The sequence below is a fragment of the Lederbergia ruris genome, from assembly GCF_018332955.1.
Taxonomy (GTDB): Bacteria; Bacillota; Bacilli; order Bacillales; family Bacillaceae_C; genus Lederbergia; species Lederbergia ruris.
On the sequence record NZ_BORB01000001.1, the window covers coordinates 173015 to 230685 of the forward strand.

54 protein-coding genes, 1 other RNA gene and 1 other annotated feature (2 of these 56 running past the window's edge) are annotated in these 57671 nt (G+C 38.6%); of the genes, 6 read left to right on the top strand and 49 right to left on the bottom strand.

Annotated features, from left to right (window positions below; all coding sequences use genetic code 11):
* From alaS to KI363_RS00980, 10 genes are all read right to left on the bottom strand, one after another.
* A protein-coding gene (alaS, locus tag KI363_RS00935; protein ID WP_212964948.1) for an alanine--tRNA ligase crosses the window boundary here: on the bottom strand, window positions 1-1542 show its 5' portion. The gene continues 1083 nt to the left of window position 1, outside the view; only the first 1542 of its 2625 coding nucleotides appear in the window; its start codon is at window positions 1540-1542; its stop codon lies off the left edge, out of view.
* Between the two features lie 316 nt (window positions 1543-1858).
* A complete protein-coding gene (locus KI363_RS00940; RefSeq protein WP_158323335.1) occupies window positions 1859-2929 on the bottom strand; it encodes an AI-2E family transporter in 1071 nt (356 codons plus the stop codon).
* Between the two features lie 369 nt (window positions 2930-3298).
* Window positions 3299-3487, bottom strand: a complete 189-nt coding sequence (locus KI363_RS00945) for a YrzR-like zinc ribbon domain (protein ID WP_057989149.1) — start codon at window positions 3485-3487, stop codon at window positions 3299-3301.
* On the bottom strand, window positions 3459-3977 hold the full coding sequence (locus KI363_RS00950; RefSeq protein WP_158323336.1) for a PRC-barrel domain-containing protein: 519 nt from the start codon (window positions 3975-3977) through the stop codon (window positions 3459-3461). The genes KI363_RS00945 and KI363_RS00950 overlap by 29 nt, the downstream gene beginning before the upstream one ends.
* A gap of 25 nt (window positions 3978-4002) precedes the next feature.
* Window positions 4003-6408, bottom strand: coding sequence for an SF1B family DNA helicase RecD2 (recD2, locus tag KI363_RS00955; protein WP_158323337.1), 2406 nt, complete (start codon window positions 6406-6408; stop codon window positions 4003-4005).
* 20 nt (window positions 6409-6428) lie between these two features.
* Window positions 6429-7097, bottom strand: a complete 669-nt coding sequence (locus tag KI363_RS00960; RefSeq protein WP_212964949.1) for a tetratricopeptide repeat protein — start codon at window positions 7095-7097, stop codon at window positions 6429-6431.
* 346 nt (window positions 7098-7443) lie between these two features.
* A complete protein-coding gene (gene mnmA, locus KI363_RS00965) occupies window positions 7444-8559 on the bottom strand; it encodes a tRNA 2-thiouridine(34) synthase MnmA (RefSeq protein ID WP_212964950.1) in 1116 nt (371 codons plus the stop codon).
* A gap of 14 nt (window positions 8560-8573) precedes the next feature.
* Complete coding sequence (locus KI363_RS00970) at window positions 8574-9716, bottom strand: cysteine desulfurase family protein (protein ID WP_212964951.1); 1143 nt, start codon at window positions 9714-9716, stop codon at window positions 8574-8576.
* A gap of 47 nt (window positions 9717-9763) precedes the next feature.
* Window positions 9764-10183: a cysteine metabolism transcriptional regulator CymR gene (gene cymR, locus KI363_RS00975; protein ID WP_158323341.1), complete on the bottom strand. Its 420-nt coding sequence runs from the start codon at window positions 10181-10183 to the stop codon at window positions 9764-9766.
* Window positions 10180-10839: a YczE/YyaS/YitT family protein gene (locus KI363_RS00980; RefSeq protein WP_158323342.1), complete on the bottom strand. Its 660-nt coding sequence runs from the start codon at window positions 10837-10839 to the stop codon at window positions 10180-10182. Before KI363_RS00980 ends, cymR begins: the two co-directional genes overlap by 4 nt.
* Window positions 10840-11295: 456 nt before the next feature.
* Between KI363_RS00980 and KI363_RS00985 the strand changes: the two genes are divergently transcribed.
* Window positions 11296-12570 (top strand): replication-associated recombination protein A, encoded by a 1275-nt coding sequence (locus tag KI363_RS00985; RefSeq protein ID WP_212964953.1) that lies wholly within the window; start codon window positions 11296-11298, stop codon window positions 12568-12570.
* Window positions 12571-12755: 185 nt separating this feature from the next.
* Here KI363_RS00985 and KI363_RS00990 read toward each other — a convergent pair whose 3' ends face one another.
* From KI363_RS00990 to KI363_RS01030, 9 genes are all read right to left on the bottom strand, one after another.
* Window positions 12756-14984, bottom strand: a complete 2229-nt coding sequence (locus KI363_RS00990) for an AraC family transcriptional regulator (RefSeq protein ID WP_212964955.1) — start codon at window positions 14982-14984, stop codon at window positions 12756-12758.
* A 153-nt stretch (window positions 14985-15137) separates the two neighbouring features.
* A complete protein-coding gene (locus KI363_RS00995) occupies window positions 15138-16640 on the bottom strand; it encodes an extracellular solute-binding protein (RefSeq protein WP_191967528.1) in 1503 nt (500 codons plus the stop codon).
* 28 nt (window positions 16641-16668) lie between these two features.
* Entirely contained in the window at window positions 16669-17526 is an 858-nt protein-coding gene (locus tag KI363_RS01000) for a carbohydrate ABC transporter permease (protein WP_158323346.1), read from the bottom strand.
* 22 nt (window positions 17527-17548) lie between these two features.
* Window positions 17549-18514: an ABC transporter permease gene (locus tag KI363_RS01005; protein ID WP_212964957.1), complete on the bottom strand. Its 966-nt coding sequence runs from the start codon at window positions 18512-18514 to the stop codon at window positions 17549-17551.
* A gap of 345 nt (window positions 18515-18859) precedes the next feature.
* On the bottom strand, window positions 18860-19627 hold the full coding sequence (locus tag KI363_RS01010) for a tRNA threonylcarbamoyladenosine dehydratase (protein ID WP_212964959.1): 768 nt from the start codon (window positions 19625-19627) through the stop codon (window positions 18860-18862).
* A 314-nt stretch (window positions 19628-19941) separates the two neighbouring features.
* Window positions 19942-20130: non-coding RNA, 6S RNA (ssrS, locus tag KI363_RS01015), on the bottom strand.
* Between the two features lie 73 nt (window positions 20131-20203).
* The gene (gene aspS / locus KI363_RS01020; protein WP_158323349.1) at window positions 20204-21976 is read right to left on the bottom strand and encodes an aspartate--tRNA ligase; all 1773 of its coding nucleotides are present in this window, start codon (window positions 21974-21976) and stop codon (window positions 20204-20206) included.
* 19 nt (window positions 21977-21995) lie between these two features.
* On the bottom strand, window positions 21996-23258 hold the full coding sequence (hisS, locus tag KI363_RS01025; protein ID WP_158323350.1) for a histidine--tRNA ligase: 1263 nt from the start codon (window positions 23256-23258) through the stop codon (window positions 21996-21998).
* Window positions 23259-24206: 948 nt separating this feature from the next.
* Entirely contained in the window at window positions 24207-24383 is a 177-nt protein-coding gene (locus KI363_RS01030; protein WP_191967529.1) for a hypothetical protein, read from the bottom strand.
* Between the two features lie 169 nt (window positions 24384-24552).
* Here KI363_RS01030 and KI363_RS01035 point away from each other — a divergent pair, with 169 nt between their 5' ends.
* Window positions 24553-25800: an N-acetylmuramoyl-L-alanine amidase family protein gene (locus KI363_RS01035; protein ID WP_212964961.1), complete on the top strand. Its 1248-nt coding sequence runs from the start codon at window positions 24553-24555 to the stop codon at window positions 25798-25800.
* A 115-nt stretch (window positions 25801-25915) separates the two neighbouring features.
* On the opposite strand, the gene dtd is transcribed toward KI363_RS01035, so the two are convergent.
* From dtd to KI363_RS01065, 6 genes are all read right to left on the bottom strand, one after another.
* Window positions 25916-26353 (bottom strand): D-aminoacyl-tRNA deacylase, encoded by a 438-nt coding sequence (gene dtd / locus KI363_RS01040; protein ID WP_212964964.1) that lies wholly within the window; start codon window positions 26351-26353, stop codon window positions 25916-25918.
* 15 nt (window positions 26354-26368) lie between these two features.
* Window positions 26369-28558: a RelA/SpoT family protein gene (locus tag KI363_RS01045; protein ID WP_212964966.1), complete on the bottom strand. Its 2190-nt coding sequence runs from the start codon at window positions 28556-28558 to the stop codon at window positions 26369-26371.
* A 373-nt stretch (window positions 28559-28931) separates the two neighbouring features.
* Entirely contained in the window at window positions 28932-29444 is a 513-nt protein-coding gene (locus tag KI363_RS01050) for an adenine phosphoribosyltransferase (protein ID WP_158323354.1), read from the bottom strand.
* The gene (recJ, locus tag KI363_RS01055; RefSeq protein ID WP_212964968.1) at window positions 29435-31795 is read right to left on the bottom strand and encodes a single-stranded-DNA-specific exonuclease RecJ; all 2361 of its coding nucleotides are present in this window, start codon (window positions 31793-31795) and stop codon (window positions 29435-29437) included. The genes KI363_RS01050 and recJ overlap by 10 nt, the downstream gene beginning before the upstream one ends.
* 152 nt (window positions 31796-31947) lie before the next feature.
* Window positions 31948-34218 (bottom strand): protein translocase subunit SecDF, encoded by a 2271-nt coding sequence (gene secDF / locus KI363_RS01060; protein WP_212964970.1) that lies wholly within the window; start codon window positions 34216-34218, stop codon window positions 31948-31950.
* A gap of 133 nt (window positions 34219-34351) precedes the next feature.
* Complete coding sequence (locus KI363_RS01065) at window positions 34352-34675, bottom strand: post-transcriptional regulator (RefSeq protein ID WP_246516653.1); 324 nt, start codon at window positions 34673-34675, stop codon at window positions 34352-34354.
* Between the two features lie 276 nt (window positions 34676-34951).
* On the opposite strand from KI363_RS01065, the gene spoVB reads away from it, so the two are divergent.
* The gene (gene spoVB / locus KI363_RS01070) at window positions 34952-36499 is read left to right on the top strand and encodes a stage V sporulation protein B (RefSeq protein WP_212964972.1); all 1548 of its coding nucleotides are present in this window, start codon (window positions 34952-34954) and stop codon (window positions 36497-36499) included.
* Between the two features lie 155 nt (window positions 36500-36654).
* On the opposite strand, the gene KI363_RS01075 is transcribed toward spoVB, so the two are convergent.
* Window positions 36655-37305, bottom strand: coding sequence for a DUF421 domain-containing protein (locus tag KI363_RS01075; RefSeq protein WP_212964974.1), 651 nt, complete (start codon window positions 37303-37305; stop codon window positions 36655-36657).
* A 157-nt stretch (window positions 37306-37462) separates the two neighbouring features.
* On the opposite strand from KI363_RS01075, the gene KI363_RS01080 reads away from it, so the two are divergent.
* Complete coding sequence (locus KI363_RS01080; RefSeq protein WP_212964976.1) at window positions 37463-37855, top strand: TIGR04086 family membrane protein; 393 nt, start codon at window positions 37463-37465, stop codon at window positions 37853-37855.
* Window positions 37856-37931: 76 nt separating this feature from the next.
* Here the strand turns inward: KI363_RS01080 and yajC are convergent, their stop codons facing one another.
* The 10 genes from yajC to safA form a co-directional block, all read right to left on the bottom strand.
* The gene (yajC, locus tag KI363_RS01085) at window positions 37932-38210 is read right to left on the bottom strand and encodes a preprotein translocase subunit YajC (protein ID WP_158322120.1); all 279 of its coding nucleotides are present in this window, start codon (window positions 38208-38210) and stop codon (window positions 37932-37934) included.
* A 32-nt stretch (window positions 38211-38242) separates the two neighbouring features.
* A complete protein-coding gene (tgt, locus tag KI363_RS01090; RefSeq protein WP_212964978.1) occupies window positions 38243-39382 on the bottom strand; it encodes a tRNA guanosine(34) transglycosylase Tgt in 1140 nt (379 codons plus the stop codon).
* Between the two features lie 301 nt (window positions 39383-39683).
* The gene (gene queA / locus KI363_RS01095; protein WP_212964980.1) at window positions 39684-40712 is read right to left on the bottom strand and encodes a tRNA preQ1(34) S-adenosylmethionine ribosyltransferase-isomerase QueA; all 1029 of its coding nucleotides are present in this window, start codon (window positions 40710-40712) and stop codon (window positions 39684-39686) included.
* 2 nt (window positions 40713-40714) lie between these two features.
* Window positions 40715-40921 (bottom strand): DUF2905 domain-containing protein, encoded by a 207-nt coding sequence (locus KI363_RS01100; RefSeq protein ID WP_212964982.1) that lies wholly within the window; start codon window positions 40919-40921, stop codon window positions 40715-40717.
* Window positions 40918-41919, bottom strand: coding sequence for a Holliday junction branch migration DNA helicase RuvB (gene ruvB, locus KI363_RS01105; protein WP_212964984.1), 1002 nt, complete (start codon window positions 41917-41919; stop codon window positions 40918-40920). The genes KI363_RS01100 and ruvB overlap by 4 nt, the downstream gene beginning before the upstream one ends.
* Window positions 41920-41937: 18 nt before the next feature.
* Entirely contained in the window at window positions 41938-42546 is a 609-nt protein-coding gene (ruvA, locus tag KI363_RS01110; RefSeq protein ID WP_212964986.1) for a Holliday junction branch migration protein RuvA, read from the bottom strand.
* A gap of 78 nt (window positions 42547-42624) precedes the next feature.
* Entirely contained in the window at window positions 42625-43206 is a 582-nt protein-coding gene (locus KI363_RS01115) for an intercompartmental signaling factor BofC (protein WP_246516655.1), read from the bottom strand.
* A gap of 147 nt (window positions 43207-43353) precedes the next feature.
* Window positions 43354-44079: a YebC/PmpR family DNA-binding transcriptional regulator gene (locus KI363_RS01120; protein WP_212964988.1), complete on the bottom strand. Its 726-nt coding sequence runs from the start codon at window positions 44077-44079 to the stop codon at window positions 43354-43356.
* An 80-nt stretch (window positions 44080-44159) separates the two neighbouring features.
* A complete protein-coding gene (locus KI363_RS01125) occupies window positions 44160-45134 on the bottom strand; it encodes a phosphotransferase (RefSeq protein ID WP_212964990.1) in 975 nt (324 codons plus the stop codon).
* Window positions 45127-46107, bottom strand: coding sequence for a SafA/ExsA family spore coat assembly protein (gene safA, locus KI363_RS21900; protein WP_246516657.1), 981 nt, complete (start codon window positions 46105-46107; stop codon window positions 45127-45129). The genes KI363_RS01125 and safA overlap by 8 nt, the downstream gene beginning before the upstream one ends.
* 186 nt (window positions 46108-46293) lie before the next feature.
* Here safA and KI363_RS01135 point away from each other — a divergent pair, with 186 nt between their 5' ends.
* On the top strand, window positions 46294-46839 hold the full coding sequence (locus KI363_RS01135; RefSeq protein ID WP_212964992.1) for a transcription repressor NadR: 546 nt from the start codon (window positions 46294-46296) through the stop codon (window positions 46837-46839).
* A gap of 86 nt (window positions 46840-46925) precedes the next feature.
* On the opposite strand, the gene thrR is transcribed toward KI363_RS01135, so the two are convergent.
* The 6 genes from thrR to rplU form a co-directional block, all read right to left on the bottom strand.
* Window positions 46926-47396 carry a transcriptional regulator ThrR gene (gene thrR / locus KI363_RS01140; RefSeq protein WP_158322111.1) on the bottom strand — a complete coding sequence of 157 codons (471 nt, stop codon included), beginning with the start codon at window positions 47394-47396 and terminating at the stop codon, window positions 46926-46928.
* A 12-nt stretch (window positions 47397-47408) separates the two neighbouring features.
* Window positions 47409-48701, bottom strand: coding sequence for a GTPase ObgE (gene obgE / locus KI363_RS01145; protein ID WP_212964994.1), 1293 nt, complete (start codon window positions 48699-48701; stop codon window positions 47409-47411).
* Between the two features lie 5 nt (window positions 48702-48706).
* Complete coding sequence (locus tag KI363_RS01150) at window positions 48707-49258, bottom strand: Spo0B C-terminal domain-containing protein (RefSeq protein ID WP_212964996.1); 552 nt, start codon at window positions 49256-49258, stop codon at window positions 48707-48709.
* A gap of 184 nt (window positions 49259-49442) precedes the next feature.
* Window positions 49443-49724 (bottom strand): 50S ribosomal protein L27, encoded by a 282-nt coding sequence (gene rpmA / locus KI363_RS01155; protein WP_158322108.1) that lies wholly within the window; start codon window positions 49722-49724, stop codon window positions 49443-49445.
* Between the two features lie 46 nt (window positions 49725-49770).
* On the bottom strand, window positions 49771-50100 hold the full coding sequence (locus tag KI363_RS01160) for a ribosomal-processing cysteine protease Prp (RefSeq protein ID WP_158322107.1): 330 nt from the start codon (window positions 50098-50100) through the stop codon (window positions 49771-49773).
* A gap of 14 nt (window positions 50101-50114) precedes the next feature.
* On the bottom strand, window positions 50115-50423 hold the full coding sequence (gene rplU, locus KI363_RS01165) for a 50S ribosomal protein L21 (protein ID WP_057986865.1): 309 nt from the start codon (window positions 50421-50423) through the stop codon (window positions 50115-50117).
* Between the two features lie 14 nt (window positions 50424-50437).
* Window positions 50438-50534 (bottom strand) — a sequence feature (ribosomal protein L21 leader region).
* Between the two features lie 239 nt (window positions 50535-50773).
* Between rplU and KI363_RS01170 the strand changes: the two genes are divergently transcribed.
* Window positions 50774-52036: a transposase gene (locus KI363_RS01170; RefSeq protein ID WP_212964998.1), complete on the top strand. Its 1263-nt coding sequence runs from the start codon at window positions 50774-50776 to the stop codon at window positions 52034-52036.
* 200 nt (window positions 52037-52236) lie between these two features.
* Here KI363_RS01170 and KI363_RS01175 read toward each other — a convergent pair whose 3' ends face one another.
* The 7 genes from KI363_RS01175 to KI363_RS01205 all read right to left on the bottom strand — a co-directional run.
* Window positions 52237-53103 (bottom strand): M50 family metallopeptidase, encoded by an 867-nt coding sequence (locus tag KI363_RS01175; protein WP_158322106.1) that lies wholly within the window; start codon window positions 53101-53103, stop codon window positions 52237-52239.
* A complete protein-coding gene (locus tag KI363_RS01180) occupies window positions 53096-53851 on the bottom strand; it encodes a M23 family metallopeptidase (RefSeq protein ID WP_158322105.1) in 756 nt (251 codons plus the stop codon). Before KI363_RS01180 ends, KI363_RS01175 begins: the two co-directional genes overlap by 8 nt.
* Before the next feature lie 203 nt (window positions 53852-54054).
* Window positions 54055-54864 (bottom strand): septum site-determining protein MinD, encoded by an 810-nt coding sequence (minD, locus tag KI363_RS01185; RefSeq protein WP_212965000.1) that lies wholly within the window; start codon window positions 54862-54864, stop codon window positions 54055-54057.
* A gap of 1 nt (window position 54865) precedes the next feature.
* Window positions 54866-55546, bottom strand: a complete 681-nt coding sequence (gene minC / locus KI363_RS01190; protein WP_212965063.1) for a septum site-determining protein MinC — start codon at window positions 55544-55546, stop codon at window positions 54866-54868.
* Window positions 55547-55704: 158 nt separating this feature from the next.
* On the bottom strand, window positions 55705-56223 hold the full coding sequence (gene mreD, locus KI363_RS01195) for a rod shape-determining protein MreD (protein ID WP_191967452.1): 519 nt from the start codon (window positions 56221-56223) through the stop codon (window positions 55705-55707).
* On the bottom strand, window positions 56223-57089 hold the full coding sequence (gene mreC / locus KI363_RS01200) for a rod shape-determining protein MreC (RefSeq protein ID WP_212965002.1): 867 nt from the start codon (window positions 57087-57089) through the stop codon (window positions 56223-56225). The genes mreD and mreC overlap by 1 nt, the downstream gene beginning before the upstream one ends.
* 179 nt (window positions 57090-57268) lie before the next feature.
* Window positions 57269-57671, bottom strand: the final stretch of a protein-coding gene (locus tag KI363_RS01205) for a rod shape-determining protein (protein WP_158322101.1). Its footprint extends 617 nt past the window's final position; only the last 403 of its 1020 coding nucleotides appear in the window; its start codon lies beyond the right edge, outside the window; the stop codon is at window positions 57269-57271.

Here is a 57671-nt window from a genome sequence, read left to right on the forward strand (position 1 = left end):
TTCAGCGATTAACTGACCTTGATCCGCAACCTGACCGCCACTTTCCGCATAAAAAGGAGTCTCTTCAAGGATAAATTCTACCTCATCCCCAACTTCTGCGAATTCTACTAGCTCGCCATCTTTAATGATTGCTTGGACTTTCGTTTCTACACTTAATTGTCCATAACCGATAAATTCACTAGCCACATTGACCTCACCTAATATACCGCCTTGAACATGCATAGATGCCGTATCTTCCCGGGCAGATCGAGCCCTTTCTCTCTGTTGCTCCATTGCCTTTTCAAACCCAGCATGGTCAATCCCCATCTGTTCTTCCTCGGCATATTCTTCTGTTAACTCAACCGGGAAACCATACGTATCATAAAGCTTGAAAACATTCGCACCATCGATAACTGTTTTTCCTTCTTCCTTTGCCTTCCTGATCATAGCAGATAAAATCTCTAGCCCATCATGCAACGTCTCATGGAAACGATCCTCTTCATTTTTAATTACTTTTTGGATAAAATCCGTTTTCTCCATCACATTCGGGTAATAATCTTTCATAATCTCCGCCACAGTAGGGACTAATTGATACATAAATGGTTTTTCAATTTGAATTTGTTTGGCATATCGTACAGCTCTTCTCAATAACCGCCGTAATACATAACCACGCCCTTCATTGGAAGGTAAAGCCCCATCCGCAACGGCAAAGCTTACGGTACGAATATGATCAGCAATGACTTTAAAAGCTGTTCCTGTTGCTGCATCATAAGTTTGACCAGAAATCTTCTCCGTTGCATGAATAATCGGTAAAAATAGATCTGTATCGAAATTAGTTGGGGCATTTTGGATAACAGACGCCATTCTCTCCAAGCCCATCCCCGTATCAATATTTTTCTTTGGTAAAGGAGTATACGTCCCATCAGGATTATGATTAAATTGGGAAAAAACTAAATTCCAAATTTCCAAATAACGTTCATTTTCTCCTCCTGGATAAAGCTCAGGATCATTTGGGTCATCTCCATACTCTGGACCTCGATCATAGAAAATCTCTGTATTCGGGCCACTCGGACCTTCCCCAATATCCCAGAAGTTTTCCTCCAATCGGATAATCCTCTCTTCCGGCAAGCCGATTCTCTTATGCCACAACTCAAATGCCTCATCATCTTCAGGATGAATCGTCACTGATAACTTTTCTGCCTCAAAACCAATCCATTTTGGATCTGTTAGAAATTCCCAGGCCCATTCAATTGCTTCTTCTTTGAAATAATCACCGATAGAGAAATTACCAAGCATCTCAAAAAAAGTATGATGTCTTGCTGTTTTACCTACATTTTCAATATCATTTGTGCGGATTGATTTTTGTGCATTCACAATCCGTGGATTCTCAGGCTTTACCCGTCCATCAAAATATTTCTTTAAAGTTGCCACTCCACTATTAATCCATAATAATGTTGGATCATCATGGGGAATTAAAGATGCACTCGGTTCAACGGAATGCCCTTTTTCTTGGAAAAAGTCTAAGTACATTTGCCTAATTTCGGCACCAGTTAGTTGTTTCATTTTTTTCACTCCTTCTAAAAATATAAAATATAAAAAAGCCTCGCCCCTATACAGGGGCGAAGCTATATTTCACGGTACCACCCTGATTCGATCAACGGAAATCATTGATCATCTCAAGTCACCTTAACGCGGCAAACGGCAGGAATTAGCTGCTCTCGGGATTGGCGTGTTGTTAATAATACGGATAGAATCTCTTTCAGCCTCGGAAATTCTTCTCTTTTATTCGCACTTCTTTAACAACTAGATCCTTCATCAAGTTCCATTAATTAACTTAATCTATATTCGCATTATAGAAAGAGGAAGATGATTTGTCAATCTATGACTGTCTAGTTTTTATTAAATAGTCCCTCGAGTGAACAATCGCAATTTTGATGACAGCCAGAATAGGGATGGATAAAATCATGCCTATCACTCCAAAAACCTCTCCTCCAACTACTAAGGCTGCCATAATAAATAGCGGATGCATATGAAGGGATTTCCCAACGATAAAGGGTGATAAAACATTCCCTTCTAAAAATTGAATAATAAGCATTGCGATCGTAGTAATAATCGCTAATTTGGGTGAGGATAACAAAGCGATAGCAACTGTCGGAACTAAGCCTATGACAGATCCAAAATAAGGAATAATATTCGTAATACCAATAAATAGTCCTAGCATAATTGGATAATTCACACCTAATATAACTAAGGTTACAGTCGACAAAACTGCGACTAAAGCACATACTAATATTTGACCGCGAATATATCCACCTAATGATTCATTCACTGCTTCGAGAAACTTCTGTCCATTTTCACGCCATCTTTTTGGGGCTATGTACCATGTTGCCCTTTTTAATAATGAAATGTCTTTTAGCATATAAAAAGAAATAAACGGAATGACCGCAATAATCACAAGATAATCAATTAAGGCAACAAGAGAATTAATACTTTTCTCAATCCATCGATTAAACCATTTTTCTAAGGCATCTATTTTTTCATCGATTTGATTTTGAATTCCATCTGGAAAATGGGATGTGGACACTTCTAAATGATGAATCCAATCTCGGTATTGACCGATGAAAATTGGTAGCTGATCAGAAAAATCCCGTAGTTGTCGAATAAACAATGGAATTCCTACATACATTCCATAACCCATTCCAATAAAAAAGGTTACATAAATGAGGGTAATAGCCAATGTCCTATTCATTCCAAATTTCTCTAGACGAATAATAATGGGGTGCAGAATATATGCGATAAATCCACTTATTAAAAAAGGCATCACTCCAATCATTATCGCTCTTAAAATGGGGAGCCATACTGGTTTGATTAGTAAGAAGCAATAAAGAGTTAAAAAAATGAGTAATACGATACTTAGTTTTAATATAAATTGGAGATGACGCTCTTTCAAAAGTTCTCCCTCCTCGCCGTTAGTTTTCCTTGCGAAAAGAGAATTTATGTAGAGATCATTAAGAAAAGCGCAAGCGCCTTGCTCAGCCCCGACAAGCAAATGTTCCTGAACCTATGAAGGGCGATCTTTCCCTTCATAGGTTCAGGGTTATTTGACCTCGAGGGGCTAGGCGCTGGAGCTAGATCCGAACATTAGCCAATTTTTATACTTTCCTATCCTGTGAAAAAAACGCAAGCGCCCGTTTAGCGACGTACAAACTTGGATAATGGAAAAGGTTCAAAGGCTAAATACGCGCCTTCCTGGCACAACACCGTTCTGACCAACTTCCTGTTTGCCCAAAAAAAGAAGCCTCCAACTGGAGACTTCCTATTAACTAAGCTTGCGGAGTTGCTCATCAAATAAATCATCCAAGGAACTTAGGCTTCCATCCTCTTCCACTTGATGAGTATGGATCGTTTCCTTCCCAATGGATAATTCAATGAAGCAATTCCAACAATAATATTGATTGACGCCGATCTTACCGAGATCCTTACTTTGGCAATTCGGACACTTCATCATCATTATGACCACCTCGTAACTTATTCACTGACATTACGAGTGTCTCTTCTCTAATCTGGGGTGGAAGTGGAGTCCGAATGATTCGTTTTCCTTTTGTGATATCAGAAAAGAAACCATCTGTCAGCTCATACCCTACGATCGTGCCCATTTCCTCTAAAAAATATACATCATCTAATAAACCTAAAGTTTCCCCTTCTTGAGAAATGGTTTTGATTTTTGCTAGAGGCTGATCATGTGTCATGGTATATGTCTGTTCATTTTTACTATAGGGCATAAGTTTCTCATCGGCACGAAGGGTAATCCCGCTCTCTTCCCAAGCTGTTATTTCTTCCATTGGTACAATAAATTTCTTTCCCATTAAACCTTTTTTCTGTAACAACAAATGGGTAACACGACCATTCGCTTCAATACAAATATCACAAACAGAGCCGAACAACTCTCCCTGATGATCGTATATAGGCGTGTCCTTTAAGAGGGAAAAGGTCCGCAAAGAATCTACTCCTTTCCGAACATTTTTATTTTCCCTCTGTCTCCAGAAAATCATAAGGCGTAACATTTTCCATCCCAATCATCGGGTCAATCATCATCCACGTCTCTTCCGATAATTCCTCGACATGGACAAATTCTTTTTCCTCATTTGATTGAAGTAAAGTCAACTTTTCATAAAGGGAAGTTTTTCTTTGTTGATCATCTTCCCTTTGTACACCGATTTGAAATGCCTGTTCTTCCCCACATAAAACTAAAGACTTTTTACTTCTGGTGAGCCCTGTATATAAGAGATTTCGCCTTAACATTCGATAATAACTACGTACGATTGGCATGATGACAATCGGAAATTCGCTTCCTTGAGATTTATGGATCGAGCAACAATAGGCAAGCGTAATTTGATTTAAGTCTGATCTTGTATACGTAACTTCTGTCCCTTCAAAAGATGCAATCACCATATCCTGTTTTTCGGTATTTTCCTTTGCTGTCAGAATCGAGATAATTTCGCCGATATCACCATTAAAAACATTTTTTTCAGGCTGATTAACAAGTTGTAATATCTTATCGCCGATTCGATATTTCGTTTCCCCAAATGACAGTTCTTTTCTTTTTTGATCTTCATTGGGGTTAAATATCTCTTGTAAGATTTGATTCATCGCATCGATTCCTGCTGGTCCCCGATACATGGGAGCTAATACTTGTACATCCATTGCCGTATATCCCTTTTTTTTGGCACTTAAAACAATTCGTTTAATTACATCTCCCATTTGATCTGTTTGACATTTGATAAAGGAGCGATCCTTTTGTGGTTTTAATAGATCCGTGGGGATTTCGCCTTTTTTCACTTGGTGTGCAAGCTCGATGATCGAGGAACCTTCTTTTTGACGATAAATATCCGTTAATTGAACGACTGGAACAGCATGAGAATGAAGTAAATCTTTTAAAACTTGCCCTGGTCCAACAGAAGGTAATTGATCCTCATCCCCTACCAAAATCACTTGAATCTGCGAGGGAAGTGCTTTAAATAACTGATGGGCAAGCCATGTATCAACCATCGACATTTCATCTACGATAATCAATTTACCTTCTAATTCCCGTTCTCCATCGGAATCGAGATTCTCCTGCGCTGTCATTCCCAAAAGCCTATGAATGGTCATGGCCGGTAACTCCGTTGACTCTGACATTCTTTTAGCCGCTCGACCCGTTGGCGCTGTTAACAAAATAGGGAACGGCTCTTCCTGTTTATACGCTTTTGGATCCAGTGAACAGCCATGTAGCTCAGCATAAAGTTCCACAATTCCTTTAATAACTGTCGTTTTACCGGTTCCTGGCCCACCCGTTAAAATCATCATTGGGCTTGTTAAAGCCGTTTGGATCGCCTCTTTCTGTGATGGTGCATATTGAACATTTAGCCGTTCCTCCAACTTTCCTAATGCTAATAAGAATTCCGATTCAGGAAATTGATCGGCATATTCAGTCTGTTCCATCACCCGATTGAGATTCGTCACAATCCCTTTTTCAGCAAAATAAAGAGAAGGTAAATAGATCCTCTTTTTCTCACCGATGATTTTCCCCTCTTCTTCAAGACTTATCATCGCTTGTGCAATATTATCATAGGGAATTTCTATATTTTGACTATCTTCCAATAATCCTTTGACTTTTTCCAATAATTCCTCTGCTTCAAGGTACACATGGCCATTTTTCAAACAATCTTGCTCCAATAAATAGAGGCAGCCTGCTTTAATTCGATCAGGATGATTACCCGTAATCCCCAATTGTGAGCCTAATTCATCCGCACGACCAAATCCAATCCCTTCCACATCTTCAATTAATTGGTAAGGATTTCTTTCCAATATGGTTAAGGTTTCCTCTTTATAAACCTGATAAATCTTCATGGAAATTTGGGGACCAAATCCATATTGGTTTAATCCCACCATGATTCTTTCAAGGCCTTGATGTTCCAACAATGTGTTATAAAGATCCTTTGCCGTTTCAGGCCCCAATTTCGGAATCGAATCAAGTAAGGAGGGTTGTTCAAGAATTCGGCTGATCGCGTTTTCTCCAAGCACTTCTACAATTCTTTCGGCGGTTTTTTTTCCAATCCCTTTAAATAATTCACTGGACAAATAAGCAACAATGCCTTGCTTTGTTTGTGGCATAATTTTTTTAAAATGGCTAGCATTAAATTGCAGGCCGAATTTAGGATGCTCCTTCATTTGCCCATAGAAAACATACGATTCTTCGTCCTGAAGTTTTGGAAAATGGCCAACAATTACTGCCTCTTTATCCTTAATTTCCACATCTGTTTTCTCAATCCTTATTCTGACCACTGAATAGAAATTTTGCTCATTATGAAAGATGGTCACAAGGTGTCGCCCTTGTATATATTTTTCCTGCTCAGAAAAAAGATCCAGCGAATCCTGCCGCACGTCCATAATTCTCTCTCCTTACAGCCTTAGTTCTTACTTTCCACTAATTCCACAACAGCCTTCCTTGCATTCAAGGCTAATATATGATCCGGTTGAATGGCAATGGCTTGATCTAATAAAGAGAGGATATCATGAGGTTCAGTTCCTGTAACGGCATTAGCTATGGCTAAATTATAATAAGCATCCGCATGTTGTGGATCAGTTTCTATGACTTTTTGTAATTGCTCAATCGCTTCTTTATAGGATTCAGATTGTGCAAGAGCTAGTCCATACTGAAACCTTGCTTCGATATCTTCTTCATTTAACTCTACACTTCTTTGTAAATATGGTAGTGAGAGGGCAAATTTACCCAAAGAAATAAAACACATCCCTAGCATGTAGTGAAGATCATTTGTATCCAATCCATTTGCAAGAGCCTTCTCAAACATTCCGGCAGCTTGATCATACCGTTCTTGATTAAAATAATAATTTCCATAGCTATAATAAGCAGCCGCAGCTTGGTCATCCAGTTCGATGGCTCTTTTTAAAAATGATTCAGCCCGAGCTTTTTCTCCAATCGAAATTAGTACATTGGCAAAATTCACATAGCCTACGGGATCTTTTGGATTTTCTTCAATTACTTCTGTAAACATTTGAACAGCCTTCTCAATCTTTCCGTTCTGTAATAGCTCAATCGCTTGTTTGTTTTTATCCATGTTTCACACTCCGAACCATTTTCTAATGAAATTATAGCACAAAATCTATTCCCGATGGATTCTTATCCATATTGGAATAGTTGATGTTCACGTCAAAAATGCCAGCCTTTAGCGACTGACATTTTTATAAGAAAAGCGCAAACGCCCGTTTAGCGACGTACAAACTTTTTAGGGTTCTGACAAGATAAAGGAAACACAGTGAGCCTAAAAGGCGAACTGATGTTGACTTATCGTAGGAAGAAACCGAAAGTTTGCTAGTCGCTGGGCGCTGAAGCTGGACAAAAATACTCTGAGTTCCAAAGTAATTCTATTACAAATTTTCTTTTTACCATTTATAAAAACTAATCTAGCCAACATACAGAAGTTGAGCGTCTTCTTTATAGATTTGATCAATTGTTCCGCCACCTAGACATTCTTCCTCTTGGTAAAAAACAACCGCTTGTCCTGGCGTCACAGCTCTTACAGGCTCTTTAAAAACTACCTTTGCTTCTTGTCCAGGTAAAATGTGCACTTCTACCTTTACATCAGGTTGGCGATAACGAAATTTAGCTGTACATTCAAAGATGGTTGGTTTTGGTGTAGGGGATATCCAGTTAATATTTTTGGCGATAATGGAATCTGAGTAGAGTGTTGGATGATGAAATCCTTGTTCAACATATAATACATTTCGCTTTAAGTCTTTCCCAACTACGAACCAAGGCTCTCCTTCTCCACCAATGCCAAGACCATGGCGTTGGCCAATCGTATAATACATCAACCCATCATGTTTCCCCATCTTTTGTCCATCTAATGTTTCCATATTGCCTTTTTGTGCTGGTAAATAACCTTGTAAAAATTCCTTGAAATTTCTTTCGCCAATAAAGCAAATGCCTGTACTATCTTTTTTGGAAGCAGTAGCAAGTCCCGCTTTTTGGGCAATTTCACGTACTTCCTTTTTACGTAATGGGCCCAAAGGAAACATTACTTTTTCCAATTGTTGTTGACTTAACTGGTTTAAAAAATAAGTTTGGTCTTTATTTTCGTCTAAGCCTCTTAACATTTTAACTTCCTTTCCATCATTCACCACTTGGGCATAATGTCCTGTAGCAAGATAATCTGCCCCAAGATTCATCGCATGATCTAAGAAAGCTTTGAATTTAATTTCTTTATTGCACATCACATCTGGGTTAGGTGTTCTCCCAGCTTTATACTCATCAAGGAAATACGTAAATACTTTATCCCAATATTCTTTTTCAAAATTAACGGCATAATAAGGAATGCCAATTTGATTACATACTTCTATAACATCATTATAATCCTCTGTTGCTGTACAAATTCCAAATTCATCCGTATCATCCCAATTTTTCATAAAAATACCAATGACTTCATACCCTTGCTCTTTTAATAAAAGAGCGGCAACAGAAGAGTCGACGCCACCAGACATACCGATAACGACTCGGGTATCCTTTGGTGATTTCTTCATTTTATATCTTCCTTTCAATTTTGAAACCTACGAACGATTTTGGCGATTTCCTTTCCTGCTTTCACAATTTGTTCCTCCGTATTATCGATCCCAAAACTAAAACGAATCGAATTCCGAATTCGATCCGATGCTTCGCCAAACATCGCAACTAAAACATGAGAAGGTTCTACTGAACCTGCTGTGCAGGCTGAGCCACTGGATGCTGCAATCCCAATTAAATCAAGATTCACAAGCATGGATTCAACATCCGTTTTTGGAAAGCTAATATTCAGGATATGTGGCAAACTGTTATCCAGGGAACCGTTCAAGTTCCATTCAATTTTTTCCGATTCTAAAGTTTGGATCAATGTCTCTCTCAGATGAGAGAAAAACGCTACTTTCTTTTCTAAGCCATCCATAGATACTTGGGCTGCTTTGGCGAAACCAACAATGGCCGGTAAATTCTCCGTACCAGCTCTCCGCTTTCTCTCCTGCTCTCCACCATACAAAATGGGGGCAATTCCCGTATCAGCCTTTATATAGAGAAAGCCAATTCCTTTGGGACCATTGATTTTATGAGCGGTGACGGACAGCAAGTCAATCCCTAACTCCATAACATCAATGGACTTGACTCCATAAGCCTGAACGGCATCTGTATGAAAAATCGCTTGATGTGATTTTAATAAAGAGGCTATTTCCTGTATAGGTTGCAATGACCCTACCTCATTATTTCCATACATAATCGTAACTAAGATGGTATCAGGGCGGAGTGCGGCTTTTACTGCATCCAGGAGGATTTCACCTTGTGCATTAGGGCTTAAATAGGTGACTTCAAACCCTTCCTTTTCTAAGGACTGGCATGTATGAAGCACAGCATGATGTTCGATTTTAGTTGTAATAATATGCTTACCAAAAGCCTTCTTTGCTTTAGCTGTACCTAAAATAGCTAAATTGTCTGCTTCTGTTCCCCCACTCGTAAATACAATTTCTGAAGGGTTAGCCCCAATACTTTTGGCTAAAATAAGCCGGGCATCATCCAATTGTTTCCGTGATTCTCTACCGAAGGAGTGAATACTAGAGGGATTTCCAAATGTAGTATTTAGAACCTCTGTCATTTTATTCAGTACAAGTGGGTGCAACGGTGTTGTTGCGGCATGGTCTAAGTAAATTCTTTCCAATTTTCTCACCTTCATTTCCAATCCCGTTTTCGATCTTTTGAGCACCCTCAAATATAAAACATGTAAGGTGTCTCTGTTCCATCCTCTTCATAATTAGCTAAATCCTCAATCGTTGTACTATCTAAAACCTCTTTCACTGCATCGCGGACCTTCATCCATAAATTCCGTTTGGCTGGCTCTTCTTCTTCAATTCCTTCAACCGGACTTATTGGACCTTCTAAAACGCGAATAATATCCCCTGCCGTAATCTTTGCTGGTTCATTTGCTAGGATATACCCACCATAAGCGCCACGGACACTCTTCACTAATCCAGCATTTCGTAATGGCCCGGCAAGCTGTTCTAAATAGTGCTCAGAAAGATTATGTGTTTTGGCAATTGATTTTAACGAAATAGGCCCCTCTCCATATTTTTTCCCTAATTCAATCATAATTGTTAATCCGTATCTTCCTTTAGTTGATATCTTCATAATTCTGCACTCCGTTCTATTCTTTGATCTAATTTATGATGTACCTTTAAAAATTTACTTGCTACGAACCGGCATTGAGGTAGAGCAATGCCAATAAATGTTCCCACAGTTAAACTAAAGATAATCGTTCCATAAAAAACAGGTCCCCCTAAGATCCAGCCAATGGCAAGAACGATCACTTCCATGAGGCGTCTCACTGTCGCAATTTTCCAGCCTGTTTTTTCTTGTAAAGCAAGCATAAAACTATCTCGAGGACCAGCCCCCATTTCAGCTGAAAGATAGATTCCCATTCCATACGCGTTAATCACCATACCTATAAAAAACATAATAAACTTCTCAGCCATATGGTTTGGTTCGATGAGAAAAGGGATTTTCATATACATATCAATAAACAATCCGACAAGTATCATATTCAAATAGGCGCCAAATTTGGGCCATCTTTTCATTAATAAAGACGAGCTCCCTAAAACAATAAATCCAACCAGAATGGACCATGTCCCAATCGTTAGACCGAATTGATAATATAGCCCTACATGTAAAACATCCCATGGAGATACTCCAAAATTGGAAACGATCATAAGGACAATCCCAAAAGACATAATGAGAAGTCCGACCACGAAAAGGAGAAATCGTTTATAAAGCAAAACATTTTTCATCTAATCAGACTCCTTCGCATTTCACTATTATAGCATATCCATCATATTGAATGCATATATCTGACTATTTTGGTATGATAATTAGAAAAGCGCAAGCGCCCGTTTAGCGACGTACAAACTTTTATAATAAGGATGAACGGCTAAAGGCGCGCCGTCCTGGCGCAACGCCGTTCTGACCAACATCCTGTTGGCCTGAGATAAAGGAAACACAGTGAGCCACGAAAAGCGGAAGGCGGTTGTTCAGGGGCGACAAGCAAATGTTCTGGAATCCTGGAAGGGCGTTCTTTCCCTTCCAGGATTCCAGGTTATTTGACCTCGAGCCCCTACCGCCTGCAGCTAGACATTGAAAAGCGAATGGATGTTGACTTACGCAAGCAGGCACCGAAAGTTTGCTAGTCGCTGGGCACTGGAGCTGGATGTTAATACCCAATGAAAGAAGAGTTGGAGAGATATTTTGTGAAGAAACAACCTTTGGCTTTTAGAATGCGCCCCAAAAACATCAATGAGGTAATGGGGCAGAAACATTTAGTAGGCGAAAACAAAATTATAGCAAGAATGGTCAAGGCAAAGCAATTGTCATCGATGATTTTATATGGCCCACCCGGAATCGGAAAAACATCGATCGCAAGTGCGATTGCCGGAAGTACGCAATATGCTTTTCGCACTTTAAATGCCGTAACAAATAATAAAAAAGATATGGAAATTGTCGCTGCTGAAGGGAAAATGAGTGGTAAAGTAATCCTCTTACTTGATGAGGTTCATCGTCTTGACAAGGGGAAGCAAGATTTCTTACTTCCTTATTTAGAAAACGGCACAATTATTTTGATTGGGGCCACAACGAGTAATCCTTACCATGCGATTAATCCGGCTATAAGAAGCCGCTGTCAGATTTTCGAGTTATTTCCATTAAGTGAAGATGAGATTAAACAGACGTTAAACCGAGCGTTAGAAGATCCAGAGAGAGGTCTTGGCACTTATTCCATCTCCATTGAGGAGCAAGCTTTAGATCATTTTGTCGCCGCGAGCAACGGGGATGCCAGAAGTGCCTTAAATGCTTTGGAACTGGCCGTTTTATCAACTGACCCTGCTGCAGACGGACAAATTCATATTACCATGAACGTGGCGGAAGAATGCTTACAGAAAAAAAGCTTAGCCCATGACAAAGATGGCGATGCTCATTATGATGTTTTGAGTGGTTTTCAAAAGTCAATTAGAGGTAGTGATGTAAACGCAGCTCTTCATTATTTAAGCCGACTTATTGAAGCCGGTGATTTACCAAGTATTGCAAGAAGACTTTTGGTGATCGCTTATGAAGATATTGGCCTTGCCAATCCACAAGCAGGCTCTAGAACGCTCGCGGCCATCCAAACAGCTGAAAAAATCGGCTTCCCAGAAGCTCGGATTCCGTTAGCCAATGCCGTAATTGAATTATGCCTTTCCCCAAAATCGAATTCAGCGATAATGGCTATAGATAAAGCGCTTAGCGATATTAGAGCAGGACGAAGTGGAGAAGTTCCCCTTCATTTAAAAGATGCTCACTACCAAGGGGCGAAAGAACTCGGTAGAGGGATTGATTACAAATATCCCCATGACTATGAAACCGGCTGGGTGAAACAACAATATCTCCCCGATAAACTAAAAAACAAAGAATATTATGAACCGAAAAAGACAGGGAAATTTGAGCAGGCTCTTGCAACAGTGTATGAGAAAATAAGGAAAAATAATCTATAGAATGAGGCTGGGACATAAGTAAAACAGCCAACTTTAGGAACGAACAATTTAATGAATTAGCGAAGTATATTTCCGGAGCTAGTACATGCTCAAACACCGTATTGTTCGGATCTTCAGTTATTAAAAAACTTTTGTCCCTACCTCATTCCAAGAAAAAATTGGAGACATAAATCCTGATCCTGGCATTATGAATAGTACTTTTTTCGATATTGTCCAGGTGTCATGCCTTCCACCTTCCTAAATGAACGTATAAAAGAAGCTGAACTATTATAATGAAACATTTCCGCAATCTCAGCAATCTTCATATTTGTTTCTCTTAATACCTTTTTCATGTTTTTTATTCTATACCTTAACAGGTATTCACTAAAGCTGAGCCCCGTTTCTTTTTTAAATACTCGGCTAATATAACTGGGATGGAAATTTATCTTAGAGGCGATCATTTCAAGAGTTAAATCGCTAGTAAATTCCTTTTCAATAATGGATATGACACTTTCTGTAATATTGATCTGTATGGCACTTTGTTTATCAGCATACTTTTGAATAATTGGCGGAAGTATGATCTGCGTTATCCAACTTTCGACTTCATTTTTATTTTTAAGTCTTAATAATTCTTCAAATAATATTTTCTTACCAAAAAGCTTTTCAGGAATTTCATCTAAATCTTGAACAAGCTCCAATAGTTTAGAGAGCAATTGCACCATTATACTTTGATATTGCTGAAAAGAAATATCATTATTTGTAACCGCTATCATAAATTCGTTTATTGATCGCTCAACTTCTTCTGTATGCGCTCCCTTAATCGATTCGATTAGCTCCTGACAAACCTGTTTTGGGAAACTGTTTTTTACGGAGTGATCTAAGGTAACATCATCAATGCTTATAATCATTCCGGGTTCTAATTTCTGATGATATCTGAGTGCCTCTGTTGCTTCATGGTAAGCATGTTCTGTGTCTGCTAAATTCGTATAAGGGCGACTAATTCCAATACTAATACGTAAATCAAGATATTCCAGAACCAAATGATTCATTTCTTCCGCTAAACTGGATAAATATTTACGATGATGTTTTGGATTTTTTTCATGAATTTGTATGATGGTTGCTTGGTATTCATCCAAAACTACCGGGGGAAAGCGCAATTCGTTAGGGATCGATTTGCTTATTAGATTCTTAATAGAATACAATATTAATTCATTATCTGTTTCTTTGTATTTAACTTTTTCTAACATATCATTTTTTATAACGAGAACAGCCAGTGATTGCCAATCTCTCTTAAATTTTAGATCCTCTACCATTTCATTGATTTTCTCAACTTTTAATTGCCCCATAAACAAACCTAATACAAAGAATTCTCTTAAATGTTCTCTTTGGGTTTCAATCTGATCCCGAAATTGAGAAATCCCATTTTGTATACTTATAAATTCATCCTTTAGATTTAAAATGTTTTTACTATCTTCGTGAGATACAATGGATTGATACATGTGAAGAATTGGTTGATATAAATGTCTGGAAGATAAGGAGACAGCGATGATTATAACGATTAAAATGATGATACACACAATTGCCGTATACCAACCGATATCCTTTGAGTCCTTGGTGATAGCTCCTATCGGGACAATGGATAGATAGGTCCAATGATTGTAAGAAGATTTACTAAAATTAACGCCAACATTCTCATCATTTATTTTCATCGTAAAATAACCATTTTCCTTTTCCTTACTTTTCAGTTCATTTACCAACTTGTCTGATGTAAGAAGGTGATTCCAAGATCTATTTTCAGAAATTAATTGATAATCACTATCCAATACAAAGAAATCTTCTGTATTTTTATCTCCATTCATTAGTTTGTTAATTTCCTTTTTAGGAATTGAAATCCTTATTAGCCCTTTCGGTTCATTCGTCAGTAAAGGTAGTTTTTTCACCAAGTTGACAGACTCCACGTTGTTATTGGAAATGATCATCCAAGTTGATGAATTGGGGATTTTTTTTACACTAGAGTATCTTTTAAAATAATCCGTTTCACTAGGGTAATTTAATCCACCTTTCGTAATCACCCAGTTTTCTTTAAAATTAATCAGCTCTACCTCGTCGGTCCATAACTTGTTTGTTTGAAATCTTTTCATCGCAGCTAATAAATCACGGTATGTCATAAAATCTTCGGAAGTTAACTTACGTTCATAGTTAGAAGTAAATGATGGGGACAAAATAAATTGCGTTACATTATTATCTAGTGACTCTAGGTGATATTCTAAACTCATCTTAGTCTGTTGTAAAACTTGCATATTTTCTTTCGCAACTTTTTCTTCTATTTCGCTAGCTGCCTTGTAGTAAGATAAAACACCTAATATAATGACAGGGAAAGTCGATAATAATAGACTCAATATAAATAGCTTTTTATAATATCTTGATTTTTTCATATTAATAAAAATCCCCCCTTTACCTCAACGAATGCAGGCTTTTCTAATATAATAAGCCTAATATCGGAAAAGTAACAAGTGACTTTTAGGGGATTCTAACGTAATAAGACAGGCATCAAAGGATACCTGTCTTTCGATTCTTATAGCCATATATTATTTTTCTAATTTAGCATATTCTGCGGCATACTCTTCGCCCATTTTGTCTCCGCCACTACTTCTCCATTTTTCTATTTCTTTTTTCCAACCTTTTTCATCTAATTGCCCCATAATAAACTTTATATTGGCATCTGAAATAATCGTATTTAATTGTGGGCCCTTCTCTGCTTGTGTATCCGAAATTAATCTAGTTGCAGGATTATGAATAGCAAAAGATTCATTTTCAATCGGAAGTTCTAATTCTAATTTCTCTAGTGGTGATAGTTCACCTTCCAGTGCATTCGTTTCCGCTGGTACAATTCCAAGTGGTAATGTATAAGGAAGAATGACTTCATTATGAAGGTCTGCACCCTCATTTAAAACAGGCTTTCCATCAACCAAATCATAATGTTTTCCTTCAATTCCCCATTTAAACAGCGTATGCATCGGCTCTTCCTGTAGCTTTTCAAAAAAGCCTAAAACCTGAAGTAATTCTTCTTCTGTTTTTATGGATGACTTTGGAAAAACAAAGATCCCATTATGTCCTCCCCCTGCAGGAACTCTCTTTCCATGAGGCCCCTCAAGTAAACTAAAAGCTCCTAATTCTGCATTCGGATCATGTTCCCTAATTCGATTGTACATACGTACAATCGAATTACTCGTATCAGGCCAAACTCCAGCTTTTCCCAATGAAAAGGCTTCTTCCCATTGAGAACGCTCAATAACAGCAAAATCTTCTGTAATTAATCCATCGTCATATAACTTTTTAAAAAATTTCAAGCCATCCAAATATTCTGGGGTAGATGTTGTATGAATGAACTCTCCATCTTTCTCGTCCCAACCATTTGGTGCACCAAATAGAGGGGCAAACCGATTGATTAACCCTTCTTTTTCCACAGTCATACCGTACGTATCATCCTTCCCATTCTGATCAGGATCATTATAAGTAAAGGCATGAAGCATTTCGTAAAATTCCTCAACCGTTTCTGGTTCTTTCATTCCTAAGTTATCTAACCAGTCCTTTCGGTAGGTATAAACATCACGGGCTAAAGGCCGCATCCGAGGAAGACCATATGTTTTTCCATCGGTGGAGATATTATCGAAAATAACCGGATTTATGCTTGATAAATTTGGAAATTGATCTAAATAAGGCCCAATTTCCCAAAACAGATCTCCCCGAAACGCATTAATCATATATGGCTCTCTATACTGATTCATACCGATTACCATAGGCATATCTCCTGAAGCAATGACAGCCGGTAACTTTTCCGAAAATGTTGCACCTGGAGCAGCTTGGATATCTAATTTTGTATTTGTGTATTCTTCTATAGCCTTTTCAACATCATTTCCTTTTTGTGGGAACTCAATGCCATCAAAATGCATCATAATACTAATTTCTAATTCTCTATCCTGCTTAGAACTAGTTTTTTCACTAGCTACTTCCTCTTTCCCACTACAACTCGCTAAAAAAACTAGAGGTAACACCAATCCAATCATGAAAACAAATAATTTCTTCAACATGGCTCTTTTCCTCCCTTTTCGCATAAAATTATCCTTTAACAGACCCCAGTAAGACTCCTTTAGCAAAGTGTTTTTGTAGGAATGGATATACTAACAAGATGGGGACCGTAGAAATAACAATAACCGCCATTTTAATCCCTTCCGAAAAAACGACGGCATCATCGGCAATTTCAGTAGAATCCCCAATGGAACCTTGTGCTAAGATCACAACTTGTCGAAGCAATACTTGTACCGGCCATTTTAATGGATTATTAATATATAAAACAGCATTAAAGTACTGATTCCATAATCCAACTGAGTAAAAAAGACCAAAGGCCGCCATTGCTGGCAATGATAAAGGGATAACGATTCTAAATAAAATGCCCACTTCATGACATCCATCCATTCTTGCAGATTCTTTTAATTCCTCTGGTATCCCTTGAAAAAAGTTTTTCATAATTATAAGATAAAAGGCGCTGATTGCATTAGGGATCATTAAGGCCCATAACGAATCTATTAGTCCCGTCCCTTTAACGATAAAATAGGTGGGGATCATTCCCCCGTTAAATAACATCGTAAAGATTACCATCAGTAAAATGAGCCGACGTCCTGCAATATGGGTATGGGCTAAGGCATAAGCCATTAATGAAGTAAAAAACAGATTAATAATCGTCCCTAAAATGGTGATATAAACCGAAACCCCCATACTTCTTGCAAATGTTTCAGTTGAAAAAATGTAACGGTATGCATCTAAAGAAAAACCTGTTGGAATAATCGAAGATGAATTGGAAAAGGATGTCATCACAACATATAAAAATGGAAGAACGGTGACCAAAGCAATCATAAATAAAATCAGATAATTAAACACATCGAATATTCTACTCCCAATTGTTTTATCCTGAATCAAGGGTAATTCCTCCTTTCCTCCTCTAATAAATCCCTTCTTCGCCAAATTTCTTTGCTAATGAATTGGCTCCAATGACTAATATAAAACCTACAATCGATTTAAATAAACCGACTGCAGCGCTATAGCTAAATTGGCCTTGTCTAATCCCAACTTGATATACGTAAGTATCAAAAACCTCTCCAACTTCGCGGTTCATGGCATTTAACATAAGAAATATTTGTTCAAATCCCAAATCCAAAAAATTCCCAAGGCGTAGAATAAGTAAGATCACTATGACACTACGGATGGAAGGTAAGGTAATATGCCATAATAAGCGCCACCTATTGGCACCATCAATACGAGCAGCCTCATATAATTGAGAATCTACACCCGCTAAGGCAGCAAGAAAAATAATCGTCCCCCATCCAGCATCCTTCCAAATCATTTGAATGATGATTAAAGGACGGAACCAATCCTGGCTCATTAAAAATGGAATCTTATCTCCCCCCAACCAAGAGATCAATTCATTTATAATCCCACCTTCCGTAGTCAATAAAATATAACTGATCCCAACAACGACAACCCACGATAGAAAATGGGGAACATAAACCATGGTCTGAACAAAACGTTTAAACATTTCTTTTCTCACTTCATTCAATAAAAGGGCAATAATAATGGTGATAGGAAAGAAAATCATTAAATCTAGAAATGCAATATATAAGGTGTTTCTAAACAGCATCCAAAACTCAGGTTCACTAAAAAACCGTTCGAAATGCTTGAATCCCACCCACTGACTATTCCATATACCTAGGTGTGGCTGGTAGTTCTGAAAAGACATTAAAACGCCCCACATCGGCAGATACTTATAAACAATAAAATAGACAAGACCAGGTAATAAAAATAAATAAAGCCATCGATCTTTCCACAAACGCGTTGTAAGCGGTTTCCCTTTAGATAATAAAAATTCCTGCTGAGTAGTCTTAATTACTTGTGTCACTTTAGAACTCATAGATAAACCTCCTTTTTTGGGTTGATTTTTGAATTTACCGAAACCCCTCTCCTTATAGGATCAATGCTTATATATAAATTAACAAAGCCGCAAATTACAGTCTATATCCATCTTATAACCTTATTTACTAAGACATTAGGAGTCATGCCTATCCAATCATTGCGTTTATTGATCCGAAAAATAAACATGCATCTTTCAACTTTAACTATCCATTTCATGATTTATATAAGATAATTAGCGGCCGCTAAGCGGCCCGCATTTTCCTAAAATAAACTAAGACCGAAACGAAAGAGACATAAATTGAAATAATTTATGTTCCTTCCGTTTCGGTCCTCATTCACCTAACTACTTACGATCCTTTATTCGTTCGATAGAAATATCTTTTATAATTTCTCTTACAACATAACTAGCCATAAATAACCCCGCTGTTGATGGAACAAAAGCATTAGAAGATGGGGGCATTTGCGCTTTCCGTATTTCTGAACCATCATTTCCTACGGTCTTCCGGACATCCTCACGAATAACAATCGGGCTTTCATCTGAAAAGACCACTGGGATTCCTTTTTTAATTCCCTCTTTTTTTAATCTTGTGCGAACTACCTTTGCAATTGGATCTGTATGTGTCTTAGAGATGTCACTTATTTTTAATCGTGTAGGGTCCATCTTGTTTGCTGCTCCCATGGATGAAATAATCGGGATTTTCCTTTTTAAACATTCTTTCATTAATAAAATTTTGTAACTGATCGTATCTGAAGCATCTATTACAAAATCAGGTTGTTGTGCAAAAAACATATCTGAGGTTTCTTCTGTATAAAACATTTTCAGGGAAACCACTTCACATTCGGGGTTAATATCTTCAATCCTTTTTTCCATTAAATCCACTTTAGGTTGGCCTACAGTCGATAATAACGCAATCAACTGCCGATTCACATTGGTGATATCTACATCATCTTTGTCAACTAAAATTAGTTTTCCTACTCCAGAGCGTGCTAATGCCTCTGCTGCGAAAGTACCTACCCCGCCTACCCCTAGAACAGCTACAGTACTGTTCTTTAATCGATCAAGCCCTTCTTGTCCAATCGCTAATTCATTGCGCGAAAATTGATGTAACATCTTATTCAACTCCATCTTATAAGTTTGCTTTCAAAATGAATATATATTTTTCATGTCGTGAGTTTGCACTATCGTCATAAATGAACAATTTTACACAGTAAAAAACAACCAACATTTCTCCAGCTGGTTGTATCTTTTAATGCGTGTTATCAAAAAGGAGGATAAAAAGGACCAAGAAGTTCGAGGCGGCGCAGTTTCGAGCAGCGGAATGTATGCAGTTAGATACATGAGCAGCGGAGAAGCAAGCCAACAAAGAAATTCGCAGTGTCATTTTTACCGGACTTTTTGAACAACCTCTTTCAAAACAAAAATGGATAAGTCCCGATCGTGCCGTCTTTTTAACCTCTGTTTTGAACCCGCTCTTGGCAGGTGGGTGTCCTGCTACAAACCTTGTATGTCCTCTCAACCGGAGGCTTATACTCAGAATGTAGACAAACGGACTCCCGTATTTATAACTTGTCGGTCAAAACGATAAGGAATTAGAACGAACACATCAGGACCTATCCTGTTAATAAAATATTATCATAGGTAACTCATTTTTACAAATGGTTAGAAATGGGGATTTTGCCCTGTTTTTTACTCTTCCTCTTTCGCCAAATGTAAATGTAATTCCTGTAACTGTTGTTCACTTACGACGTCTGGTGCCTTCATTAATAGATCACTAGCGCTTGCTGTTTTCGGGAATGCAATCGTGTCACGCAAGCTACTACTTCCAGAAAGAAGCATAACTAGACGATCTAGACCGAGAGCGATTCCCCCATGTGGAGGAGTTCCATATTCAAAAGCCTCAAGAAGGAAACCAAACTTTTCTTTCGCTTCCTCTTCTGAAAAACCAAGCGCCTTAAACATCTTTTTCTGAATGTCACTCTCAAAAATCCTTAGAGATCCTCCACCAAGCTCATAGCCATTTAAAACAAGATCATACGCTTGGGCCTTTACTTCCGCGGGATTCGTTTCCAACTTATCAATATCTTCACGAACAGGCATCGTAAAAGGATGATGGGCAGCGGAATAACGTCCAGCTTCCTCGTCATATTCTAATAATGGCCAATCAACAACCCAAAGGAATTGATAAACAGATTCATCAATTAATTTTAGGTCTTTTCCTAATTTTAAGCGTAAAGCCCCTAAGGCATCTGCAACAACAGAACTCTTATCTGCCACAAAGAGGATTAAATCCCCAAGTTGAGCAGAGAGCTCCTGACGAAGTTCTGCCTGTTCTGATTCCGAGAAGAATTTTGCAATCGGGCCTTTCAAAGCGGCTTCTTCTACTTTCAACCAAGCCAGCCCTTTTGCCCCATATCTTGCAGCGAATTCACCAAGAGTATCAATATCTTTTCGAGAATACTGGTCAGCGGCATCTTTTACTACGATCGCTTTCACTTGGCCACCTGAGGACACTGCTCCAGAAAATACTTTAAACCCACTATCCTTTACAAGCTGAGAAACATCCTTTAATTCCATTCCAAAACGAGTATCAGGCTTATCTGAACCGAATCTTGCCATTGCATCGTCATATTTTAAAATAGGGAATGGCGTTTCAATTTTAATATTCTTCGTCACGAGCATGATTTTAGCCATCATTCTTTCCATCATATCGCGGATATCATCTTGACTCATGAAACTAGCTTCAATATCCACCTGTGTAAATTCTGGCTGTCTATCTGCCCGTAAATCTTCATCTCTGAAACAACGGGCAATCTGATAATATTTATCAAAGCCACTCACCATTAATAATTGTTTAAACAATTGTGGAGACTGAGGCAAGGCAAAAAATTCGCCTGCATGTACTCTACTTGGAACCAAATAGTCTCTTGCTCCTTCAGGTGTGCTTTTTGTTAAGATGGGTGTCTCCATATCTAAGAAACCTTCATCATCTAAAAAGTTGCGAATGGTTTTTGTTATATCAGACCGCATTTTAAAAATAGCATACATATCTGGTCTACGCAGATCTAAATAACGATATTTCAAACGAATTTCCTCGGCAGCCTCTGTCCCTTCTTCGATTATAAACGGTGGTGTTTTGGCTTCGTTAAGCACGGTTATGTCAGATACGAGCACTTCAATCTTTCCAGTAGCAATATTTGGATTTACTGTGCTATCCTCTCTTTTCACAACCTGTCCTCGTACATCTAGAACATATTCATTTCTTACTTTTTCAGCTTTCTCCAAAGCTTCTTTTGAAATGTCAGGGTTAAAGACAATTTGCACAATTCCGGAACGGTCACGTAAATCGATAAAGATTAACCCTCCTAAGTCTCTTCGTCTTTGGACCCAACCTTTTAAAACGACAGACTCACCAATAGCAGATTCTGTCAATTCTCCACAATAATAGGATCTTCCAAACATCTCTTTTCCCCCCATCAATTTAGTCTAATAATCCCTCTTTAAGATTTTCCAAAGCCATTTCTTTTTGTTCCCCTGTAACAAGGTTTTTTACTGTTGCTACACCTGAGGATAATTCATCATCTCCAATGATGACAGCATATTGTGCCCCTAGACGTTCAGCTGCTTTGAATTGCGCTTTTAATTTTCGATCCATATAATCGCGTTCCACTGAAAGACCATCTCGACGTAAATTTTGTAACAACGCAACCGAATAATCTTTTGCTTTTTCTCCAAGGGCAATAATGTAAGCATTCATTTGTTTGTTATTTTCCATCGGAACATCTTCCGCCTCTAATGCTTGAATTAATCGTTCAATACTTAAAGCAAAGCCGATCCCAGGTGTGTCAGGTCCCCCCATTTCTTTCACAAGACCATTATATCTCCCCCCACCGCAAAGAGTCGTAATCGCTCCAAAACCTTCCGCTTCACTCATAATTTCAAAGGCAGTGTGGTTGTAATAGTCTAATCCTCTTACAAGAGTAGGATCGACAACAAATTCAATATTCATTGCGTTTAAATAATGTTGAACTTGCTTGAAATAAGTGGATGAATCATCATTTAGAAAATCGAGAATAGATGGAGCTGATGCCATTAACTCATGCTTACGATCCTTTTTACAATCCAAAATGCGAAGCGGGTTTTTTTCTAGTCTTTCTTGGCAATCTGAACAAAACTCATTGATTCGCGGCTGGAAATGCTGAATTAAAGCATTTCGATGAGCTTTTCTACTTTCACGATCGCCAAGACTATTTATGACAAGCTTTAATCGTTTAAGTCCTAAACTCCGATAGAATTCCATCGCTAAAGCAATCACTTCGGCATCTATTGCCGGATCCATACTCCCCAAAGCTTCTACACCAAACTGAACAAATTGTCTGTATCTACCAGACTGCGGTCTCTCATAGCGAAACATCGGTCCAAGATAATAAAGCTTAACAGGTTGATTGGGTAAACCGAACATTTTATTTTCCGTAAAAGAACGGACAATCGCTGCTGTTCCCTCTGGCCGCAATGTCAAATCTCTTCCACCACGATCTTGAAAGGAGTACATTTCCTTTTGGACAATGTCGGTCGTATCCCCGACGCCACGTTGGAATAATTCAGTTTGTTCAAAAATAGGCGTTCTTATTTCTTGATATTGGTATAATTGACATATTTTTTTTGCTGTTTCCTCGATCCATTGCCATTTTTCTACTTCCCCCGGCAAAATATCCTGTGTACCTCTAGGTATTTGAATCGTCAATGTTTATATCCCCCTTGCATTTATTTTTATTATCCAGCCTCAGGCGTCTTGCGCTTTTCTTATGGTTAAGGAATTTATAAAATTTGTCGCTTGTGGATAACTGTTTACGTTGCGGTTTGACATCCAGCTCCAGCGCCCAGCGACTAGCAAACTTTCGGTGCCTTCCTACGATAAGTCAACATCGATTCACCCTTTGGGTTCATCGTGTTTCCTTTATCTCGTCAGGCCCCTAAAAAGTTTGTACGTCGCTAAACGGGCGCTTGCGCTTTTCTTACTACAAAAAAACTCCCATCCCTTGTTCCGAAAAACAAGGGACGAGAGTTTTTCCCGCGGTGCCACCCTTTTTAAAGCTATATATTTACAGCTTTCACTTTAACCGTTATCGCCTGTGTACGTCCAGCTTCTACTGCCTTTAAGAGGATGTTCAAAAAGTAAGGATCAAAGGCTAAATTCGCGACATCCTGTCGCAACGCCTTTGTGACCTGCGTCCTGCAGGCCTCGGTAAAAATGACACTGCGAATTTCTTCGTTGGCTTGTTTCTGCGCTGCTCATGTATCAGGTGATAAGGCTCTTCCGTTAAAACCGCCCACGTCCTGTGGGCAACACGGAAGTCAGTACATCCTGTACAAGTCCGCTCCTCGGAAAAGAAAACCACTTTTCCTTCGTGCGATGCGGATTCAGGGAAGCTTTCCTTGTGCTCGAAACTGCGCCGCCTTGAACTTCTTGGTCCTTTTTATCCTCCTTTTTGAACACACACTTTATGGGTTCGAAGAGGAAGCCTACGGAATGTGCTTCATTAAGAAATATATCAGAGAAATGCTTTCAACCGAGGCATTTCCTCTCTTTCTGACCATTCTTAATTACTTTTTCCCTCATCAGCTTAATATTGTAATTTGATTATTTCATCATACGAATTTCGTGCTTCTTTGTCAATAGCTTCCAAATATTTTAAGAGCGATGAAGACCTTTTTTCCAAGCCTTTATTTCCGACAAAGCTAAACCGGATTCATGAATGGTTTTATTTAATAAATCCATATTGTTTTTTTCACAGTTATCTTGCCAATCCATCTGAATGAGTTGTGAGGAACTATACATTAATGTTTGATTTTTCTCATTCGCTCTCATTTATTTTATCCTCTCTTTCATTAATTAATTGTAGTATGTCCTTTTTAAAAAACTTTATAAAAAAGGATTTTAAACAAAAATCACGAATACTTAGATTGATAATGATCTATGAAAGCTGATACAATAAAAAATCATAGATGTAAGTTTTAAGAAAGGCGGTTTCTTTTGCGTGAAAAAAAGGGCTATTATTTTAACGTTTATAGCATTATTTATAGCCATTATTATGTATTATTCCACTATCACATCGGCAAATTCTGAAATCATCAAAATTACAGGTGATATTGTCAATGTTCGCGAGCAGCCTGGGACTACTTATTCTATTGTTACCCAACTCCATAAGGGAGAAACCTATTCTCTTTTAGAGAGTAAAGATGGCTGGTATAAAATCAAATTGGCGTCCAATCAAACAGGTTGGATCGCAGACTGGTTAGCGGAGAGACAAACTAATTCAAAAACAGTCATGGCAACGGTCAATACAGATACCTTGAATGTGAGATCTGAACCTAACTCAGCAAGTACAAAAATTGGAGTCCTTTATAAAGGGGATCAAGTGAAAAAAATTGGAGATCAAAATGACTGGAGTCAAATTGAATATCAATCCAAAATCGCGTGGGTAAATAGTACTTATATTAGTACGGGGGATCGTGAGTCCTCTACATCCCAAACAACTCCGATTAGTATTTTGTATGACGGTACAAATATACGAAAAAAACCTGCCTTAAAATCAAAAATTATGACACAAGTTTCGGCAGGCGAAACATTTTACCCGTTAGAAAAAAACGGGGACTGGTATAAAATTGAATATGCCTCTGGGAAAACAGGATATGTGGCAAGTTGGATTGTCGCATCTCAAGAAGGTAATCTTCAGTTCAAAAGAAAACCGGGAGCTAAAACGATCGTCATTGATTCCGGTCACGGCGGAAGAGATCAAGGGGCCACTGGTGCCAGTGGGACTCTTGAAAAAAATCTAACCTTCGAGGTAGGAAATCTTCTTGCTCGAAAATTAGATAAAGCCGGCTTTAATGTGGTCCTAACTCGTTCTACAGATGAGTATATTAGCTTAGAATCGAGGACAGACCAAGCACGCCGTGAACAGGCAGACGCCTTTATTAGTTTACATTTTGACAGTGTAGATGAGCATCAGGTAGAGGGGCATACTTCTTATTATTACAATGAGCAAGATAAGATGCTAGCCCAAACTATCCATAACGAAATTACAAATATGGTCAAGCTTGATGATCGTGGGGCTCGTTTCGGAAATTATTATGTTTTGAGAGAGAATACACAACCATCAATCTTGCTTGAGTTAGGTTATCTAAGCAACCCTAGTGAAGAGACAATTATTAAATCTCAATCATTCCAAGAGCAGGTAACCAATGCCATTCTTGAAGGATTGAATAAGTATTTTAATCAATAAAGTAGGTAATATCCTGAGACCTTAACACCCGATCAGAAGTTGAACACACTATATGCTAATTTCTAAAGCCTAAAAAAACTGGTGAGATTTTTTTACTCACCAGTTTTTTATCGGTTTATTTCTCAAGAATCAATGTGACAGGCCCCTCATTTACGAGTGATACATCCATCATTTCTCCAAAAATACCTGTTGCGACCTGCACCCCTTTATCTCGCAAAACTTTATTGAAATAGTCATACAAGGCTTCCGCTTCTGCGGGCTTGGCAGCCTTCATAAAATTGGGGCGTCTCCCTTTCGTGCAATCCCCATAAAGTGTAAATTGAGAAACAGATAATATAGAACCTACCTCATCAAGTAAAGAGCGATTCATTTTCTCGTTTTCATCTTCAAATACACGTAAGTGAACAATCTTTTCGGCCATCCAATCACAGGATTGCTCTGTATCACCATCTTGAAAACCAACTAATAACGTGAATCCACGTCCAATTTCTCCCACAATTTCGTCATTTACAACCACTTTTGCTTCTTTACATCTTTGTAAGACTACTTTCATTCTTTATAGACTCCTTCAGTTCATAATTCTACGTACGGAATAGATGTCTGGTATTTGCTTTATTTTATCGACGACCTTATGCAGATGACCAATATTTTGAATGGAGATGGTCATTAAGATGGTGGCCATTTTATTCCGATCAGCTCGTCCGGTGACAGCTGTAATATTCGTCTTCGTCCCACTGACTGTCTGCAAAACTTCATTCAGCAATCCACTACGATCAAACCCAGTAATTTCAATATCAACTTTATACTCTTTGTGATTATGGGTAGCTGTTTCCCATTCAACCTCAATAAGGCGATTGCTCATCTCTTCTACATCAATGTTTGGACAATCCGCACGATGAACAGAAACGCCTCTACCTTTTGTAATAAAACCAATAATCTCATCACCAGGTACAGGATTGCAACAGCGCGAAAGACGAATTAAAAGATTATCCGTTCCTTTCACTCTTACGCCGGCATCATGACGCTTAGAACGTGAATCTTTCTTCGTTTCAGCTATCATTTCTTCTATCTTTTCTTCTTGATCCCGCTGCTTTCTTAATTTTTCAGTTAAACGATTCGCAACTTGAAGGGCGGATATGCCATTATAACCCACACTCGCGAACATATCATCTTCATTCGAAAAATTAAATTTGTTCGCCACTTTTTGCAGATTTTCAGAGGTCATAACCTTTTTCACTTCAAATTCTAATTCTTTTATTTCCTTCTCAATTAATTCGCGACCTTTTTCTATATTTTCTTCCTTCCGTTGTCGCTTGAAAAATTGTCTAATTTTATTCTTAGCTTGAGAGGTTTGTGCAAGTTTTAACCAATCTTGACTAGGACCATAGGAGTGCTTGGACGTTAATATTTCAATGATATCTCCTGTTTTCAATTTATAGTCAAGCGTTACAATTTTACCATTTACCTTGGCCCCTATGGTTTTATTTCCGATCTCAGAATGAATGCGATAAGCAAAATCTATCGGCACTGAACCGGCTGGAAGCTCAATAACATCGCCTTTTGGCGTAAAGACAAAAACCATATCCGAAAATAAGTCTATTTTCAAAGATTCCATGAATTCTTCCGCATCATCTGTTTCATTTTGAAACTCTAGAATTTCCCGGAACCAACTCAACTTTTTATCAAGTGTGTCCTTCGAATCATTGGTTTTCCCTTCCTTATAGGCCCAGTGAGCGGCAACCCCGTATTCAGAGATACGATGCATTTCCTTTGTGCGGATTTGCACTTCTAAAGGCTCGCCTTTTGGCCCAATCACCGTAGTGTGAAGAGATTGATACATATTTGGCTTAGGCATCGCAATATAATCCTTAAAACGGCCAGGCATCGGTTTCCAACAAGTATGAATAATGCCTAAAGCGGCATAACAGTCTTTAATACTATTGACAATAATTCGTACAGCTAATAAATCATAGATTTCATTAAACTGCTTATGTTGAACAACCATTTTACGGTAAATAGAATAAATATGCTTTGGACGACCATATACATCCGATTTTATTTCCATCTCGTTTAATTTTTCTTTTACTCCTGCCATAACATCTTCTAAATACTGTTCTCGCTCTTCTCTTTTCCTCTTCATTAAGTTGACAATCCGGTAATATTGCTGGGGATTCAAATAGCGCAATGCTGTATCTTCTAATTCCCATTTGATTTTTGAAATACCGAGGCGATGTGCAAGTGGAGCAAATATCTCAAGTGTTTCATTCGCGATTCTTCTTTGCTTATGAGGTGGTAAATGCTTTAGTGTTCGCATATTATGAAGCCTATCAGCTAGCTTAATCAGAATAACTCTAATATCCTGTGCCATAGCCACAAACATTTTCCGATGGTTTTCAGCTTGTTGTTCCTCATGTGATTTGTATTTGATTTTCCCTAATTTCGTTACACCATCAACGAGCATAGCTACTTCACTGGAAAAATCATTGGAAATATCAGCTAACGATACTTCCGTATCCTCTACCACATCATGGAGAAAACCAGCTGCGATTGTTGCTGGATCCATTTCTAAATCAGCGAGAATCCCAGCCACTTGAATAGGATGGATGATATAAGGTTCACCGGATTTACGAAACTGATCTTTATGAGCATTCTCAGCAAACTTATAGGCGCTTCTAACAAACGCAACGTTTTCCTCATTTAAATATTCACTTGTTTTATTGATTACATCTTCTGCCGATATATTTTGGTCTTTTGCCATGAGGATCACCTTTTATTCAAATAATAATTACCATGCAATGCTTTTTAATATGTATATATCGAATATTAAGACATTCTGTTATAAAATGGTACTTTTTTTCAAAAAAATTTGATTACAGCCATTTTTACATAAAATGAGTTAAATTTCCATATTTACGATAAGAAAAACGCAAGGCAGCAGGATGAACGGCGTTCGCGTCGTCTGGCGGCAGGCGCAAAACGCAACGTCCTGTTGTTTCTCCTGCACTAGTACATCCCTGTACGTCGCAAGGGCGCCGTTCTGGCCCCGCATCCTGCCGGGCTAATAATTAAGGCTGTCACAATGTTACTCTGAGCTTTAGAGTGTTTACATTGGACAGCCCTAACTATATGAATTAGAAAGTCATTAATGAAAGTATATCATAACCATCAAGCTTTTCTCTTCCGTTTAAGTAGGAAAGCTCTATTAAGAAAGCGATCCCAACCACAATCCCACCTAATTTTTCGACAAGTTCTATCGTTGCTAGAATGGTTCCGCCTGTAGCTAATAAATCGTCTGTTATTAACACCCGTTGACCTGGCTTAATGGCATCCTTATGAATGGTTAATTTATCTTTACCGTATTCCTTTCCATAATCAGCCTTGATTGTTTCGCGTGGGAGTTTCCCCTCTTTTCTAACGGGAGCAAAACCTAAGCTTAATGCATAGGACACAGGGCAACCAATAATAAAACCCCGCGCCTCCGGTCCGACAATAATGTCAACTTCTTTTTCTTTTGCGTACTGGACAATTTGGTCTGTTGCATACCGATAGGCCTCCCCATTGTCCATTAAAGTCGTAATATCTTTAAAAACTACCCCTTCTTGAGGCCAATCAGGTACGATCGTGATAAATTGTTTTAAATCCATGCGCTTATTTCCTCCTCTGCCAACACCTTTTGTGCAAGCCTTTCATCAAACCATTTTTTTAATTCATTATATGTGGAATAAGTAAATTCTTTTTCCATTTTTATCTGTTCTTGCTTCATTTTGTATGTAGGTGAATCTTCCAAATCCCTTTTTCCTTTTTGGGGATTTATTTTAATAAACCCATCCTTTATTGTAACAAAATCTAATTCAAAAAACACTTTTGACATAAATAAAATCGTTTCTTTTGACCATCCACGGTGTGTAGCTAGGTCTTCCCCATATTTTTTTAGGTCAAAGGTTCCTCTTTTTAATAGAAATGCATAATACCATTTAAAATGATTTCTAGTCGGTACGGTCGCAAAAAAATGATTTTTTTCTTGAAGAAAATGCGCATAGATGGATGCCGGCATTTTATCTTTTACAAGTGCCTCTAAAAATGTGATTTGTACAGGTAAGTCAAATAAAATAATATTTCTTCCATTTATATCTAAATATTCGGCTACTTCTTTCTCCCTTATACATACACTTTCGAGATTAGAACCATATGTCTGAAAGTTCTTTTCTGAGAAAAAGATAAACAGTCCTTGTTTTTCTTTTAGATAATTAATCCATTGTTCAAATTGTCGGCTTCCCCGTAAATCAAATAGCTGCCATTCTTTAATGGAGACATCTTTCAAGAAAATCTGCGGCTTCTTCTGGTTATTCCATTCATTAATAGAAAGTTCTCCGATAACAGATGTTGTGGCTCCAAGGGAGATATCTGGTACAAGATGGCCTAATTGAAAGCCGACACCGTCCAGTAAATCATCGTTTTGAGCAAGGGTCATCCGTAAATGATTTTTGTTCGCACCAATTTTCTTTCTTTCTGCAATCGTTGCATTTTCAATAAGAATTTGTGGTTTGGGATTTCCCATTCCATACGGTGCCAACTTATCTAGCTGGGAGATTGTAGAAATATCTATCTCTTTAAGGGAAATGGTCGCCTCTACCTCGGTCACTGGTATAAAATCTTCGGTTTTGAGTTGCTCATTAGCTGCTTCGTTTAATCTTTGACGAAGGACATCGACATCTTCAATGGCTAAAGACATCCCTGCCGCCATGGCATGTCCACCGAAATGAGGAAGGATGTCAGAACAAGCGGATAAATTTTCAAATAGATTAAAGCCCTGAATACTTCTTGCAGATCCTTTAGCCATCCCAGTTTCTTCATCAAAACTTAAAATAATGGTCGGTCGATAAAATTTTTCCACTAATTTAGAAGCGACGATTCCAATCACACCCGAATTCCAATCTGGCTTTCCTATGACAATGACCTTATTTTCTGCAAGATCAAAATGATTTTGAACCATTTGAATCGCTTCATTCGATATAGTTGAGACAATCCGTTTTCGCTCATGGTTCATCTGATCAATTTCTTCCGCTAGCATTTTTGCTTCGGTAGAATTATTCGTTTTTAACAGTTGAACGGCAGAACCTGCATGCTCTAGTCTACCTGGAGCATTCAAACGCGGCCCAATCGTAAAACCAACTGTTTCTTCATCTATCTCAGACATTGTGTTTCCCGCTAATTGACATAATTCCTGTAAGCCTAGACGTGTTGTCCCAGCCAATATCTTTAAACCTTTTTTGACAAGTGTACGATTCTCACCGTAAAGAGGCACTAAATCCGCAATCGTTCCAATCGCAACTAAATCAAGTAAATCTTCTGGAAGATCACCATGTAAAGCATGGGCTAATTTAAAAGCAACACCTACACCCGCTAAATTTTTATAAGGATAAGTAGAATCCGGAATGTTCGGATGAATAATCGAAAATGCTTCAGGAAGCTCTTTGCCAGCTTCATGGTGGTCTGTAATAATTAAATCTATTCCTAAATCTTTTGCTTGTTTTGCCTCATCTAAGGCAGCAATACCAGTATCTACCGTTATGATTAATTGTATTCCTTCTTCATATGCTTTCTGGAAAGCTTGCTGATTCGGACCATATCCTTCTGAAAAACGATTAGGTATATAATAAGTAACAATTGCACCCATTTTTGATAATGTTTCTAACAACACCGTTGTACTTGTGACACCATCGGCGTCATAATCACCGAATATTAAGATCGGTTGCTGTTCATGAATGGCTAGTTGAATTCGTTCAACTGTTTTTTTCATATCTTGAAAAAGAAAAGGGTCATGTATCTTCTCTTTTTCTGCATTCAAAAAAGAATTTGCTGCTTCTATCGTAGTAATCCCGCGATTTACTAACAAAGTAGCTACAAGAGGAGCAATTTCCAGTTTTTCTGATAATTCTTTGACTAGCTGCTGATTCGCTTCACGAACGATCCAGCGACTATTTGGCTGTAACATCTTTTCACTCCTTTGAGGATTGGATCCATCTTCATTCATTCAAGTTATATGGATTAATATTGAGCATCCTTTAATAGGTAAAACCGCAGTACTCTGCGGTTTTATCATGTCTATAAGTAAACGCCAATGACTCATTGATTTTTTATCTCAACTTATACCTGAGGCTCATCTGTCCATTTCTTTTTCTCTTTGACAGTGTCAATGGGACCTTTCTTTTTTAACTCTCTTACTTTCATATCATACCATAATTGAGCCGAAATAAAGATGGACGAATAGGTTCCTGCTAATAGTCCTACTAATAAGGCAAAGGAGAAGTTCCGGATCGACTCACTACCCAAAATTAATAAGGCCACAACTGTGACAATGACTGTTAACACTGTATTAATTGAGCGAGTCAATGTTTGCCGTAATCCCTGATTTACGATCATCGCAATATCTTCTTCCGATTTCAATCGCCGTTTTGCGGTCATGTTCTCCCTTATTCGGTCAAAGGTAACAATGGTATCATTAATCGAATAACCAACGATCGTTAAGACGGCGGCTATAAACGTTAAATCAACCTCTAACCGCGTCAAACTAAAGACCGCAACAATAAAGAAAGCATCATGAAGTAACCCTAATACTGATGTAAAGCCCATCGCGAACTCAAAGCGGAAAGAGACATAGATGATAATCCCAAGGAATGCTACTAATAAAGCGTAAAAGGCATTTTTGATAAGCTCTTTTCCTACCGTTGGTGACACTGTACTTACATTTGGTTCCTTTCCATACTTATCATTAAAATACGTTTTAAATTGAGCAATTTCTTCTTTATTTAAAACTTTATCTTTAAATCGGGCAACACCGATTTCATGGTCATCCCCAGCCAACACGATATCCTGTGTATCAATCCCAAATTCTTTCAAGTCATTACTAATCGCTTCAGTAGTAGTAGGTTTTCCAGTATCAATTTCGACTCTAGTTCCACTTGAAAAGTCAATTCCTAAATTCAAACGGAAAATCGCTAAAACAATAATTCCTGCAACAATTAAAATCGATGAAAATACATAAAATTTCTTCCGGTGTTTCACAAAATCAAAACGATCAAACGGAGTTGCTAAATCATGTGTCGTCTTATTTTCAGACAAATTAAAGATAGATCCACGTTTCACTCCGAACCAGCCTGGTTTATCTTTAAAAAAGCGGCTGTCGATTAATAGGCTTAGCAACCACCTTGAACCAAAAACAGCTGTAAAAAAACTCATTAAGATGCTGACAATTAACATCGTTGCAAAACCTTTAACAGAGCTGCTTCCAAAATAAAATAAAACGCCAGCAGCCAGTAATGTTGTAATATTGGCATCTAATATGGCTGTGAAAGATGACTTACTACCTGCTTTAAAAGCTGATGAAAGGGATCTTCCTACTTTTATTTCTTCTTTAATCCGCTCATACGTAAGAATATTAGCATCTACTGCCATCCCGACTCCTAGTATCAAAGCAGCAATTCCAGGAAGAGTTAAAACAGCTCCCATTAAATCAAACACAAGTAGAATTAAATAAATATAAACCGAAAGGGTCACCGTTGCTACAATACCTGGTAGACGATAATAAGCAATCATGAAGATAAAAATAAGTAAAACACCTAAAATACCAGCATTCACAGTTTTACTTAGAGCTTGCTCACCAAAAGAAGCACCGACTGAAGTAGAATAAACCTCTTTTAATTTAACAGGTAATGCCCCTGCATTTAAAAGATTGGCTAGGTCTTTTGCTTCCTGCGTTGTAAAGTTTCCCTCGATTGATACACTTGTATCATTGAATACTTGTCTTACATAAGGGTCTGAGAGTAGCTTAGGATTTCCATTTTTAGAAGCTTCTTTGTAAGAGTCCACTCCTTCTTCAAAATCCAGCCAAATCGCAAGGATATTATTTGGTGCCTTATCTACGATCTCTTGCGTAACATCACGAAACTTTTTCCGGTCTTTCAGTTCAACTAAAACAATCGGTTCATTCGTATTTGCTTTAAATGACTGTTTTGCGGCTCCCTCAACAAGGTCTGTTCCATCAAGCATGACTTTGTCATTTACATCCCTAAAGGTTAATACAGCTTGCGTACCAATTGTTTCCCTCGCTTGTTTTTGATCTTCTATTCCAGGCAATTGTACTCGAATCCGGTCTGTACCTTCTATCTGGATATTTGGTTCACTTACTCCTAAAACATTAATTCGTTTATTTAATGCTTCGGTTGTATGTACAAGCGTTTCCTTATCTATCTTTTGATTTTTATTGGCGGGTGTTACCTCATACAAAACTTCAAATCCGCCTTGCAAATCAAGCCCCAATTTAATATTTTTTATAATCTCATTGGTTGTCGTACCACCTAAGCCTGCTAGTAACAGGATAATAAGAAAAAAGACGACAATTCTACTTCTTTTTACCATTATTGATAAATCCCCCTCGCCATAAATGAACACAAGACCCTATATTTCAATCCTCGATAATAAAGTCAATATGATTATTATGAATCAGTCAAAAAAAGCTGTCAATCAATTCCTTATTTATAATAACCCTCGTCTAATCTATTTCGTTTTTAGTATGAAGCAATTCTTTTAACTCCTTTGAATCTAATTCCGAGAACAAATCTGGAGCTTTATAGGCCTCTACTGTCGCGAAATTCATATAATCTCCCACCTTCACTGAAAGAATATCCGAGACTAACTCATAGATTCTAATACCTTCTTTAAATTTTTTCCATTTCTTCTGTGTAAGAAACGTCCATAACTCCATTTTACCGATGGTCCCATAACCTAAAACAGCAAATTCCTCAAGTTTACTTTGTAATATGGGACCAAGTATTTGGAAGTAAGAATCATAAGGATGCCCCTGTTTTGTGTTCAAAGTATTCGCCCCCCGTTTAAAGTGAGTGTTCAAAAAGGAGGATAAAAAGGACCAAGAAGTTCGAGGCGGCGCAGTTTCGAGCAGCGGAATGTATGCATTTAGATACATGAGCAGCATAGAAACAAGCCAACGAAGAAATTCGCAGTGTCATTTTTACCGGACTTTTTGAACATCCTCTTAAAAAATGTTCTCAGATAACTTGTCATGCTTTGTCCACCTACTAGCATATACTTCATTGTAATCGAATGGAACAGTTTTGAGAAGGCAGGGAACGAAATGAATAAATTTTTAAAGGGAACCATGATCTTAATGGCAGCAGGACTTATCACAAAACTTCTTGGCTTTATTAATAGGATTGTGATTGCACGTGTGATAGGGGCAGAAGGTGTAGGATTGTTTATGATGTCATCTCCCACCCTCTTCCTTGTCATTACGATTACTCAATTAGGGCTCCCTGTAGCCATTTCAAAAGCAGTTGCGGAAGCAGAGGCAAGGGGAGAAAGGCAAAAAACAAAAAAAATATTAGCCGTTTCTCTAGCTGTGACAGGTATATTATCACTCATTCTTACACCTACTTTAATGCTCATTTCTCCTTTTTTATCCGAAACCTTATTCACTGACCGTAGAACACTTTACCCATTAATGGCCATTACTCCAATCGTCCCGATTGTCGCCGTTTCATCGGTCATCCGCGGCTATTTTCAAGGCAAACAGAATATGAAGCCCGCAGCGATTGCTCAAGTACTTGAGCAGGTTGTGAGAATAGCTTTAATTGCTTTTCTTGCCAAAAAATTCCTGCCAATGGGAATTGAGTATGCAGCCGCTGCAGCAATGGGCGCATCTGTCATTGGAGAACTAGCTTCGTTCATTTACTTATTCCTTATGTTTAAAGCAAAGAAAAAGTTTAGGGTACGTAAAAGATTTTTTCAATCTATAACGGATGGGAAAAAAACATTGGGAGAACTGATGAATGTGGCTTTGCCCACAACCGGTGGAAGGTTAATTGGATCCGTTACCTGGTTTCTAGAACCGATTGTTGTCTCACATAGTTTGCTCTTAGCTGGCATTGCAGCTGGGGTAGCGACGAAACAATACGGTCTTTTAACTGGTTATGCTTTACCCTTGTTGTCCCTTCCTTCCTTTTTTACACATTCATTGTCTACCTCTCTTGTCCCGGAAATTAGTGAGGCCAATGCCAATAGAAACCAATTGATGGTAGAATACCGCTTTCAGCAATCTTTACGTTTCGTCTTAATGGCTGGCTGTTTATCAACGGTGATTTTATATGTGTTTGCTGAACCTTTGATGAAATGGTTTTACGGAACATCCGATGGGTACGAATTCATTCAATTTCTTGCTCCATTCTTTTTATTCACCTATTTCCAAGGGCCATTCAGCGCCATTTTACAAGCGCTCAATTTAGCTGGCGCCGCGATGATTAATAGTCTGATCGGTTCTGTTCTAAAGATACTCGTGATCTTTGTATTTGCTTCCCAACCAGCATTTGGGATAAATGGGGTTGCGCTTGGTATGGCAGCAGGGACAGTGCTTGTAACACTTTTGCATTTTGCAACTGTCCTTAAAAAAATACAATTCACTGTCTATATAGGGATGTATGCAAAATTTATTCTAGCCACCTTATTATCAGGGATTTCCGGAATCTTTTATCTTCGGTATGTGTTTGACTATTACCCTACCCTACTTTTCCTGACTATTGGGATTGTACTTGTTTCCTGCATCTATCTTATTTTTATATTTGCTTTTAAATTATTAACAAAAGGTGATTTAATTCGCTTACCATTCTTTAATCGGATTCTTAAATAATAACAAAAGTGCAAGCGCCTGTTAGGGATGAACGGCTAGAAATGTGATGACGATTGCCAGCCAAAAGGATGAACAAGGGATCAACGGCTAAATGCGCCACGTCGTGTGGCAACGCCGTTTGACCAACATCCAGTTGGCCCCAAACGGCAAGATGATTACTTTGAATCATCATAATCTACGAAAAACTTTCCATCTTGATAACTACAAAAAGAAATTTGCTCAATATGATGATGTCCACGCTGTTCCAGTTCTTTTTTTAACCAAGATTCGTCCTTATTTACCTCATCCAAATGTTCTGGTTGAATTTCGCCATTTAAGATAAGTGGAAGGGTATAAGAGGCTGTCTTGGTTTTCTTATCCTTCTTAATAACAGAAAGTTCCCCAGAGGTCTCTAGAATAGCAAACTCTACATCTGAAATATTGGTGATATCCTTCTGCCGAAGCTGAGTGAGCAGGTCATCAAAATTATAGCGCAATTTTTTCATTTCTCTTTCATCAATTTTTCCTTTGTTAATGATTAATGACGGCTTTCCATCCATCAACCTTCTAAATTTGCGACTTTTTAAAGAAATTAAAGCTAACCCTAATTGAATGAGCATAAGTGTGATCATAGGAACGATTGTATGGGATAAGGGATCTTTATGTTGCTCAATCGCAATAACGGCCATTTCCCCCATCATTATAAATACGACAAGATCTAAAATACTTAATTCACCGATTTCCCGCTTGCCCATCAATCTAAAAATAACAAGTAAAAGAATATACAAAATGACCACTCGTGCAATAATAATTAAAAATTTTTCCATTTTATAATCCTCCCTTATTCATAGCCTTTTTAGTATGTCCCGGATATCAAGTAATAAAAGCGATTTTTCCGAGAAAAAGAAAGACAAATACTTCTAATATTTTTTTCCGTGAATAAGCTTGTACAGATAGATATATGTTGATTGTGGAAGGGAGAGAGTGGTAATCGAAATTAAAAACTTTGCAGTTTCGATTGTATATGGATTAATGACAATTTTACTTTTTGCGGTACTGTCGAGTCTTATTTTTTCACTCGTTTTGCAATTTAGTGATACACAGGAAAAGTCCATTAGCCTTTTAATTACCATCATTTCATTTTTTGCTGTTTTTTTCGGTGGTTTTATTAGTGGGGGAAAACGAAAACAAAAAGGGTGGTTAATCGGAGGGGCCACAGGGGTACTTTATTCGCTCATTCTTTTATCTTACCAATTTTTGGGGCATAGCAATTTCTTCTCATTAGAGCAATTCATCTATCATATCTGCTATATTTTAACAGCTACAATGGGAGGCGTTCTTGGGGTGAATATTTTATCCAATTCAAATTTTAAATAAAAAACAAATTCAAATTTTAAATAAAAAACAAAAAGAAGCTGTGCAAACGAAATCAGCTTCTTTTTTATATAAGCATTTATGCTTGTACACTATTATTAGATTCCAGTACTTCACGGACCGCGTTACGATCGTATGTAAGTTTGCTACCATCGCCACATTTAATCACAATGGTTCCTTCATCTAATGCTTCAATTCGACCATGTAAGCCGCCAATTGTGACAATTTTGTCCCCTTTTTGTAAATTGCTTTGCATCTCATTCACGGCCTTTTGACGCTTTTGGTTTGGCCGAATCAATAAGAAGTAAAACAAGATGATCATAATAATAAAAGGTGATAAACCGATTAATTGTTCCATTAAAAAAACCTCCTTTTCTTATAAAATCTATATTAGAAATTTTTCGCGTCGGGAGAATTAAACCCATAACGCTCAAAAAATTCTTTTCTGAAGTCACCTAGGCGATCTTCTTTAATCGCTTGTCGGACTTGCTCCATCAATTTTAACAGAAAATGCAAATTATGGTAAGTCGTAAGTCTTATTCCAAATGTTTCGTCACATTTAATTAAATGGCGAATATAGGCTCTACTATAATTTCTGCACGTATAACAATCACAGTTTTCGTCGATTGGATTGAAATCGCGGGCATAGGCTGCATTTTTAACCACTAATCTCCCATTAGAGGTCATCAATGTTCCATTTCTTGCAATTCTTGTTGGTAATACACAATCAAACATATCAATTCCACGAATACTTCCATCAATTAAGGAATCCGGAGAACCTACTCCCATAAGATAACGTGGTTTGTTGCTAGGCAATAATGGTGTAGTAAACTCTAACATTCGATTCATAACATCCTTCGGTTCACCAACTGATAAACCGCCAACGGCATAACCAGGAAAATCGAGTGAAACAAGATCACTGGCACTCTGTTTCCGCAGATCTTCAAATTCTCCACCCTGCACAATTCCAAAAAGTCCTTGATCTTCCGTTCGGTTATGAGCGTTTAGGCATCTCTCGGCCCAGCGAGAGGTTCGTTCAACCGATTTTTTCATATAATCATGAGTAGCAGGGTATGGTGGACATTCGTCAAATGCCATCATAATATCAGATCCAAGGGCGTTTTGAATTTCCATCGATTTTTCCGGAGATAAAAACAGCTTGTCTCCATTTAAATGATTGCGGAAATGGACGCCCTCTTCCTCAATCCTTCTAAACTCACTTAAAGAAAAAACTTGAAAGCCTCCCGAGTCTGTTAAGATCGCTTGATCCCAATTCATGAAGGCATGCAGGCCACCAGCTTCCTTCACAATCTCATGACCAGGTCTAAGCCAGAGATGATACGTATTACTTAAAATGACGCCTGCCCCCATTTGTTTCAATTCCTCGGGTGACATTGTTTTAACTGTCGCAAGGGTGCCTACTGGCATAAACATCGGTGTCGGATAGGACCCGTGCGGGGTATGTAGGACCCCAAGCCTTGCTCCTGTTTGCTTACAGGTTTTAATTAATTCATATGTGATCGCGCTCAATCTTTCCAATCCTTTCTAAGAGGATGTTTATAAAGTCCGGTAAAAATGACACTGCGAATTTCTTCGTTGGCTTGTTTCTGCGCTGCTCATGTATCAGGTGATAAGGATCTTCCGTTAAAACCGCCCACGTCCTGTGGGCAACACGGAAGTCAGTACATCCTGTACAAGTCCGCTGCTCGAAACTGCGCCGCCTCGAACTTTCGACGTACAGGACGTACTAGTGTCGGCGTTGCTGACAGGACGTCAGCGCCTTTAGCCGACTTGGTCCTTTTTATCCTCCTTTTTAAACAAGCACTCAAACTTAAATCAATAACATCGCATCTCCAAAGCTAAAAAAGCGATATTTCTCTTTTACTGCTTCTTCATACGCATGGAGAACAGGCTCTCGTCCAGCAAGAGCGCTCACAAGCATAATGAGGGTTGACTTTGGCAAATGGAAATTCGTGATCATTCCATTAATCGCCTTAAATTCATACCCAGGATAAATGAAAATATCTGTCCAACCATTTGCCTCTTCAAAATGACCATTATGAACGGTTGCAATTGTCTCAAGGGTTCTTGTAGAAGTAGTACCGACCGAAATAATTCTTCCCCCTTGTTTCCTTGTCTGATTCAACAACGACGCCGTCTCTTCCGACATTCGATAAAACTCGGAATGCATATCATGTTCCTCAATATCATCTACATTGACCGGTCTAAATGTCCCTAATCCAACGTGCAGGGTAATATAAGCAATATGTATCCCTTTTTCACGTATTTCCTCAAGGAGCTCTTCGGTAAAATGCAACCCGGCAGTTGGAGCAGCTGCCGATCCTCGTTCCTTCGCATAGACAGTTTGATAGCGGTCTTGATCTTCAAGCTGTGTTTTGATGTATGGGGGAAGGGGCATTTTACCAAGTTGATCGAGCACTTCGTAAAAAATTCCATCATATTGGAATTCTAGAATACGGCCACCATGCTCTAATTCATCCAGGCAAACAGCCTGTAACTGACCGTCACCAAATGTTAGCGTCATACCTTTTTTCAATCTTTTGGCAGGCTTTACTAGCGTTTCCCACCGATCCCCATTTAATTGTTTCAATAATAATACTTCAACTTTGGCACCTGTATCAACTTTTAAACCAAATAACCTAGCTGGAAGCACCTTTGTATCATTTAAAACCAGGCAATCTCCTTTTTGTAAATACTTTGTAATATCGCTGAAAATCTCATGCTTTATATCACCTGATTGCTTATCCAAAACCATTAATCTGCTTGCTGCGCGATTTTCCAAAGGAACTTGTGCAATCAATTCTTCTGGTAATTCAAAATCAAACTGATCTAACTTCACGACTATTTAAACCTCCCGATTAAATAAAGAACCACTGTTAATATTACACTTAAGAGGATGGATGTCACAACCGGGAAGTAAAATGTGAAATTTTCTTTCTTTACGAGAATATCACCAGGTAGTTTACCTATTTTTACAAATTGAGCAAGAAAACCGACCGCAAAAATAATTCCGCCTATAATCATGAGAAGTTTTGCTGTCCCATTCACTTTTCCGGCACCTCTAAATGAAAATGTTCGTACACAAGCTCTGTCACCATTCTTCCCCTTGGCGTCCTTTGTAAAAAGCCGATCTGCAATAAATAAGGCTCATAGACGTCTTCAATGGTCATCGCCTCTTCTCCAATGCTTGCGGCGATAGTATTCAACCCAACCGGTCCGCCCCGAAACTTTTCAATCATCCCTTTTAAAAGTTTGTGATCAATATTATCAAGACCTAAACGATCAACTTGTAGTAATTCCAAGGCTTGATCTGCAAGTTGGCGGGTGATAACCCCATCCCCTCTTACTTGAGCAAAATCACGTACCCTTCTCAATAATCGATTCGCAATCCGTGGCGTTCCACGTGAGCGTCGGGCGATTTCAATTGCACCCTGTCCCTCAATCGCTGTTTCCAATATCTCAGCCGTACGATGGATTATATTCGTTAGTTGATCTTCTGTGTAATATTCTAAACGACTTAAGACACCGAAACGATCACGCAATGGCGCCGAGACAGAACCAGCTCTTGTTGTTGCGCCAACAAGCGTAAAAGGTGGAAGATCGAGGCGAACAGATCGAGATTCTGGGCCTTTCCCTATGACAATATCCAAGCAATAGTCTTCCATTGCGGGATATAACACTTCTTCAATTGCCCTAGGTAAACGATGAATTTCATCAATAAATAATACTTCCCCTGGTTCAAGAGAAGTCAAGATAGCCGCTAAGTCACCTGGTCTTTCAATCGCAGGACCTGATGTTGTCCGCACATTGACTCCCATTTCATTAGCGATGACAACAGCTAGGGTCGTCTTCCCAAGTCCTGGTGGCCCATATAACAGCACATGATCTAGGGCTTCTTTTCTCAATTTCGCCGCTTCAATAAAAACAGCTAAATTTTTCTTTACCTCATCTTGTCCGATATACTGGGATAAAGTTTGCGGACGGAGACTTTGTTCAAAAGAAAGATCATTTACTATCGCTTCACTAGACAATACTCGTTCTTCCATCCTACCTCTTCCTTTCTATCATGTCATTAATAATTGTAACGCCTGTTTAATATACTGGTCTGTTGTTAAGTTTTTATCTCGAAGTTTCGGCTCTATTTTCTTTAATTCACGTTCTGAATACCCAAGTGAGGCCAATGCTAATAGCGCTTCTTTCAACTCGTCTTCTGGCTCATCCAAAATAAGATCTTCTCTTTGAACAGTCGCAGCCACTTCCGGCAACGCCACGACATCATTTAATTTCCCTTTTAAATCAAGGATCATTTGCCTAGCTGTTTTCTTTCCTACACCAGGAAATTTAACAAGAAACTTTTCATCCTCATTTTCAATGGCTCGAATTACTTGAGCTGGTTCTCCATAAGCCAAAACGGCTAACGCTCCTTTTGGGCCGATCCCGGAGACATTCAAAAGTTTCTTAAACATAATCTTTTCTTCAAATGTCGCAAATCCATATAACGCAATAAGATCTTCGCGAACATGTTGATATGTATAAACAACCGTTTCAACATCCTGATTCTTTGAAAAAACAAATGGATTTGGGGTCAAAATTTGATACCCAATCCCATTATTCTCTAAGACAATATACTCAGGTCCAATTTGTTCGATCTTCCCTTTTATATACTCGTACACAACTTTCTCTCCTCTTTCATGCTAACCATTATTGTAACACAAATCCTTCTTTATGACCGCAAACTTAAAGCCTGACTCTCAAAAAGTCAGGCTTTTCTTTTCAACTGCATTTTTTCCAGTAGAATATTGCTTCATTACTTCTAACACTTCTTTAAAGGTCTCTTTTGTTTGGATTGGTATCCCCTTTTTAAGCTCTTCCTTTTTCTTCCCCTCTAATTTCCTCATATCAATTTGAAAAAAGGAATGGATAATATCCGCTTGCTCGGGGCTTCCATTAAAGATTGATAATGTACCATCTTCTTGGAGACCAAAAAAGCCGTTGACCTTTAATAAAGGAGAAATATCATTTACCTTCTTTTCAAAAACAACCCGTTTTTCATCTATATCAACTAACTGCCAGTTTTCATATTTCGCCCAAAAATCTTCTAGTGCCCATATGGTTTCGGTCACCAATTCTTCACTCATGTCGCCATCTAAATATGTTCTTTTCAGCAAAACTTCAATCTCAAGAGGATTGTCAGGGATATAAACCGAATCTCCCTCCTGTTCTATCGTTGTTGATTGCGCTTGAGTCTTTTGAATATCTAATGCTGGCTGATTCGCTAAACTCACTACTATTAAGATCATAAATGAAATAAGCAATTTTCCCGTAAATTTCATACGGATCACCTCTTTGCCTATAAATTTAATTCTTATAATCTATATTGCCCAAAAATAACATCCATATCCAATTTTCTTGAAATCGTTAAAATACAAAAATCCATTTAATGCAACTCTTTCGCTGCATTAAATGGACTTATGTCATGTTTATTCAGAAAAATTATGATACACTTCCTGCACGTCATCATCATCTTCAAGCATCTCTAACATTTTTTGCATTTTCTCTGCCTGTTCACCCTCAAGATGTGTATAGGTTTGTGGCACCATTGTGATTTCGGCAGTGGCAAATGTGAAACCTTGATTTTCTAGATTTTCTTTTACCTCTATGAAACTTTCAGGATCTGTATAAATTTCAAAAGCTTCGTCACTCGTTTCCATTTCCTCGCCACCTGCTTCAATGACGGATAAAAGCATATCATCTTCGTCTACGGTTACATCTTGACGATCAATGGCTAAATATCCCTTTCGATCAAACATATAAGCGACACAGCCTGTTTCACCCAGATTCCCACCATTTTTATTAAATGCCACTCTCACATTTGTTGCCGTTCTATTTTTATTATCGGTTAAGCACATCACCATCACAGCTGTGCCATTTGGACCGTATCCCTCATACACAATCTCTTCATAATGTTCTGTATCTTTATTTCCAGTAGCCTTGTCAATCGCCCGCCCGATATTATCGTTGGGCATATTTTCTGCCTTTGCTTTCTCTACCACAAGTCGCAAGGAAGGATTCGTACTTGGGTCAGGACCACCCATTTTTGCGGCCACATAGATTTCCTTGGCTAATTTTTGAAATACTTTTCCCCGTTTAGCATCTTGTGCATTTTTTCTGTTTTGAATATTTTTCCATTTCGAATGTCCTGCCATTTTATAACCCCTTTCCCTTGACTTCATCCCTTTAACTATAACGAAATTGGGTATTACGAGCAATCTTTCCACACCTTTTCCTAGTATGAATCGACTCTTTTAATAATTTCCTTACTGAATTTCATTCTTTGTTTAAATTGCTTGAGTATTAAAGCCTCCATCATCGGCCATCTTCTTTGTTGTTCAATAGAAGGACTCCTCGTAAAATGCAACCATTCCCTAAAAATATCAGTTGGATACACAAGGGCCGTTACAAATGCTTCGCTTGCTTTATATGGCTGAAGAGCTTGAAAGGAAAATAAATGTTCAAGTTCCCATTTCAGATGAGGTAAAATCCGATTAGAAAGCTGCAAATAATCTATATGGGCTGGCGCGACAGCAATTAAATCAAAATCAATCAACCATAATTGATTTTTTTTATCTCGAATAAAATTATGGCTTGCTACATCCCCATGAATAACACAATGGGGCTCTTCCGTGAAAAAGGCAGCCTGTTTTTGCATTTTTTCTAGAGCCCATTCTCCAAGATCCGCAAAATAACTTAAATGAGGACGTACTGGGTGCTGAGTATGTAAATGTAATGTATGCCGAAATTCCATTAATCGTTTATTCCATTTATTCAACTGTTCAAAAACAGGGATTTGCTCTTTTACAGCTATTGATATATTGGCGGTCGCCTGATGATATTTTTGCAATAAAAAGAAGACATCCTTTATTTGAGATCTATGCTGATAACTGACTCTAACCCCTGGCCGAGATTCGATATATTGAATGAGCCCAAAAATTCTATCGCCTAGTATAAATGGTTTCTGATGAAATGAATAAGTTTTCATAAAGCCATTTTTCTTTAGTTCTTCTGTAAAAGATACTTGCCTATTAAAATTGGCTAGTGTAGAAAATTCTTTCAAAATCCAATGTTGGTGTTGGGTGCTAACCAGCCATACCATCTTTTTTATCGGTTTGATTCGGATAAAGGGAAGATCAAAATGCTCCTTTAATAAAAGAAGGAGACGGTGATTCAATCCGTCTCTTTCTTCAAAAAAGTCTTTATTCATTTCCTTCTCCATTATCGTGACGCACAGGCATCGCATAAGTGGGTGGTATCGCTGTTCCCACAGGTGGATATCCTCGATACATATGCCCCTGCATGCCATAATGGTGTGGATGGTAGTGAGGCATTTGATTTCCACACCCACAACCCATTGGTTGCTGGAAGCCGGGCATTGGCATACCTGGATAAGGGTGGGCCATACCTGGCATCATTCCCGTATGCTGGTAATCCGAAGAGCTTTCCATTTGATGTTGTGCCCCACCATAATAGGGATGTTGCATATCATCAGATGATTCGTCTGACCCCCAATAAGATTGTGGGCCATAACCAGAGATTGGAACGTTAGCTGGTTGGTATGGCATCATCGGAGCCCCCGTCATCGCTCCATGCACTTGTGGCATCATATACCCTTGATAAGGCTGTGCTTGTGGGTATGGATAACAAGGATCAAAGCATGGCTGCGGCATAGGATAACATCCATACATAGGCTGCTGAATGGGCATCTCCGGCGAGTAAGACGACTCCTCCTTGTGGTGGTGAACAGGTTTTTCCATTGGTGGCGCCGGCTGTTGCATCTGTTGCGCCTGCATTTGTTGCATATTCATCATATAATAATTGTTTATATCAATTTCCGGTAATGGCTGTGGCTGTGGCATTATAGGTTGATAAATATGATGTGGTTTTTCTTTCTTCGGCTTTTCTTTTGGTGGCTTTGCAACAGGCATAGGTGCTTCTTTTTTAGGCAAAAAAGGATGTTCTGCTTTTGGCATTTCTTTCTTTCCTGATGGATGATGATGAACCGTTTTTCCCTTCACCCCTCCTCCTGAGTGACCAGGTACTTTGATTTTCATCCCCGGCATAATCATTTCCGGATTAGATAATTGCGCATTTAGCTTCTTTAGTTCATCAAAATTTACGCCATACTTCTGGGCAATATTCCATAATGTTTCTCCTTTTTGTACAATATGGATCTTCACAAATTTTCCCTCCTCAAGCTCAGTCTATATAGTGTATGAATGATTGGGCAAAATGCTAATAATCTTCATCAAAACTTATGAGATTGGGCGTTTATTTATGACAAATCCTGTTTGTCCTTGTTTAATAATGAAGAAGGAACAACGAATATGATAAAATGAGCTTAGAAGATGAAATGGAGGGGTTGAATGAAAAAGACAGGAAAAAAGATACTTGGGGAAGAAAGAAGAGAAACATTACTTTCCTTATTAAAAGAAAAGAATGCTCCCATTACTGGAAGTGAATTAGCCGAAAAAACAGGGGTCAGTCGACAAGTAATCGTTGGAGACATTAATTTATTGAAGGCGCGGAATATCCCGATTATCGCTACAAGTCAGGGCTATTTGTATATGCGCTCCCCTCAAGAAAACCATCTTATTGAAAAAACGATCGTTTGCTTACACTCACGTAGCCAAACAGAAGAGGAATTGAATATTTTGGTCGACCACGGGATTACAGTCAAGAACGTAGCTGTCGAACATCCCATTTATGGAGATCTTACTGCCTCCTTAATGGTTTCTAACCGAAAAGAAGTTGAACATTTCCTTACTAAAATAAAATTAACAAACTCCTCTCTTTTGGCTGACCTCACATCAGGTATTCATTTACATACGATAGCAGCACCTAACAAGGAGGCTATCGAAAAAGCGGAGAAAGAACTAAAGGCCGCTGGGATATTAGTCGATGAAAATTAAAAGCCTTATCCAGATTATTATTCTGGATAAGGTGTTTCTTTTGCACCGAACTAACCCCACTTTTTCCGCTAAGAAGCTAAATGTGTCTAACCTCCCGAACTCAATACATCGACTTTATCCACGAATTCTAGTCTGTTTAATTCGGCCAAGAGATCATCAATTTCAACACTCATACTCGCGATATCAAGCGAAAGGGTAACATTTGCTCGTCCTTGTAAAGGAATCGTTTGGTGTATGGTTAGCACATTACAGGCATACTTGGCAACAATCGCCAATAATGTAGAAAGAGAACCTGGCCGATCTTCAAGATAAAAGAATAACGAAATAATCTTCTCTTTCACGACCCTGTGAAAAGGTAAAACTGTATCTCGATATTTATAAAATGCACTTCGACTTAAATCAACTTGTTGGACAGCGTCCCAAATGGAAACAGATTTTTTCCGCTCAATTAATTCTTTCGCTTCTAACGTTTTTTTCATCGCTTCAGGTAAAACGTCTTCACGCACTAAATAAAATTTTTTTTGATATTCTCTCTTTCCCAATATCCTCTCCCCCATTCACCACAGGTCCTATTCAACAAATTCAAATTCAAATTCGAGAATTCGAATAATGTCTCCATCCTTCGCTCCACGCTCTCGCAACGCATCATCGACACCCATTCCTCTCATTTGCCTAGCAAATCGACGAACCGATTCATCTCTTGAGAAATCTGTCATTTTAAATAGCCGCTCGATCACATCTCCTTTAATAACAAACGCACTGTCTGGATCTCTTGTAATCGTAAATTGGTCGGGATCTTTTTCATGGCGATAGACAACTCGATGAATTTCCGCATCTGCTTCTACGGAATCATAAAGAGGGAATTCCGGAGTTGTTTCTAATTGATTCGCTATTTCAAATAATAAATCTCGGACTCCTTGCCTCGTAAGCGCGGAGATTGGATAGATTGGATACTCCTCCACGAGTTTGGTCCGAAATACAGCTAAATTTTCCTCTGCTTCCGGCATGTCCATTTTATTGGCAACAATGATTTGTGGGCGTTCAAGCAAGCGAAGATTATATTTTTCTAACTCTTGATTGATCGTCTGAAAATCCTCATATGGATCTCTTCCCTCCATATCAGACATATCGATCACATGGACAATCACTCTTGTCCTCTCAATATGTCGTAAGAACTGGTGACCCAGTCCTACTCCTTCATGTGCCCCTTCAATCAAGCCTGGCAAATCAGCCATAACAAAACTGCGACCATCTTCTGTCTCTACAACCCCTAAATTAGGAACGATGGTTGTGAAATGGTATTCCGCTATTTTAGGCTTGGCTGCCGAAACAACAGAGAGTAAAGTGGATTTCCCGACACTTGGAAATCCAACAAGGCCAACATCAGCGAGAATTTTCAATTCAAGCACAACATCTCTTTCCTGCCCTGGCTCCCCATTTTCTGCCATTTCTGGTGCTGGATTCGCAGGTGTAGCAAAGCGAATATTTCCTCTTCCCCCACGGCCTCCTCTAGCCACTACCGCTTTTTGTCCATGCTCGACAAGATCTGCAATGACTTCCTCTGTTGCAAGATCCTTTACAACGGTTCCAGGAGGTACTTTTACAACTAAATCTTCGGCGCCTTTGCCATGTTTGCTTTTTGACATCCCATGCTCGCCTCGAGTCGCCTTGAAATGTCGTTGATAACGGAAGTCCATTAACGTACGCAATCCTTCATCTACCTGGAAAACAACATCTGCGCCTTTTCCACCGTCTCCACCAGCTGGCCCGCCCATTGCCACGTATTTTTCTCTGCGGAAGGCAACCATTCCATTGCCGCCATCTCCACCTTTCACATATACCTTTACCTGATCAACAAACACAATGATCACTCCATTCCATCAAAAATAACTTCACAAATAAAATTCGTCTCACTTACTTCTTCAAGGTTAATATGAATCTGTTCATCTTCATAATTTAATACCCATTGCTCGAAACTACGCAAATCTTTTAGCTTTCCATCAAAATCAAAATGCAAGGAAAGACTTTTTTCTAAAGGTTTAATCGAAACATATAATCGATTGCCATATAATGGGTGAAGGGCGTCGGAAATAGTTTGAAAAAAGCTTTTCATCCAACTTGTTAATTTTAAATCATTTATGAAATGGACTGGAAGATCATTGATGAATTCATATTCTATTTGAAATGCATGACCTTCCCCGCCCCAATTATGGAGTAGCAAAAGTGTCGCAAATTCTGGCAAACCTAATTTCGTCAATTTCGTTTCCTGTTGAGATTCGAGAACGATTTCTTCGATTACTCGTTCGGCTTGATCCACTTTCCCCAAAGCTAGATAGCCTTTAATTAATTGAATTCGATTCAGCCAATCATGGCGAGCGTGTTGCAATAAAGTAAGTGTTTCTTCTTTATCAATCATCATTATATCCTTTCCAACATTCTTCAATCGTTTCTATAGTATATCAAAAAGAAGCGAGGTCTGCAGGACGCTGGGCGCTGGAGCTGGACGATTTAAATCTACATTAACCTTATCCATAGGTACTATTTTATAATTTTCCTAACAATAAAAAAAGCCCTAGCCATATTTGGTTAGAGCTTTTTCTGTCTTATGCTACTGGGTATACGCTGACTTTTTTCTTGTTGCGACCAACACGTTCAAAGCGAACCACACCATCTGTTTTTGCAAATAATGTATCGTCACTTCCACGGCCAACATTTTCCCCTGGATGAATTTTCGTTCCACGTTGACGGTATAAAATCGATCCACCTGTTACGAATTGACCATCTGCTCGTTTCGCACCCAATCGTTTTGCTTCTGAGTCACGACCGTTTTTAGTAGAACCTACCCCTTTTTTCGAAGCGAAAAATTGAAGATCCAATCTTAGCATTTGATTCACCTCCATTTTAGAAAAGCGCAAGTTTTTAACTGTTCTTTTAAATAAATTTGATCTTTACAAATTCAGGATATTCTCTTTCAATCGTTTGTAAGGAAACAATCATTCCTTCTAATAATAACTGAACCTGCTTTTTCACTTCCTCTTCCATAGGATAAGGAAGTTGACACTCTAGAAAACCGTCTTCTTCCATCGTGATATCTGGTTCAATTGGAGTCAGGGCTATGACTGCATTTAAGCTGCCAAATGCGACAGCTGAAACTCCTGCACAAACAATATCTTCGCCTTTATCAGCGAATTGAGCGTGCCCTTGCATTGTAAATCCACTAATGTCGCCATTAACTGTACGGCTAACTTGAATACGAATCATAGGATCATCATCACTTATGCATTGATCTTTTCAATGACAAGTTTTGTGTAAGGCTGACGATGTCCTTGTTTTTTATGATAATTTTTCTTTGGCTTATATTTGAAAACCACAATTTTCTTTTGACGGCCTTGTTTTTCAACTTTAGCTGTAACCGTAGCTCCCTCTACAAATGGGCTTCCTACCTTTACATCTTCGCCACCAACAAAAAGAACTTTGTCAAAAGTAAAGGAATCACCTTCAGTAGCATCTACCTTTTCAACGTAGATAACTTGTCCTTCTTCTACCTTTACTTGTTTTCCACCAGTTTCAATAATTGCGTACATAAATCGCACCTCCTTATTAGACTAAGACTCGCCATTTGCAGGTGTTCTATCAACTTCTTTTCAAAAAAATAGAAACTTTCATTTACCTGTTATGTGCGGTTGTAGCACGGGTGCTACAAACTAACAAAAAAATTTTATCATATACGCGGTTTACTGTCAATAGGTGTTCGTTTGAGTTTCCGCAAAAAATCAAGAGGTGACTGAGTAGGACCAATTCAAGAGGTGACTTTTCAATAAAAACACGGAAAGGTGGCGAAAATCGGGGTGAAAACAGCGAAAAGGCCTCAGTTGTTTGGTATAATTTTAACACCAACTAAAACGCTACTAAACAATTTTAAGGAGGCCTTTCCATGTTCCAATCTACCACAGATGTATACCGAGTAAAACGTAAATCAGTTCAATTCGCGAAAAGTATCGTATCAAAAGCGGGTCAAGTGGAATCCAAGTTCGTGATCCAGTCCATCTACGGCATTTTAAAATCCGGTAGTATCATCCTCAAAGACATTGCCGTCGCTTTAAATGAGCCCGTCCAGGTTAAAAATACCATTGAACGATTAAGCCGGAATTTAGGGCGTTCCCTGTCCCCGTCTATCCTTTCTCGTTACACACAAAAAGTGGTGAAGGCGTTAGGAAAAGAGCCGCTCATTTTGGTGGATGATTCGGATGTCATTAAACCACATGGGCGGGCATTCGAAGCACTGGGGAAAGTCAGGGATGGCTCCAGCAAAGACCACAAAATCGAAAAAGGATACCACGTCACAGAAATCGTCGGGTTGAGTGCCAATCAAAAACAGCCCATCAGTCTGTTTTCTCGCATCCATTCCTCTTGGGAGAAAAGCTACAAGTCCACCAATGAAGTTCTATTTCAGGGATTGAACTTTGTGATCAGTCACCTTAAAAGGAACGCAACCTTTGTCTTTGACCGAGGGTACGACATGAATGCCCTATTTGACTTTATGCATCAAAAAAAGCAGCAGTATATCGTCCGATTAACCGAGAATCGCAAGATCTTTTGGAAAGGAAAATGGTTTAAATCCACAGTGCTGCGCGATTCACGGAAAGGAAAGATCAAAACGACGCTCACCTTCAAGGAAAACGGGAAAGTCAAAAAGGAAACCATTTACGTAAGCCACCTCAATGTGAAGATCACAGCGGGGAAGCGTTCCATTCGTCTTGTGCTTGTATATGGGTTAGGCGAAAAACCTATGATGTTGGCCACCAACAAGGTCATCAGGGGTAAAAAGGATGCCATTCAAATTGTGCGGGCCTATATGTCTAGATGGCGGATTGAGGAATATTTCCGATTCAAAAAACAGCACTTTGGATTCGAAGACTTTAGAGTGAGAAGTTTAACGTCTATGAATAACCTGAATCAACTTCTGACCTATGCCATGGGCATGCTTGGGCTCTTGGCAGATGAATCCGAACATAGCGGGCTTTTCCAACGGCTTATTCATAATTCTCGTGCGCTTCGCAAAGATATCCGATTTTATTACTACCAGTTAGCTGAAGGCATATCAGCAACGCTGTCCCACGCCAGAACGGGAATCAAAGACTGGATTCCTATACGAAACACAGGACCTCGGCAGTTAACGTTGAAACTTGTCTGTTGAATGGAAAAAGTGAAAAGTGAATCGTTTAAAAAAGAGCCTGCCCAAGGCTCTAGTTCAGTGATCGCAAAAATCCCTTTTTAAACGATCACACGGCTTAAAAACGGAGCGACTACATTACATCTTGTTTTTCAGCCTGCGTCTCTGCATTTTGCGGAAACTCAAAGTGTTCGATCATTGGAGATTACAGATAAGAAAAGTCTTTAGCTTGCATAAACGAGATCCATTAAACGAGCTCTTACCTTTTTCTCGGAAAAGTAGGCATAAAGAAGCTCATTCTCATCCAATTGAAAGCCGCCCTCTGTATTTCCATCAATATCAATTAAATGTTTATACCCACGTTTGAATTTACTTAATATATCAAAAACATAATCCTCGCTGTCCGCCTGTATCGTTTGTAATCGCAAAATGCTTTGTTGTTCTCCAAAATGGCGTTCTAACAGGAATCTCATTAACATATATTTTTGCTGCTTCCATTCCGTCCACAAACAAACATCTAAATAAATTAAAATAGCCCAAATATTTATATTAAAGGGATCTATCAAAAGAACAAGTACATGAAAAATCAGCAAAATAACAAATGAAATGATAACAGACATACGAACGGATTCGAGATAAGATTTATAAGTAGATAGATATAGATGCACCAATTTCCCGCCATCCAGTGGGCGAATTGGCAAAAGATTGAAAATCATAATCATCCAATTATATTGAGCGATTTGCTGAGCATAATCTGCTGATATCAGCCCGCCCATATGCAGAACTGGAATGATCACAGCTATCCATAAATGTTGAAGGGGCCCTCCCACAATCACACAAAAATCTTCTAACATGCTTCGATTTCCATGTTCATCTACATCGCAAAAACCCCCAAAAGGGAGGAGCATAACTCTTTTTATTTTCCAATTAAAAAATTGGGCGACTAAGGCATGACCCATTTCATGAATAAAGACGATCGAAAAAAGGGCGAGTAACTCCCAAAAGTATCCTGTGATTACACTTAGCCCAGATATAATCCACAATAATGGATGGATTCTGATTTTTGTAAAAAGGCGCCCGTATTTATTCAAATTTCATCACCTGAATGGGATCGATAAAAGTATCATGTTGTTTAATGGCAAAATAAAACTCACCAGTTTCTCCATCTTCACCTGAAGAAACAGTGCCAATCAGTTGCCCTGCCTTCACTTTTTCTAGCGGTTTGACGGAGATATGATCCAATTTCCCATACCACGTTTCTGAATAATCAGGATGTTGAATGATAATGGTATTGCCTGTTCCCTCCTTCTTACCAGCAAACGTGACCGTTCCTGATGACATTGCCTCCACTTTAGCTTCTCTTCCCGTCTCCATAATAATCCCTTGGTGCTCGTCAGAAAAAGGCTCCAATATTTTCCCTGTTACAGGCATAGCAAAGTTTTCCTTCGGATCCTCCCGTTGGAAATCTGATTGCGCAGGAAAAAGAGCAAGTGGTTGCCCAAATTTTTCTTCATACCAATCTGCCACTACCGCGAATTGAAATTCGCGTTCAAATGTTTTTTTTATCCCAGCCCTTGCCCCTTCCATCTTTGGCGAGGGTGATTGAAAAATAATTGCAAGAAGAAGGACGAGAATGGCTGAAATAAATATTTTCATAAAAAAGACTTCCTTTTTAAAAAGTGGATGCACTGATTCGTTAGGGTCTGATTCAAAAACTGAGTTTTCTCCACCATCTTGTTGAAAAAATGTCTCTTCTAATTTCCGGTCACGAGTAATGCCATATTGCTTCCTTCTTTTATTTAGTTCTCTGCGAACCTGCTCAATTCTATGACGATCCATTCTCCTCCATCCCCTTTAGCTATTTTTACTACCATATGACTTGTCCTGAAAAAATATGCGAAGAGTATGGGGATGTACAGAATACAAAAGTGCGTGATTGTTTGCTGAAACAACAGGTAAAGGCGTGACGAAAATCGCCACGCCTTTTTGCCCTACATCCTATGGGCTTCCGCACCAAAAGATGTGAAGCTTCGTTGATCGTATTAGGATGAGCTACTACTAAATAACTTCTTCAATTTCACAAAGAAACCTGATTTTTCACCATCAAGAGATTGTAATGGGACAGATTCCCCTAAAATTCGTCTTGCTATATTCCTATATGCAATGGAGGCCTTACTATTAGGATTAAGCGCAATCGGTTCTCCTTGATTCGATGATTTAATTACTTCAGTATCATCTTGAACGATCCCCAGTAGATCAATCGATAAATGCTGTGCAATCTCATCAACATCCAAGACATCTCCATCTTTCATCATTTGACTACGGATTCGATTAATAATTAATTTTGGTGGTTCTAACGTTTCTTCCTTTTCCAAAAGGCCAATAATCCGATCCGCATCGCGTACAGCCGAAATTTCTGGCGTGGTCACAACAATCGCGCGGTCCGCGCCAGCAACCGCATTTTTATACCCTTGCTCAATTCCCGCTGGACAATCAATTAAAATATAATCATAATCTTGTTTCAAATTGGATATGAGCTGTTTCATTTGTTCTGGAGATACAGCCGTTTTATCGCTTGTTTGAGCTGCGGGTAATAGAAATAAGCGATCATCAAATCTTTTATCTTTTACAAGCGCCTGATGTGGTTTACATTTTTCTTCCACCACATCAACAAGATCGTAAATGATGCGACTTTCTAGGCCTAATACAACATCAAGATTTCTTAAACCTATATCCGTATCAATCAAGCAAACTTTTTTCCCCTGCAGGGCAAGGGCTGTCCCAAGATTTGCGGAGGTAGTTGTCTTCCCAACCCCTCCTTTACCTGATGTAATCACAATCGCCTCACCCATTTTAACGTCCCCCTTTGAATCTTGTAATATTCGGTCTAATATGTTTTAAATTTTGCAATCTATCAATCATAATTTGTTGTGAATCATCTATGTAGGCACATTCCATTTGGTGGTGTCCATCCTGATCATGATCATCAGGGGGACGTGTGATACAATCAGAAATACGCAATTGCGATGGCGTCATAAAAGAAGCGACAATGACGGCTTCCTTATTTCCTTCGAAACCAGCATGGGCAATTCCTTTAAGAGCGCCCATGATAAAGATATTACCACCGGCTCGCACGGTTCCACCAGGGTTCACATCACCTACAAGTAATAAATCACCTGGTACCTCCAATACCTGTCCTGATCTGACAATCGTGGTAACAGAAGTGATAAGTTGTTCATCTACGATTCGCTGTGATTCTTCCTTTGTTAAAACATTGCTCACGATCTCTTCAACTTCGAGGTTTTTCTGATAGCGTATTCTCTCTTTCAGTTCCTCTCGTTGCTCTTCTGTTAGAAGTCGATTACCAGCAAGAATGCGTACAGAGATTAGGGGACTATCATTCTCTCGCCCCTGTAAATCCGCTAATTTCTCATCTAACTCTCTCAATAATGATTCATAAGAACAAGTATCATTTAATTGTAATGAAAGGCCGTTTTTCGTTCCTTTTATCATAACATTTTGTCTGTTTTTCATATATGGCGGGCAAAGGAGACGTTCAATCGTTGACTGTGCCCTATTATCTCCTTTCAACAACTAACTCCATCGGTTCGTTTTACTATATCTTAACGCAAAGAACCAAAATCGTCATCTCTTGCTCATTCGACAAATCTTGAAAAAGTCCTCCAAGAAATTTATTCATGCATTTCAATCCTTTTACGTTGGGACAAAACTTTTTTGAATGGGAAATAAATAATCAAGAAAAAGATCTGATTTACAATCAGTGTAGGCCATAATCTTCGGTTTAGAAATTCTTGAATATCCATACTACGTTGGAGTACGAATACATTCATTCCATACACAACAAATTCAACCATTCCGACACATAAAAGTGAAATAAAAAAGGTAGTAAAAACATTGGCTTGAATAACCCTAGCCATCTTAGACGCCAAATAGACAGTGATTGGGAGTAGAAATAGATAGACTCCGATAATTTCCGTATAATAAATATCAAATAATAGGCCGAAAATGGCCGCATAAATCAATGTGCGATTTCGTAGATAAAATAACCCCATGACAATCAAGAGGACTAATAAAAAATGAGGAACCAAAAGAATATCCATCTTAAATGTTCCTGGAGGGGTGAACTCGACAAAAACACTTTCACAATAAAAACATAAAGTTAAAAGAAGAGGAAGAATTACACGTTTCATCATTCTTCCCCCTTATCTAAATTGGTTTGCTTCCCCATCGTCCGTGCAACAACCATGACATGTTCAAAATCATAAAAATGCGCGGATGGTTCAATATAAGCAATTTGGGTTAGCCCAAAACGATCCATTTCTACCGATTTTACTTTTCCAATATCCAGTGTTTTCGGGAAAACTCCACCAAGCCCAGAGGTAACCACATTTTGTCCTTCTTTTATTTTCTTATCAACTGGGATATCCTTCATTAATAATAGCTTTTTGTCGGCATCATACCCATTGATTAACCCGTAGATCTTGTCTTTTCCTTGTATTAGCGCGGATACTCTATTTTGGGTGTTTTCTGATGTTAATAATTCAACTGTCGCTGTCATTGGTGAGACACTAACGACTTTTCCAACTAACCCTTTCGAAGTGATCACAGCCATCTCCGTATCCACACCACTATTTTTTCCCTTGTTAAGGATAAATTTTTCGTCCCATCTTTCGGGGTTTCGACTAATAACTGTTGCTTGAATGGTTTCATATTCACGCAGATCTTCTGTTTTCTTAAGAACACTTCTTAATTCCTTATTGTCTTTTTTCAAATCGGCAATTTCCTTCTCTAACTTTGCCAAACCTTCTAATCGTGACTTCAATTTTTTATTTTCGGTATATGTATTTTTTAAATCTTCTACATTCTCAAAAAAATTAGCAATACCGTGAGCTGGTCTAGAAACGATTGATTGACCAAAGCCGACCACATCTTTAAAAAATTGCTCAGGTTTTGAAATATTATCCTTATCCCTTAGGGAAAAGCCAATAAGTGAAACTAAGACAATGAGGCTAATTAATAATATGATTAGACGTTTATTTAGAAAAAAATGGGGCATTCCATACACCTCTAACTTTCAAAGCGGAAATAACTTAGCAATAATAAGACCCTTCGTTCCAGTGAATATATTGATCGAACGACACCGTGTGGTTAAGGATGAAGCTAACGCCGTTCTGAGCCCGTTTCCTCTAGGCCTAAAAGTAGAAGCGCCAGTAGCAAGAACCGGCGCATCTTTCCTTATCTAGAATCCTTAGCTTTATTCTTAAATAAGTCGATGTGGTCTAAGGCTTTTCCTGTTCCAATTGCGACACAATCAAGTGGCTCATCAGCAATTAATACAGGCATTTCCGTTTCTTTACTCATCACCTTATCTAGGTTATGTAATAAAGCTCCCCCACCTGTTAAGACAATTCCGCGATCCATAATATCTGCAGCTAATTCTGGCGGCGTTTTTTCTAATGTATTCTTCACCGCATCCACAATCGCTGTCACAGTGTCACTAAGTGCCCCAGAAATTTCTTCAGCTGAAATTTCGATTGTCTTTGGTAAACCCGTAAGTAAATCACGACCTCGAATCTCCATTGGTGCGAGTCCTTCTACTTCCCCTGCTGAGCCAATTTCTACCTTGATCGCTTCTGCT

What these genes read in the sequence shown, in the direction of transcription:
- KI363_RS00945 (WP_057989149.1), bottom strand. Translation starts at nt 3,487, where the DNA reads ATGATGAAGTGTCCGAATTGCCAAAGTAAGGATCTCGGTAAGATCGGC.
- recD2 (WP_158323337.1), bottom strand. Translation starts at nt 6,408, where the DNA reads ATGGACGTGCGGCAGGATTCGCTGGATCTTTTTTCTGAGCAGGAAAAA.
- KI363_RS00960 (WP_212964949.1), bottom strand. Translation starts at nt 7,097, where the DNA reads ATGGATAAAAACAAACAAGCGATTGAGCTATTACAGAACGGAAAGATT.
- mnmA (WP_212964950.1), bottom strand. Translation starts at nt 8,559, where the DNA reads ATGAAGAAATCACCAAAGGATACCCGAGTCGTTATCGGTATGTCTGGT.
- cymR (WP_158323341.1), bottom strand. Translation starts at nt 10,183, where the DNA reads ATGAAGATATCAACTAAAGGAAGATACGGATTAACAATTATGATTGAA.
- KI363_RS00980 (WP_158323342.1), bottom strand. Translation starts at nt 10,839, where the DNA reads ATGAAAAATGTTTTGCTTTATAAACGATTTCTCCTTTTCGTGGTCGGA.
- KI363_RS00990 (WP_212964955.1), bottom strand. Translation starts at nt 14,984, where the DNA reads ATGAAAAAATCAAGATATTATAAAAAGCTATTTATATTGAGTCTATTA.
- KI363_RS00995 (WP_191967528.1), bottom strand. Translation starts at nt 16,640, where the DNA reads ATGTTGAAGAAATTATTTGTTTTCATGATTGGATTGGTGTTACCTCTA.
- KI363_RS01005 (WP_212964957.1), bottom strand. Translation starts at nt 18,514, where the DNA reads ATGAGTTCTAAAGTGACACAAGTAATTAAGACTACTCAGCAGGAATTT.
- KI363_RS01010 (WP_212964959.1), bottom strand. Translation starts at nt 19,627, where the DNA reads ATGTTACATCAATTTTCGCGCAATGAATTAGCGATTGGACAAGAAGGG.
- aspS (WP_158323349.1), bottom strand. Translation starts at nt 21,976, where the DNA reads ATGTTTGGAAGATCCTATTATTGTGGAGAATTGACAGAATCTGCTATT.
- KI363_RS01030 (WP_191967529.1), bottom strand. Translation starts at nt 24,383, where the DNA reads ATGAGAGCGAATGAGAAAAATCAAACATTAATGTATAGTTCCTCACAA.
- dtd (WP_212964964.1), bottom strand. Translation starts at nt 26,353, where the DNA reads ATGAAAGTAGTCTTACAAAGATGTAAAGAAGCAAAAGTGGTTGTAAAT.
- KI363_RS01045 (WP_212964966.1), bottom strand. Translation starts at nt 28,558, where the DNA reads ATGGCAAAAGACCAAAATATATCGGCAGAAGATGTAATCAATAAAACA.
- KI363_RS01050 (WP_158323354.1), bottom strand. Translation starts at nt 29,444, where the DNA reads ATGGATTTAAAACAATTTATCACGATCGTACCTGATTGGCCTCAAGAA.
- recJ (WP_212964968.1), bottom strand. Translation starts at nt 31,795, where the DNA reads ATGTTACAGCCAAATAGTCGCTGGATCGTTCGTGAAGCGAATCAGCAG.
- secDF (WP_212964970.1), bottom strand. Translation starts at nt 34,218, where the DNA reads ATGGTAAAAAGAAGTAGAATTGTCGTCTTTTTTCTTATTATCCTGTTA.
- spoVB (WP_212964972.1), top strand. Translation starts at nt 34,952, where the DNA reads ATGAATAAATTTTTAAAGGGAACCATGATCTTAATGGCAGCAGGACTT.
- KI363_RS01075 (WP_212964974.1), bottom strand. Translation starts at nt 37,305, where the DNA reads ATGGAAAAATTTTTAATTATTATTGCACGAGTGGTCATTTTGTATATT.
- yajC (WP_158322120.1), bottom strand. Translation starts at nt 38,210, where the DNA reads ATGGAACAATTAATCGGTTTATCACCTTTTATTATTATGATCATCTTG.
- ruvB (WP_212964984.1), bottom strand. Translation starts at nt 41,919, where the DNA reads ATGGAAGAACGAGTATTGTCTAGTGAAGCGATAGTAAATGATCTTTCT.
- KI363_RS01115 (WP_246516655.1), bottom strand. Translation starts at nt 43,206, where the DNA reads ATGAAATTTACGGGAAAATTGCTTATTTCATTTATGATCTTAATAGTA.
- KI363_RS01120 (WP_212964988.1), bottom strand. Translation starts at nt 44,079, where the DNA reads ATGGCAGGACATTCGAAATGGAAAAATATTCAAAACAGAAAAAATGCA.
- KI363_RS01125 (WP_212964990.1), bottom strand. Translation starts at nt 45,134, where the DNA reads ATGAATAAAGACTTTTTTGAAGAAAGAGACGGATTGAATCACCGTCTC.
- KI363_RS01135 (WP_212964992.1), top strand. Translation starts at nt 46,294, where the DNA reads ATGAAAAAGACAGGAAAAAAGATACTTGGGGAAGAAAGAAGAGAAACA.
- thrR (WP_158322111.1), bottom strand. Translation starts at nt 47,396, where the DNA reads ATGGGGGAGAGGATATTGGGAAAGAGAGAATATCAAAAAAAATTTTAT.
- KI363_RS01150 (WP_212964996.1), bottom strand. Translation starts at nt 49,258, where the DNA reads ATGATGATTGATAAAGAAGAAACACTTACTTTATTGCAACACGCTCGC.
- rpmA (WP_158322108.1), bottom strand. Translation starts at nt 49,724, where the DNA reads ATGCTAAGATTGGATCTTCAATTTTTCGCTTCGAAAAAAGGGGTAGGT.
- KI363_RS01160 (WP_158322107.1), bottom strand. Translation starts at nt 50,100, where the DNA reads ATGATTCGTATTCAAGTTAGCCGTACAGTTAATGGCGACATTAGTGGA.
- rplU (WP_057986865.1), bottom strand. Translation starts at nt 50,423, where the DNA reads ATGTACGCAATTATTGAAACTGGTGGAAAACAAGTAAAGGTAGAAGAA.
- KI363_RS01170 (WP_212964998.1), top strand. Translation starts at nt 50,774, where the DNA reads ATGTTCCAATCTACCACAGATGTATACCGAGTAAAACGTAAATCAGTT.
- KI363_RS01180 (WP_158322105.1), bottom strand. Translation starts at nt 53,851, where the DNA reads ATGGATCGTCATAGAATTGAGCAGGTTCGCAGAGAACTAAATAAAAGA.
- minD (WP_212965000.1), bottom strand. Translation starts at nt 54,864, where the DNA reads ATGGGTGAGGCGATTGTGATTACATCAGGTAAAGGAGGGGTTGGGAAG.
- minC (WP_212965063.1), bottom strand. Translation starts at nt 55,546, where the DNA reads ATGAAAAACAGACAAAATGTTATGATAAAAGGAACGAAAAACGGCCTT.
- mreD (WP_191967452.1), bottom strand. Translation starts at nt 56,223, where the DNA reads ATGAAACGTGTAATTCTTCCTCTTCTTTTAACTTTATGTTTTTATTGT.
- mreC (WP_212965002.1), bottom strand. Translation starts at nt 57,089, where the DNA reads ATGCCCCATTTTTTTCTAAATAAACGTCTAATCATATTATTAATTAGC.